42 protein-coding genes (1 of these 42 running past the window's edge) are annotated in these 57,671 nt (G+C 43.8%); 36 read left to right on the top strand and 6 right to left on the bottom strand.

All coding sequences use genetic code 11. The annotated features are described in order from the left end of the window. Both BM003_RS06510 and BM003_RS17575 read right to left on the bottom strand, forming a co-directional pair. Positions 1-174: the beginning of an aldo/keto reductase gene (locus tag BM003_RS06510; RefSeq protein WP_093671305.1), read on the bottom strand. The gene continues 732 nt to the left of window position 1, outside the view; the window shows 174 of its 906 coding nt (coding positions 1-174); its start codon is at positions 172-174; the stop codon falls past the left edge of the window. 47 nt (positions 175-221) lie between these two features. Further along, complete coding sequence (locus BM003_RS17575; RefSeq protein ID WP_177184675.1) at positions 222-362, bottom strand: hypothetical protein; 141 nt, start codon at positions 360-362, stop codon at positions 222-224. A 249-nt stretch (positions 363-611) separates the two neighbouring features. On the opposite strand from BM003_RS17575, the gene BM003_RS06505 reads away from it, so the two are divergent. The 9 genes from BM003_RS06505 (at position 612) to BM003_RS06465 (ending at position 12,851) form a co-directional block, all read left to right on the top strand. Beyond that, positions 612-2,942, top strand: a complete 2,331-nt coding sequence (locus BM003_RS06505; RefSeq protein ID WP_093671521.1) for a YfhO family protein — start codon at positions 612-614, stop codon at positions 2,940-2,942. Between the two features lie 191 nt (positions 2,943-3,133). After that, entirely contained in the window at positions 3,134-4,198 is a 1,065-nt protein-coding gene (locus BM003_RS06500) for a PTS sugar transporter subunit IIC (protein WP_245734111.1), read from the top strand. Positions 4,199-4,897: 699 nt separating this feature from the next. Further along, the gene (locus BM003_RS06495) at positions 4,898-5,479 is read left to right on the top strand and encodes a competence protein ComK (protein WP_177184674.1); all 582 of its coding nucleotides are present in this window, start codon (positions 4,898-4,900) and stop codon (positions 5,477-5,479) included. A 275-nt stretch (positions 5,480-5,754) separates the two neighbouring features. Further along, positions 5,755-6,426: an MtnX-like HAD-IB family phosphatase gene (locus BM003_RS06490; RefSeq protein ID WP_093671301.1), complete on the top strand. Its 672-nt coding sequence runs from the start codon at positions 5,755-5,757 to the stop codon at positions 6,424-6,426. Further along, complete coding sequence (locus BM003_RS06485; protein ID WP_093671299.1) at positions 6,413-7,474, top strand: iron-containing alcohol dehydrogenase family protein; 1,062 nt, start codon at positions 6,413-6,415, stop codon at positions 7,472-7,474. Before BM003_RS06490 ends, BM003_RS06485 begins: the two co-directional genes overlap by 14 nt. Before the next feature lie 286 nt (positions 7,475-7,760). After that, positions 7,761-8,621 (top strand): D-amino-acid transaminase, encoded by an 861-nt coding sequence (gene dat, locus BM003_RS06480; protein ID WP_177184673.1) that lies wholly within the window; start codon positions 7,761-7,763, stop codon positions 8,619-8,621. 173 nt (positions 8,622-8,794) lie between these two features. Further along, positions 8,795-9,976 carry an MFS transporter gene (locus BM003_RS06475; protein ID WP_093671297.1) on the top strand — a complete coding sequence of 394 codons (1,182 nt, stop codon included), beginning with the start codon at positions 8,795-8,797 and terminating at the stop codon, positions 9,974-9,976. Between the two features lie 80 nt (positions 9,977-10,056). Continuing rightward, entirely contained in the window at positions 10,057-11,049 is a 993-nt protein-coding gene (locus tag BM003_RS06470; RefSeq protein WP_093671295.1) for a D-2-hydroxyacid dehydrogenase, read from the top strand. A 512-nt stretch (positions 11,050-11,561) separates the two neighbouring features. After that, positions 11,562-12,851, top strand: a complete 1,290-nt coding sequence (locus BM003_RS06465; protein WP_093671293.1) for an MDR family MFS transporter — start codon at positions 11,562-11,564, stop codon at positions 12,849-12,851. Positions 12,852-12,900: 49 nt separating this feature from the next. Here BM003_RS06465 and BM003_RS06460 read toward each other — a convergent pair whose 3' ends face one another. Together BM003_RS06460 and BM003_RS06455 are read right to left on the bottom strand one after the other, a co-directional pair. Further along, positions 12,901-13,722, bottom strand: coding sequence for an ABC transporter permease (locus BM003_RS06460; protein WP_093671291.1), 822 nt, complete (start codon positions 13,720-13,722; stop codon positions 12,901-12,903). After that, positions 13,719-14,714 (bottom strand): ATP-binding cassette domain-containing protein, encoded by a 996-nt coding sequence (locus BM003_RS06455; RefSeq protein ID WP_093671289.1) that lies wholly within the window; start codon positions 14,712-14,714, stop codon positions 13,719-13,721. The genes BM003_RS06460 and BM003_RS06455 overlap by 4 nt, the downstream gene beginning before the upstream one ends. Positions 14,715-15,020: 306 nt before the next feature. On the opposite strand from BM003_RS06455, the gene BM003_RS06450 reads away from it, so the two are divergent. From BM003_RS06450 to BM003_RS06390, 13 genes are all read left to right on the top strand, one after another. Further along, a complete protein-coding gene (locus tag BM003_RS06450) occupies positions 15,021-16,490 on the top strand; it encodes a glycoside hydrolase family 32 protein (protein WP_245734110.1) in 1,470 nt (489 codons plus the stop codon). A 129-nt stretch (positions 16,491-16,619) separates the two neighbouring features. Then, entirely contained in the window at positions 16,620-17,789 is a 1,170-nt protein-coding gene (locus BM003_RS06445) for an amidase (RefSeq protein ID WP_093671287.1), read from the top strand. Positions 17,790-18,064: 275 nt separating this feature from the next. Further along, positions 18,065-18,811 (top strand): ABC transporter ATP-binding protein, encoded by a 747-nt coding sequence (locus BM003_RS06440; protein ID WP_245734109.1) that lies wholly within the window; start codon positions 18,065-18,067, stop codon positions 18,809-18,811. A gap of 46 nt (positions 18,812-18,857) precedes the next feature. After that, complete coding sequence (locus BM003_RS06435) at positions 18,858-19,721, top strand: ABC transporter permease (RefSeq protein WP_093671285.1); 864 nt, start codon at positions 18,858-18,860, stop codon at positions 19,719-19,721. 32 nt (positions 19,722-19,753) lie between these two features. Beyond that, on the top strand, positions 19,754-20,806 hold the full coding sequence (locus tag BM003_RS06430; RefSeq protein WP_093671283.1) for an ABC transporter substrate-binding protein: 1,053 nt from the start codon (positions 19,754-19,756) through the stop codon (positions 20,804-20,806). Positions 20,807-20,822: 16 nt separating this feature from the next. Then, positions 20,823-22,175, top strand: a complete 1,353-nt coding sequence (gene allB / locus BM003_RS06425) for an allantoinase AllB (RefSeq protein ID WP_093671281.1) — start codon at positions 20,823-20,825, stop codon at positions 22,173-22,175. A 153-nt stretch (positions 22,176-22,328) separates the two neighbouring features. Further along, positions 22,329-23,984, top strand: coding sequence for a PucR family transcriptional regulator (locus BM003_RS06420; protein WP_245734107.1), 1,656 nt, complete (start codon positions 22,329-22,331; stop codon positions 23,982-23,984). Between the two features lie 132 nt (positions 23,985-24,116). Then, positions 24,117-25,358, top strand: coding sequence for an allantoate deiminase (allC, locus tag BM003_RS06415; protein WP_093671279.1), 1,242 nt, complete (start codon positions 24,117-24,119; stop codon positions 25,356-25,358). Between the two features lie 29 nt (positions 25,359-25,387). Beyond that, entirely contained in the window at positions 25,388-26,632 is a 1,245-nt protein-coding gene (locus BM003_RS06410) for a pyridoxal-phosphate-dependent aminotransferase family protein (RefSeq protein WP_177184672.1), read from the top strand. A gap of 42 nt (positions 26,633-26,674) precedes the next feature. Beyond that, positions 26,675-28,027 carry an allantoinase AllB gene (gene allB / locus BM003_RS06405; RefSeq protein ID WP_093671277.1) on the top strand — a complete coding sequence of 451 codons (1,353 nt, stop codon included), beginning with the start codon at positions 26,675-26,677 and terminating at the stop codon, positions 28,025-28,027. Between the two features lie 670 nt (positions 28,028-28,697). Beyond that, positions 28,698-30,155 carry an NCS1 family nucleobase:cation symporter-1 gene (locus BM003_RS06400; protein WP_177184671.1) on the top strand — a complete coding sequence of 486 codons (1,458 nt, stop codon included), beginning with the start codon at positions 28,698-28,700 and terminating at the stop codon, positions 30,153-30,155. Between the two features lie 264 nt (positions 30,156-30,419). Further along, positions 30,420-31,376 carry a mannose-6-phosphate isomerase, class I gene (manA, locus tag BM003_RS06395; protein WP_093671275.1) on the top strand — a complete coding sequence of 319 codons (957 nt, stop codon included), beginning with the start codon at positions 30,420-30,422 and terminating at the stop codon, positions 31,374-31,376. Between the two features lie 3 nt (positions 31,377-31,379). Beyond that, positions 31,380-31,844: a hypothetical protein gene (locus BM003_RS06390; protein ID WP_093671273.1), complete on the top strand. Its 465-nt coding sequence runs from the start codon at positions 31,380-31,382 to the stop codon at positions 31,842-31,844. Between the two features lie 52 nt (positions 31,845-31,896). Here BM003_RS06390 and BM003_RS06385 read toward each other — a convergent pair whose 3' ends face one another. Next, positions 31,897-32,760: an NAD(P)-dependent oxidoreductase gene (locus BM003_RS06385; protein ID WP_093671271.1), complete on the bottom strand. Its 864-nt coding sequence runs from the start codon at positions 32,758-32,760 to the stop codon at positions 31,897-31,899. A gap of 198 nt (positions 32,761-32,958) precedes the next feature. On the opposite strand from BM003_RS06385, the gene BM003_RS06380 reads away from it, so the two are divergent. From BM003_RS06380 to BM003_RS06355, 6 genes are all read left to right on the top strand, one after another. Beyond that, a complete protein-coding gene (locus BM003_RS06380; RefSeq protein WP_093671505.1) occupies positions 32,959-33,867 on the top strand; it encodes a peptidase U32 family protein in 909 nt (302 codons plus the stop codon). A gap of 24 nt (positions 33,868-33,891) precedes the next feature. After that, positions 33,892-35,112 carry a peptidase U32 family protein gene (locus tag BM003_RS06375; protein ID WP_093671269.1) on the top strand — a complete coding sequence of 407 codons (1,221 nt, stop codon included), beginning with the start codon at positions 33,892-33,894 and terminating at the stop codon, positions 35,110-35,112. Positions 35,113-35,369: 257 nt separating this feature from the next. Further along, entirely contained in the window at positions 35,370-36,557 is a 1,188-nt protein-coding gene (locus BM003_RS06370; protein ID WP_093671267.1) for a glycosyltransferase family 4 protein, read from the top strand. Beyond that, entirely contained in the window at positions 36,538-37,668 is a 1,131-nt protein-coding gene (locus tag BM003_RS06365; RefSeq protein ID WP_245734105.1) for a glycosyltransferase, read from the top strand. Before BM003_RS06370 ends, BM003_RS06365 begins: the two co-directional genes overlap by 20 nt. Positions 37,669-37,997: 329 nt before the next feature. Beyond that, entirely contained in the window at positions 37,998-39,182 is a 1,185-nt protein-coding gene (locus tag BM003_RS06360; protein ID WP_093671265.1) for a trans-sulfuration enzyme family protein, read from the top strand. A 474-nt stretch (positions 39,183-39,656) separates the two neighbouring features. Continuing rightward, positions 39,657-40,889: an MFS transporter gene (locus BM003_RS06355; protein ID WP_245734122.1), complete on the top strand. Its 1,233-nt coding sequence runs from the start codon at positions 39,657-39,659 to the stop codon at positions 40,887-40,889. A gap of 145 nt (positions 40,890-41,034) precedes the next feature. Here the strand turns inward: BM003_RS06355 and BM003_RS06350 are convergent, their stop codons facing one another. Continuing rightward, complete coding sequence (locus BM003_RS06350; protein ID WP_093671261.1) at positions 41,035-41,568, bottom strand: tyrosine-type recombinase/integrase; 534 nt, start codon at positions 41,566-41,568, stop codon at positions 41,035-41,037. Positions 41,569-41,718: 150 nt separating this feature from the next. On the opposite strand from BM003_RS06350, the gene BM003_RS06345 reads away from it, so the two are divergent. From BM003_RS06345 to cas2, 8 genes are all read left to right on the top strand, one after another. Next, the gene (locus BM003_RS06345) at positions 41,719-42,306 is read left to right on the top strand and encodes a DUF1819 family protein (RefSeq protein WP_093671259.1); all 588 of its coding nucleotides are present in this window, start codon (positions 41,719-41,721) and stop codon (positions 42,304-42,306) included. Beyond that, on the top strand, positions 42,306-42,890 hold the full coding sequence (locus tag BM003_RS06340; protein ID WP_093671257.1) for a DUF1788 domain-containing protein: 585 nt from the start codon (positions 42,306-42,308) through the stop codon (positions 42,888-42,890). The genes BM003_RS06345 and BM003_RS06340 overlap by 1 nt, the downstream gene beginning before the upstream one ends. 17 nt (positions 42,891-42,907) lie before the next feature. Beyond that, complete coding sequence (gene brxC, locus BM003_RS06335; protein WP_093671255.1) at positions 42,908-46,462, top strand: BREX system P-loop protein BrxC; 3,555 nt, start codon at positions 42,908-42,910, stop codon at positions 46,460-46,462. A gap of 17 nt (positions 46,463-46,479) precedes the next feature. Continuing rightward, entirely contained in the window at positions 46,480-50,043 is a 3,564-nt protein-coding gene (gene pglX, locus BM003_RS06330; RefSeq protein WP_245734103.1) for a BREX-1 system adenine-specific DNA-methyltransferase PglX, read from the top strand. Between the two features lie 26 nt (positions 50,044-50,069). Next, positions 50,070-52,634 carry a BREX-1 system phosphatase PglZ type A gene (gene pglZ, locus BM003_RS06325; protein WP_093671251.1) on the top strand — a complete coding sequence of 855 codons (2,565 nt, stop codon included), beginning with the start codon at positions 50,070-50,072 and terminating at the stop codon, positions 52,632-52,634. 404 nt (positions 52,635-53,038) lie between these two features. After that, positions 53,039-56,293: a type II CRISPR RNA-guided endonuclease Cas9 gene (gene cas9, locus BM003_RS06320; RefSeq protein WP_093671249.1), complete on the top strand. Its 3,255-nt coding sequence runs from the start codon at positions 53,039-53,041 to the stop codon at positions 56,291-56,293. Next, on the top strand, positions 56,265-57,167 hold the full coding sequence (gene cas1, locus BM003_RS06315) for a type II CRISPR-associated endonuclease Cas1 (RefSeq protein WP_093671247.1): 903 nt from the start codon (positions 56,265-56,267) through the stop codon (positions 57,165-57,167). The genes cas9 and cas1 overlap by 29 nt, the downstream gene beginning before the upstream one ends. Next, positions 57,160-57,480, top strand: coding sequence for a CRISPR-associated endonuclease Cas2 (cas2, locus tag BM003_RS06310; protein ID WP_245734101.1), 321 nt, complete (start codon positions 57,160-57,162; stop codon positions 57,478-57,480). The genes cas1 and cas2 overlap by 8 nt, the downstream gene beginning before the upstream one ends. Positions 57,481-57,671: the final 191 nt, after the last annotated feature.

Below are 57,671 nucleotides of genomic sequence, written 5' to 3'. Positions count from 1 at the left end.
AAGACGAACCCCGAGGCGGAGCGCCTCTTGTTCCGAGGCACGTTGAAGCGGATCGTCGCCCATATGCCATGTACCTTGGCCGATCACCGGAATTTCAGCTCCATCAGGCAACTTGACTGACCGCTTTTTCACTTCTCGCATTGCGCTGTCCAGTCCATCGTCGTTCCATTCCATGAATGATCATTCTCCTTTACTTTTACGGTCTTGGCGATTCAACCATTTCATTCCTTCTCGTTCGGGATGATTACAGATGTTGTCACTATATCTGGAATTTGATTGGCGTGCGGCAGTCCATAAGTGTTATCAACTTCTCGAATCAAAAGTTGCCGCTCTGTTGCTTTGATCTCAACTTTGTTGTTCATGATTGAATGGCCCGGATCCGATTCTATGTATCTTTACACAGTCCGTGCCTATTCCTGCCTGCATTTCTTATTACCTTAATAATCCCACAATAAGTCACTCGTGACGAATAATATGGTAGAAAAAAATACCTTTTTCTTTTCGAAGCCAAATCTTCCAATTCTTATTACTTTCCATCCCCCACAGCTGTTGTAAAATTAAAGAGATCTGCAAAGATTGCGAGAAAGCGAGACAAGGAGTACTGCATTGTGATGATTTCCCAGTTTATTAAAAAGCTATACCGTTCCGATTATACAAAAGTTTTTCTACTTTGCCTCATTACTTCCGGAATTATGTTTGTTCCATCAATTATTGCGAATAAAGGATTATTTACATTGGTCGGAGATTTTAACTATCAGCAGATTCCGTTTAATATGCTGAGCAACGAGGCGATTAAAAGCGGTGATTGGTTCTGGAACTGGTCAACGGATCTCGGGAGCAACTTTATCGCTTCCTATAGCTTTTACACACTAGGCAGCCCCTTTTTTTGGCTTAGTCTGCTGTTTCCTGCGTCGCTGTTTCCCTATGTGATTGGGCCGATGTTCTTGCTGAAGTACTGCGTCGCCGGAATGACGGCGTACGGATACATTCGCCGCTATGTAACAGATAGTCGCTACGCCATGATTGGCGCACTTCTATATGCCTTCTCCGGGTTCTCGACTGTTAATCTGATGTTCAACCATTTTCATGATGTTGTCGCGTTCTTTCCATTACTTTTGGCTGGCTTCGACCGTCTTGTCATCGACCGGAGAAAGGGTTGGTTTGCCGCGGCCGTCGCTTTGAATGCGACATTAAACTTCTTTTTCTTTATTGGCGAAGTCATCTTCTTAATTCTCTATTATGTGCTTCGCTACATAGCTGAAGATTGGAAACTTTATGTACGGCGCTTGCCGCGGATCATTGGGGAAGGTCTGCTCGGTATCGGTATGGCGAGCCTGCTGTTTGTTCCGGCCATTCTGTTCACCTTGCAAAATCCGCGTCTGGATTCATTTTTGTATGGGCCGAACGCGCTTGTCTATTCCGGAAGCCGTTATTTGGAGCTCATTAAGGCAATTCTGATGCCGGCAGACATCATGCCGCATCAGTCGGCTATTTTTCCATCGGATTTCTCATCGAGCAGTGCGTATTTGCCGCTTTTTGGGCCGGTTCTTGTACTCACAATGATGATTGGCCGCAGAAATTGGATGCGGCGGATGATGATCGGTTGTATCATCATGGCGGCTGTACCACTCTTGAACAGTTTATTTTATGTTCTGAACGCCTCCTATTACGCACGCTGGTTTTACATGCCGGTGCTGATTATGGCCTTGATGTCGGCGGTTGCCCTCGAAAAGAGAACTACAATTCAATTAAAAAAAAGCTTGCTGATTTCGGTAACTGCTCTAGCTGCTGCGGCCGCTTTTCTGCTCTTTTATCCGTGGAGTGAAACGCAGCGGAGTGCGATTTTCCATTATGATCAGTTCCTTTTCTACCTGACTGCGGCAGCCGCGGGACTCGCCGCAACCTATTATCTCGTCTGGCGGTTTCGAAACGCCAAGCGTTGGTACACGGCCGTCTTTGCAACCACCGTGATCTTTTGCGGCGGATTGGGCTTGTTTAATATTTTTGCAACGCATAACATCTATGACTATCAAGATGGCAAAGCCATACATGATACAGTTGTTAAGACAGGAAAAGAACTGAAGCAGCGCCTGCCGATAACGGAAAATTACCGCATCGGCATTAGTGATGATGGATGGAACTTGGCGATGGTTGCCGGGTTGCCGACCGTCAATTCGTTCACAAGCATGGTGAATGGTTCCATTTTTGACTTTTATAAGTCGATCGGTTCGCCAAGGGGTGTGAAGACAATTGTTCCGGCAGATGCATATGGGTTGAAGCCGTTGCTGTCGGAGCGCTTCTATGTAAGTACGGTGAAGTTGAGCCGTGGTCATTTATACACACAATTTTACAACGGTACCGGGATGGTTTATGTCTATGAAAATAAGGATGTGCTGCCAATCGGTTTCACCTATGACTACTATGTCACGCAAAGCCGTTTTCAACATGTCTCGGACGCGTACAAGCATTTGGTACTGCTCCGAGCCGTGGTCATTAAAGACAGCGATGCTTCAAAAGTGAAAAACTACCTTGTGCCTCTTCCTGAAAGCGACCTGTTTACAACGGCTAATGGAGAATACCAACAGGATCTGAAGCTGCGCGCGAAGGAGGCATCAACCGCGTTCCATCGGGATCATAGAGGATTTACCGCAAACATTCAGGCAAATACAGATAAGTTTGCCTTCTTCAGCGTGCCCTATGACAAAGGATGGTCTGCCAAGGTCAATGGCATTTCTGTACCGATCATCGACGCGGACGGTATGATGATTGTACCGGTAAGGGACGGCGCTAATCATATTCGATTTGACTACCATACGCCGGGGCTCGCGTCCGGCGCGGTGATCGCTCTTCTTTCAATGGTCATATTTGCGACCTACCTGTTCTCAAATCGTCTGTTCCTTCGCAGACGCGTGCAGCCATCTCGTGAATTTATTAATGAATGAAAAAAATGCCGGGATCTAAGTCAATACACTTTATCCGGCAGCTTTTTTTAGTTTTAAACGCTTTAATGATTGAACGCGCTGTATCGACAATTATAAGATTACTTGGTAGAATAGCAGGCGCAGGTTCATTTATTCAAGGAACGGGCATTATATAGAAAGAAAGATGAGCAAAAGGATGGAGGCAGCCTAAATTGACAAATGAAGTGAAAAATGATGCACTGACGGTTAAATCATACACCAACAATGTGCTGACCGGTCTTGCTATCGGGATTGTCGCCGGATTAGTTCCGTCGGCATTGCTTAGTGAACTATGCAAGGCACTTGCGCCACATGCGCCGATTTTCGCCATTATCTTGCAAATTGTCACGATCATTATGTTTACAGTGCCGTTGTTGATTGGGACGGCGATTGCGTTTCGATTCAAATTTAATCCGATTCAAATGGTTTCGGTAGCGTCCGCGACTTATATTGGTTCCGGTGCGTTGAATTTTACGCCGAACGGTGTCCTTGTGACCGGCATGGGCGATTTGATCAACACGTTGCTGACCGCAAGTATAGCCGTTGCTGTTGTCTTGATCATCGGTGACCGGTTAAAGGCATTCGCGCCACTTTTTTTGCCGACGATTGTCTGCGTGGTTTCCGGTGGTATTGGTTTATGGATTCTGCCCTATGTCCGCAAAATCACAATGGCAGTCGGTCAGCTGGTTGACAGCTATTTTGCGCTGGCGCCGATTCTAATGGGCATTCTTGTCGCCGTCAGTTTCTCAATTATTATTGTTTCGCCTATTTCAACTGTAGCCATTGCGACAGCCATCAGCATGAGCGGCATCGCGTCCGGTGCCGGAAACCTCGGTGTTGTCGCTGCTGCTGTTGGCATGTTTCTTGGCGGCATGCGTGTGAATCCAATTGGATTGTCTTTATCCGCACTACTCGGCACGCCAAAGATCATGATTGCGGCGATTGTCCGTAAACCAATTATTCTGCTGCCCGTTATTTTAAATGCGGCTGTTCTCGGCGTTTTGGCTGTTGTGTTCAAGATTCAAGGAACGCCAATCAGCGCAGGGTTCGGATTCTCCGGACTCGTCGGCCCGATCAACGCGATCCGCTTTATGCCGGGCGGCGGAACAGCGGCCAATCTGCTGATTATTGTGCTTGTCTTTATTATTATTCCTTTTGCGCTCGGCTGGTTCTTCGAATGGCTGTGCCGCACGCAGCTGCACCTCTACACGAAGGAAGACTACATTGAAAAGCAATAATCCTATAAATAAATCAAAGAAGCACCGGTATCCTTTAGATGCCGGTGTTTTTGTTGTTCCAAGTAAAAAAAGTATAGCGTTTTGCCTTGCCGGTGCGACGATAAGGTCATAAGATTCGATTGGGCGATCAGGTAAGCGCCAATCTGATAAATAGACGGAAAAATTACCCTTATCTAGAAAAAAATGAAAAAAAGCTTAAATAGACGGAGAAATTCCGCTTATCGAATCGAAAAACGTGAAAATAGAGGATTTTTCTTTGCATAACCGGAAAAATTACCCTTATTTACCGGTGAAACAAGCGTCAGGATGCATATAACCGGAAAATCTCCGCTTATTCTATTCCGGGCGTTCTTTGCCTGGTTTTTCTGTGTGCAATTTTTAGCGCATATGTAGGGATGAACGGAATTTTGTGTACAATCTTATAAAAAGCAGAATGTAGTTGGTATTTGAACAATTTGTGAAATTGATCTTTTTTTTCAGAAAATAATGTTAATAAACACTTGATTAGTTACTGTTTATCCATATATAATTTTAGGTATAAATACAGAGCACGAAATACCTGTATTTTCTCCTAATTTAATAACCGCTGAATTTCCTTTCCTCTGGAGCGGTTAATTCCAAACTCATATGAGAGTCCACACGCCGTGTCTTTGTGAAGGTTATACCCAAAAAATGCTAAATGAGAATAGGAGCATGTTTATGGAAATTTTACAACAGTATATCATTCGTCCGGAGACAATGGCGTTACTTCCTTGTAGTTTCGTTGATGGAAGTCTAGGCACGTTGGTCATCGAAGAAAACGCTAAGTGCTGTGTGACACTAATGCCGAAAAGGATTGTTGAGGATTCATGCGGCTATTATGGTTCCACTTATCGCGGGAGAAAGAAAGTCGCCATGGATATGGGCTATAAGAGTATGCCGCCGATTTGTGTCTGCGGAGAATTGGGAATCATCTTTATCTCATCTATGACCGAACGATCTGATTATTGTGCTTGGCTGGCATTCATGCATGTTCACAATTGGGTCGATAGCGAAGAAAAAGGCTGTCTTTCCGTATTGCTATCGCAGGACAATGAGATTAAGCTTCCGATGAACTCCGGACCATTCAGCGGTCGTATGCTTCGCGCAATGCAGTACAGTAGGGAGCTTCATGAACGGATCGCGTCAAACAAAACCGTCACGGAATCGAAAGAAGAGAATAAACCGCAATCGATCATTCTGAAAGAGAACGGTACTTATTATGTTGATATCGATGGTGATGACCTTGTCACTGATGAGTGACAACTAGATAAGCTTTCAAATAGTTTCTCCCGATGATCAAGATTCACGGATCATCGGTTTTTTTCGTTGCATGTGTGTTGAAATTCAAAATGAAAACACAAAGAATAAGGCATACTAATTAACGCATTTACGCGGATTGTTTGGGACCAAAAGAAAATCATTTTCGATCTTCATCACTTTGACACATTGGTTGCGTTTCCATAAAATTCAAAACGATTACTTATCTGTTATACTGAATCTGTAATATAACAGAAGAGATAAAGGAGCATTATTATATGACAAAATCATTCCTCTTTCTTTCCGACTTTGACGGAACATTATCCGATAAAGATTTCTTCCATGTCATTATTGACCGCCATTTCGCCGATCAACGCGAAAAACTCTATGATGACTGGGATAAGAAAGTCATGACTGATATCGATTATTTAAGCCGTCTGTTCAGTTCAATAGATCGCGATCAAGCTCAAATCGATGAGGACATTGACGCCGTTCCTTTTGATCCTGACGCGAAACGTGTAATCGAACAAGTCAAAAATATGGGTGGAGAATTTGTAGTGATTAGCGCTGGTACAGATTACTACATTAAGCATATTTTCGAAAAACAGGGTATAACAGATGTGAAAATTTATTCCAATCCCGGAGTCTATGAGAACAGAGGTATTCAGTTGAAACCGGACCCGAACGGCACCTATTACTCGGAACTGTATGGGATTGATAAACAGAAGCTTGCGAAAGACTTAATGAAGGATTATGATACAGTATTTTTCGCGGGAGACAGCTTGCCTGACTTGAAAGCGGCAATGCTGGCAGACACTATTTTTGCCAAAGGGAAGCTTCAGCCACTGCTTGATCAAGAAAACAAGTCGTATGTCGCGATCACTAATTTTAAAGATGTAGCGAACTATCTTGCCGCACATGAGGAGGCCATCATCAATGGGAGCCGATAATCACCAGATTGTTGTTCCTTCATTACTCGATGTACGAAAAGGGAATTTAGCAGAAATCGGACGGCTGCTTGGTCGCCATCAATTTAAAAAGGTCGTTATTTTTTTCGGCATGGGTTTAACAGATATGCTTGGAGAAAAAGTGTTTGCTTCTATGAAAGAAGCGGGGATTGACATCCTAGAAACGAAAGAGGTCAGCGACATTGATATTGACAGTGTCGTCGATCACGCCTTTCAACTCCCTTTCCAGACGGAGGCGGTGATCGGCATCGGAGGCGGTAAGGCATTAGACGCAGCCAAGTATACGGCACTGCTGCGTAAATGGCCGTTTATCAGTGTGCCGACTTCAACATCGAACGATGGATTTTCCAGTTCCAATACCTCACTCACGATACACGGACGCCGCATTTCCGTACACGCAAAAATGCCATACGGAATCTTGATTGATATTGATGTTGTCAAAAACGCGCCGGAATGCTTTATCTATTCAGGTGTCGGCGACCTTGTCTCGAAGATCACGGCAGCCGAGGATTGGATCTTTGAAGAACAGAACGGACACACACGGGTAGATGACTGCGCTCTGATGCTTTCAAAAAAGGCAGTCAACAGTTTCGTCCGCACCGACTTCGGTACAATTCGCGATGATCTTTTCCTTAAAGAACTCGTAGATTCACTGACAATGGCGGGAATTTCAATGGAAATCGCGGGTAACAGCGCGCCGACCAGTGGCAGCGAGCATCTGATTTCTCATGCGCTTGATACGTTCTCATCGAAGCCGCAGCTGCACGGTATTCAAGTTGGCGTTGCCTCGTATTTGATGAGCAAGGTACAGAACCATCGCTATGAACGTATCACGAAGGTACTCCAGGATACCGGATTTTTCACATTTGCCAAGACGGTTGGCATGACGATGGCTGATTTCGATATGGCCATTGACCGAGCGCCGGAAATGAAACCGATGCGCTATACATTCCTCCATGTCGCTAACTATCGTGAATTGGCTCACCAGATCCTGCATGACGATCCGATTCTGAAGGATATTCTTGCTTAAGCATCAACGTTTACACAAGACGAAAAGTTGTCTTTGATACAACTTCCAAAATATCGGCTTTAAGAAAAATCAGAATTGACTTATCCCTTAAGCGGAGATGCACTTGTGTCTTTGCTTTTTTACGTAAAATTGAGAAAAAAAGTGGTTGAGGCAAGTTCAATCGGCAAGGTATAATAGATGAATTAAGAACGGAACGGGTCCGCAGCCTGATGAACTCGAATCGGCGGTCGTAATCCGGAAACGCAGCATTGATGAAATGAACAGTAGCGGAGAGGGGAACAGCATAATGAACACCATTTTATACAACGACTCGTTTCTGGCGAGGGAGCAAGGCAAAGTCGACATGGAAGATCGCGGTTATCAATTCGGAGACGGGATTTATGAGGCACTCCGAGTTTATAACGGAAAAATGTTTCTACTTGACCTCCATATGAAACGGCTCGAACGGAGCGCGCGTGAACTCCGGCTTTCACTTCCATATGATACGGACCACCTTGTGGAAAACTTGGACAAATTGATTCGCGATAATCAGATGGATTACGGTTATATTTATTTCCAAATTACACGTGGCGCGATCGCCAGAAAACATCGTTTCCCACTGGAAAAGATCGACTGCGTGCTTACCGGCAGTATCGAGGCGACGACGAAGGACGAAGACTTGTATCCGGACGGAATCAAAGTGAGTCTGCTTGATGATATTCGCTGGCTTCGCTGTGACATCAAGACGCTGAACCTGCTCGGCAATGTGCTGGCAAATCAGGAAGCGTTCGAGAAAGGCTCTGCGGATGCGATTCTGCACCGTGACGGTGTGGTGACCGAAGGCACTACCTGCAACGCATTCATGGTGAAGGACGGTATCTTGATTACCCATCCTGCCGATCATTTTATCCTGAACGGAATTACGCGAATCTTTGTGCTTCAGCTTGCTGAACGGCTCGGTATCCCGGTTGAGGAGCGAACCTACACAACGGATGAATTGCTGCACGCTGATGAGGTATTCCTTACCAGTACCGGTGAGCGTGTTGCCCCGGTTATTCAGATTGACGAGCAATTGATTGGCAACGGCGTGCCCGGACCGATTTCAAAGCGACTGCTCGACGCATTCAACGGTGAAGTTGAGCGATTTATTTCTGATACTCAAGCTTAATTTAATTATCTTGAAAAACGGGAAAAAGGCGGCCTGAGTTGTCTGAAATTCAGTGACCTTTTCATATAATTATCGTAAAATTAGAAAGTTGGCAACAAAGCAGCTGTTCGTTATCAGAATGAATGGCTGTTTTTTCACGCAAAGACATCATAGGTGGGGCAGGATGAGTATCAATGGCAAAACGTTCGTTTTATTTATTGGCTTTTATTATGTTTCTTTCGATGACGGGCTACGGCATCGTTTTTCCAGCTCTGCCTTATCTAGCTGCCCATCTTGGACTTAATTCGTTTCAGATGGGGTCGCTGATTACCGGATGGGCGTTTTCCCAGTTTGTAACTGTTCCGTTTTGGGGACGATTGATCGACCGAATCGGTCGCAAGCCGATACTTGTTTTCGGGCTGTTTGGTTTTGGCATCGCTTTTCTTCTGATGATCTTCGCCCAAAGCTACGCTCAATTGCTCTTGATCCGAATCATCGGGGCGATGGTTTCTACAGGAACCATGCCGGCGGTTTACGCGATGATTAGCGATGTGTATGACAAGAAGCAGCGCGGGCCGGTGATTGCGAAAATGGCAGCGGCCAATACGCTCGGCTTTCTTTGCGGTCCAGTCGTCGGAAGCGCGTTGTCACCTTTTGGAATCAACATGCCGTTTATCGTGGCATCGCTTCTCAGTTTTATCACGATTCCATTCGCAATCATCTTTCTCAAAGAATCAAAGCGAAAAGCGGCTCGAAAAGATAACCCGTCATTTGTGAAATCCATTGGCATCCTAATTCAGCCTGGCTGCTGGGAACTGTTTCTGATGACCTTTGGCATTGCTGTTGCTGCATCCGGCTTCTTCTCGATGCTCGGCTATTTTATGATTGAACGCTTTAGCACGAACGCGAGTCAGACAGGTCTTGCGTTCAGCACGGAATCCTTGGCCACCGTTATTCTGCAAGTATTTGTCATGAGCACAATCTACAGGAAGCTCGGTGAACTGCGTATCGCAAAACTCGGATCGCTCATTAATGCGGGTGGGTACGCATGCATCGCATTTTCGCAATCGGTGTGGATGATTTTTATTGGCTGCGCGCTGATCGGAATCGGCAACGCATTGGTTCAGCCAACGCTGGTTTCGCTCCTGTCCAAACAAGATACTGTCGGGCAGGGGATGGTGATGAGTCTGCAGCAGGCAATGGATAGTTTGGGACGAAGCATTGGACCACTACTCGCCGGCTGGTTGTTTTTCTACCAGGATTCTGCACCTTTTTGGGGGGCGACCGCCCTTGTTTTGATAACGCTTGCGGTATTCGTTTTCCGTGAAAAAAAGCGGACAGATCATCCTCATGTGAATGAGTACGCGGCAAGATAAGTGACCTATATAAAACGAAGACAAAATAGATTCAAAAAACATAGTTTCAGAGGGCTCTGAAGAAGGAGGAGACGGTATTAATGAAATTCGATACAAAGCGAAAGCAGCCGATTATCTACATTCGGGATGTACTGCCAAATGACTATCTTCACGAGCTCGTGAATGTGAGCCAGAAGATTGTCTATGATCCATGGCCATACGGAACGCCTGAGCCTGAGCCGCTTGGCGCACTCGCTGAATGTGATGTGATGCTGACAGCGGGGTATCGTGATGATCTGAAAATCCTACCTAAAGCGACAAACCTTAAATGGGTACAATCGACCAGTGTCGGCGTCGACATGATGCTGCGCCAAGAAGTTGTTAACCATGGGTTACAGATTACCAATACAAAAGGCTGCACCTCCGTTCCAATTGCCGAGCACGTGCTGGCGATGATTACAGGTCTTGCGAAAAAACTACCGCATTTTGTCCGCAAACAAATTGCTGGCGAGTGGGACGAAGCACCTGTCGATGACCTTGCGGGGAAGACGGTAGGCATTATCGGCTATGGCGAGATCGGTTATGAGATTGCTCGCCGGTGCAAAGCGTTCGGCATGACAGTAATTGGTTGCCGGCGAAATCCCAAGAAAAGGCATGGGGATCAGGAACCGGCAGATCAGATTGTTGGCATGGAACATATAGATGAAGTACTGGCTCAGTCGGATTTTACCATTCTGGCACTGCCTTCGACAAAGGAAACCGTACATACCTTTGACAAGAAAAGGCTGAGCATGATGAAAATGGGCAGCTATCTTGTCAATATCGGCCGCGGTAATCTGATCGTTGAATCGGATTTGGAGAAGTGCTTAAAAGACGGCCGGATCACCGGCGCGGCACTTGACGTGTTTGAGGCAGAGCCGCTGCCGACTGCTCATCCATTCTGGACGATGGATCGTGTGATTGTGACGCCTCATCGTGCCTACTATTCGGCGCATACGTCTCGGCGCTACATGGATCTCTTTATTGAGAATCTTCACCGTTACGTGGAGGGACGCCCCCTACTTAATTTGGTGAATAAAGAACTCGGCTATTAGACGGTATTTTTCAAAAAATAAGAAGATATATGATTTTTGACGAAGCAAAAGTGTAAACCAGACACGAAAGCGCGAGACGCCTGCGGCAAGCGAGTAACTGGGGTGTCAGCACAAGGCTGATGCTTAATGCCGCATTTGGAGTGATGGTAAAGGACCGGGCGCTTTTTGCCCAGTTTTTAATTAGCATCCTGTTGTTTGTCAAACGGCAAAATATAACGTATAATGCAAAGGCTGTCACAGATGAAGCTTAATGAACTGGGTAGAAAATAATTAGTTTATATAATGAAAAATGAGGGTTGAACCATGACTGCGCGTAATCACAAAACGATTTTCTCGGTAAATGAAAAGTTGAATGCTTTAGCAGCGACATTTGTTTTGCCACGAAATCGGATGAAAGGTCAGAGAAAAGCGTAGCTGTGCCTCAGGACTTTAGAATGGAAAGAGTCTGTTGCTCGGTGTACGACTGCCGAGTGCGGACTCTTTTTTAGTTTGGCGAGAAGGTGGTAGTTTTAATGAAGTGGCGTGACTGGGATATAAATTTAAAAGTTCGGCTTATTGGTGAAGGATTATTCAATGTTCTTTTTTGGATGTATTTTCCGTTTATGGCAATCTATTTTTCGGAACATTTCGGTCAGGAAATGGCCGGAATGCTGCTGGTTCTTTCACAAGTTCTAGGTGTTGTGATCGGACTTTTCGGCGGCTATTGCGCCGATCATTTTGGTCGGAAACGAATGATGGTTTTTTCTGCAATTGGCCAGACGGTATGTTTCGCATTTTTTGCCTTCGCAAATTCACCTTGGCTTGTCTCGCCATGGCTGACGTTTATCAGCTTTTCTTGGCTTGGCTTGTTCGGTCAACTGTACTGGCCGGCGAGCAGCGCAATGATCGCCGATGTCGTTCCTGAGCAGCATCGGGCAAGCGTGTTCGCAGTATTTTATACGTCAATTAACGTAACGGTTGTTATTGGACCGCTACTAGGCGCAATCTTCTTTTTCAATGAGCGTTTTTTATTTTTGGTGATCTGCACCGCTGTGAGTGCCGGCTTGATTTGGGCACTGCAGCACTGGATTCATGAGACAGCGCCGCAAGCAGTGCGGGAGACTCATCAAGAGGAAAAGCCCAACTGGATGAACCATTTGATTGATCAGTTGAGTGATTATCGAGTCATTTTCACGGATCACATTTTTCTGCTTTACATATTGGCCGGTGTGCTGGTCGCTCAGACATTTATGCAGCTTGATATGCTGATCGCGGTGTACACGACGAATAAGGTGCCGCTTCAGACGCTGTTATCGTTTGGCAATTGGCAGGTGGAAATCACCGGAAGAAACTTGTTCAGTGTTATGGTGTCGATGAACGGGCTTTGCGTGGCGCTTCTGACGGTTATCGTGACCAAATGGATGACGAAATTTCGTGAGGGCAATGTGTTTATGGGGTCTTCTTTTTGCTATGGAATTGCCATGATTCTGATGGGATCGACGCGGAACATCTGGCTTTTGCTTTTTGGCATTGTGCTCTTTTCTTGGGCGGAGCTGATGACCGTTGGCGTTCAAGACAGCTTCATCGCCAAGCTGGCCCCGAAACATTTGCGCGCTCAGTATTTTGCGGCGTCAGGCTTGCGCTTTTCACTTGGACGTACCATTGCTCCGATCGCCATACCGATGACCGTATGGTTCGGCTATTCGTGGACTTTTGTGATCCTCGGAACAATTGCTTTTCTCGGTATGATTAGTTACGGTGTGATGTTCTCGATGTATGATCGGAGAAAGCTGACAGTATCCGGTCAATCAAACAGTCTTTAATAAAAGGATGCGAGCTCAAAAATAGCTTCGCATCCTTTTTGCTGCTTCATTATCGCTTGTTTCGATAAAGATACATGGTGGCTGGTGAAAATATGAGAATCAGTACTGCCGAGGCAATGAGTACCCAGATGATTTCGGCAACTGCAGCGCGACCGCCCATTAAACCGCGGATGGCGGTGGTTAGCATCGATACCGGATTGGCGTTGACCGCCGCGCGCAGCCAGCCGGGCATCGTCGCCGGATCAACAAAAATATTGCTGGCAAACGTGACCGGAAATAGAAATGTCATGCTGATGCCCATCACCGCTTTCGATGTTTGTAGGATGAGCCCGATTACTGTGAAAATCCAAGAGAGGCTGAACGCAAAGATCAGCACAAGAACGATACTTGCGACAATCTCAAGAATACTTCCCGTCGGCCGGAATCCAAGAATCAGCCCCAAGACGATGACAATAATTGAAGCAATGGTGTAACGTACTGCATCTGCGATCAGTGCGCCGACCAAGGGCGACGGGCTCCAAATAGGGAGTGATCGAAAACGGTCGAATGTTCCTTTGGAGACATCATCATTCAGAGAAACACCGGTATATACCGTGGTAAAGATGACCGTCTGTACCAGAATGCCGGGTATTAAGAACTGCAAGTACTCGCTTGTTGATCCGGCGAGCGCGCCACCGAATAAATAGGTAAACATTAGCGTAAACATTACTGGGAAAAAAGTGACGTCGAGCAGCTGCTCCGGTACGTATTTTATTTTCAACAGTGCGCGCCAAGCGAAGGTGAGCGATGTCGCTATTCCGTTTGGACGCGGCGGACGTACTTGCTCAACCAGTGCGGCACGCATTTTAGCCATATTCTGCTCTTCACTCATGACTTCGCACCTTCTTTCTGCGTTTCATTTTCTGCCGGTTTACCGGTTAACGTTAGGAACACTTCATCAAGGCTCGGCTGACCGAGCGAGAACTCACTGACGTCAATTTGATTTGCGTCGAGCGCGGCGAGTGCTTTTGATGCGGCCTTTGTTCCTGTTAGCTGCGCAGAAAGTGTGGCAGAGTCTGAGGATAGACGCACCTTCGTTTTGAGCGCATCTGAGAGAAGCTGCTGCGCCTGGGCACGCGTCGATGGATCAAGAAGTCGAACGTGAAGCACGCCGGATCCGACGGAAGCTTTGAGTTCACCGCTCGTTCCTTCTGCGATAATTTTCCCATGATCGATGACAGCGATCCGGTCAGCAAGTTGATCGGCTTCATCCAGATACTGCGTGGTCAGCAGCACGGTTGTACCGGTCGTGACGAGTGCGCGCACAATATCCCAAATTTGATTGCGGCTGCGCGGATCAAGCCCAGTTGTCGGTTCGTCCAAGAAAAGCAGATCGGGCCGTACAATCATGCTGGCCGCAATATCCAGACGTCGTCTCATACCGCCTGAATATTTTTTTACTTGTCGTTTTGCGGCGTCTTGTAACCCGAATGCGTCCAGAAGTTCAGCAGCCCTTTTTTTCGCGGATCGTGAAGGGTAACCCATCAGTCGCGCGATCAGAATCAAATTTTCGATTCCGTTTAAGTCTTCATCAACCGAAGCGAACTGTCCGGTGAGACTGACACATGTACGCACGGCATCCGGTTCTTTTAACAGATCGTGGCCCATAATTTGGGCACTGCCCTCGTCAGGCTTCAGTAAGGTGGCCAGCATTTTCATCGTTGTCGTTTTTCCGGCGCCGTTTGGACCGAGAAAACCATAGACCGTGCCTTGCGGAATGGCTAAATCAATGCCGTCTACCGCGCGGTGTTTTCCAAAACGTTTGACTAAACCGGTCGCTTTAATGGCGAGCGGCTGATTGTGAGCGTCCAAATCGTTGTTCATTTTTTCCTCCGATTGTATGGGATTAATGCGTAAAAACTTCTACACCCTGTTATCACTAAGTTCATAAAAAACGTAATATGTGTCAATTGTATGAAACTTTTTGGATAAAAGCGAATATGAGCTCTTGAGGAAACAGACTATACATTCTTTTGTGATTGAAAATTATTGGGAAGTGTAAAATCAGCTAGCGATATCTGATACACGTGTGCATAATTATATGAGAAGTAAGTGTATTCACATTGTCAACCGATTGACAAATCCCACAATAGTAAGCACATATTTATTGAAACGAAATGGAGTGAGATTATGGCTTTTGATCATCACAGGATGAACGGAGAGATTGATAGAGAAGCGCGAAGAAAGGGGAGATGGCGGTTCGGCTATCACATTATGGCACCATCCGGATGGATAAACGATCCCAATGGACTTGTACAATACAAAGGGATGTACCATGTTTTTTTTCAGCATTACCCAAATGGTGTTGAATGGGGGCCGATGCATTGGGGACATGTCGCGAGTCGTGATCTCGTGAATTGGAAACATTATCCCATCGCGCTAACTCCTGGCGACGCATGTGATCGCGACGGTTGTTTCTCTGGGAGCGCTATTGAAAAAGAAGGTGAGGTGTGCTTAATCTATACCGGGCATCGCTATGCTGACGCTGCAAAAAAGAGTTCCGACCAAGTTCAATGTCTTGCTGCGAGCAGGGATGGGATCAATTTTGAAAAGTCTCCGGATAATCCAATAATTGGCACACATCCAAAAGAAGGATCTGGTGATTTTCGCGATCCAAAGGTGTGGCGGAGAGGCGATCATTTCTATTTAATTGCCGGGACATGCAAGGATCATATTGGAAAAGTAGTCCTGTATCGTTCGAGCAATCTGAAAAATTGGACCTATCTCGGTGTCCTCGCACAAAGTGACGGGAAATTGGGTTATATGTGGGAATGCCCGGATTTCTTTGCGCTTGGTGGTAAGCATATACTCATGATTTCACCACAAGGCATTGAACCCGATGGTGATCTATATCAAAATTTGCATCAAACCGGCTACTTTGTTGGGAACTTTGATTATGAGCATATGCAATTCGACTACGGAGATTTTACCGAATTGGATAACGGGCACGACTTTTACGCGGCACAGTCCTTTCAAGATAACTCCGGCAGACGAATTGTGATTGGCTGGATGGACATGTGGGACTCACCTATGCCCGAACAAGCTGAGGGATGGGCAGGCGCACTGACCTTGCCGCGCGAACTGCATCTTAGTGAGAATGGTAAAATTCGTATGACCCCGGTGCCTGAATTGACGCAGCTCCGCAAAAGAGAGCTTGTCCATGAGAGCGAACTGTTGATTTCAGAAAACCGTTCATTCCATCGACTAAACGAAGAACTTATGGAGCTTGAGATGCTATTTGATCTCAAGAAATCGGACGCTAATCAGTTTGGCATTAAGTTGCGCTGCGGAGAGACAGAGGAGACGGTGATTCAGTATGAAACCGCGAGTCGCGTCCTGACACTGGACCGATCAAAAGGTGGTGCCGGACCAGGCGGCACGCGGCGTACCAAACTCCCTGAGCATGATACTCTCAAATTCAGAATCTATTTGGATCGTTCCTCAGTGGAAATATTTGTGAATGATGGCGAGAAAGTCATGACCAGCAGAATCTATCCGAGAGAACAAAATCATGGCGTGCAGTTATTTGCTCGCGGTGGCGGCGCACAGGTGCAAAATCTGAGGTCTTGGTCGCTCAAAGACATTTGGAATGAAAAATAAAGATTAATAGATACTGTGCGTTTTATCCATCAAAATCAGCCATGTTTGTTCATTTTAGATCATGACAAGTTGTCTGTTTTCTATTATTCTGATAATAATGGATTTTTTTTGTTTTGAGGAGGCTTGATTATGGACATACACGAAACATTCGGTGCTTTTACACGAGATGGGATGAACGTGCTGCCTACAGGCAACGGGCGGCTCAATGAGTTGGTGTTCGCGGCCAAGGATATTTTTGCTGTTAAAGGGCATGTGAACAGCGCGGGCAATCCGCTTTGGAAAACAACACATTCGGCAGCAGAGGCGCATGCACCGGTTATTCATCGGCTGTTGGATCAAGGAGCAAGTTTGCGCGGCATGACGGTAACGGATGAACTAATGTACAGTCTCAAGGGAGACAATATCCATTATCCGCCGACGATTAATCCGCGTGTACCTGATGCCTTCTCAGGTGGATCGTCAAGCGGCTCAACGGTTGCCGTATCATCCGGAGCGGTCGACTTTGCAATTGGTACCGATACAGGCGGTTCAGTCCGCATACCGTCCGCATATTGCGGCTTGTTTGGCATTCGTCCGTCGCATGGTCTCGTATCCTTGGAAGGTGTTGTTCCACTTGCGCCAAGCTTTGACACAGTTGGCTGGATGGCTCGGGATGCAGATGTTCTCGAACGGGTGGGCAAATGTCTGCTTCCTGAATCAGAATCCACGGCACCCTTTCAGCGCTTCTACCTTTTAAGCGAAGCTTGGGATCAAGTTGATTCCGAGTCTGCTCAAGGAGCATTGCATGCGTTTATCAAGGAACACTTTTTGTCTGGGCAATTAGAAACCGCTTCTCTTCCAGAAGCAACGCCCGCTGAGCTTGCGGAAACCTTTCGGATCTTACAAGGTTATGAAGCTTGGCAGTCGCATGGAGAGTGGATTGAACAGTATCATCCACACTTTGCGAAAGATGTTGGCGGACGCTTTATAGCAGCTTCAAAAATGAAAAAGGACGCAGCTTATCATCACGCCTCACAATTAAAACAACAGTTTACTGAAAAAATCCGTGCGTTTCTCGGCACGGATGGTGTACTGATCATTCCAACTACATACGGACCGGCACCGAAGCGCGATGCTAGTTTTGAAGAGAGCGAAAAAGTACGTGCCCGAACGATGAAACTAACCTGTATTGCTGGCGTGTCTGGGTTGCCGCAAGTGACCATTCCACTCAATGACCATGGCCGTCCAATTGGTTTGTCCCTTGTTTCAGGTTATGCAACGGACAGAAAGCTGCTCCAATATATCAAAAACTATTTCTAACATTATTGATACTAAATAATTATAAAGCCTTATGAGTATGCAGTGAATGAATGATCTGCTGGCTCATGGGCTTTTTTAATGTCACCGATCGTTAAAATATTTAACACTATATGTATGTTTAAGTTACACAATATTATATTCATATTTTGTATGTTATGTATAATGACATGCCCATACTATTAGAATTATTATTAATTTATGATTTGTTAGATAATTAGCAAGGAATATGAGTGATGAAAATTGAAAAGGAAAATTAAACCAAAGGAGGTAAAAAAGTGCCGTTCGTTAATGTGAATCATCTTTTTAAATCATATGGTGACTCCGGAAGCTACGTTCTAAATGATGTGAGCTTTCAGATCAATGAAAACGAATTTGTTTGTGTGCTCGGTCACAGCGGTTGTGGCAAATCGACCTTGTTAAACTTGCTGGCGGGATTTATTAAACCGGATAAGGGTGAAATAAGCGTCAACGGACAGCTTGTTTCAAAACCTTCGGCACAAAGAGGCGTTGTGTTTCAAGATCATGGTCTGTTTCCGTGGTATAACATCTTAGATAATGTCGCATTTGGCCCTAAAGCGTTAAAAAATAAGGATGCCTATCGTATCGCAAAACGCTTGATTAGAATGGTAGGTCTTGAAGGCTATGAAAAAACGTATCCTTCCAGCCTATCCGGCGGCATGGCTCAGAGAGTCGGTATTGCAAGAGCGCTCGCTACGAATCCGCAGCTGCTTTTGATGGATGAGCCCCTTGGCGCACTTGATGCGATGACTCGAGAAAAGATGAGAATTGAAATACTGCGAATTTGGAAAGAGACGAAAAAAACAGTCATATTTATTACCCATAGCATTGCTGAGGCTGTCTACTTGGCAGATCGAGTCATTGTATTAAAAGAAGGCAGTATTTGTATGGATGAAAAAATTGAAATGGAGCGTCCGCGCTCCGTTCATGCATCTCAGTTCATTGACTATACAAAGAAATTCGAAAAAGTATTGTTTGAACAAAATGAACTTGTCATGGATTGATATGCTGATTATCGTGTGAATCATAAGAACTACTAGGGGTGACACAATGATTGATGAACTGACGCAAAGCCCAATCCAAGCTGTCGTCAATAAACCAATGCCGTCTGGTAAACGTGCAAGTCGAAAGAATCATTCAAAATATGTTCAGGCGCTTTCATTAATCGTATTCTTTTTGCTCTGGCAATTTTTCAGTGCTATGAATGCATATTTTATTTGGTTCAATCCTCAATTTTTTCCGTCGCCAATGATTGTTCTACATACAACATGGGGCTATCTGCTCGACGGGATGCTGATTCAAGCGATCGGAGCCAGCGTCACTCGAGTGTTGGCCGGATTTGCGCTTGGCTCGCTCTTCGGTGTTCTTCTTGGCATTGTGATGAGTCAATCAAGATTATCAAACGATTTGATTAGTCCTGTGCTCAACATGCTGGGTCCTATTCCCGTGTTCGCTTTTCTTCCAATCTTTATGATTTGGTTTGGAATTAGTGAACTGTCGAAGGTTATGTTGATTGCCTATGCGACTTTTTTACCCGTATCAACTTATACGATGGATGGTATCAAAAATGTCAATCCTACATGGATCCGAAGCGCAATGACGTTAGGAGCAACACGTTATCAAATCTTTACCCGCGTTATTTTAAGGGCAGCACTTCCCAATGTTTTTGTCGGAATGCGAATCAGTCTTGCTCTTGCTTTTGGTGCGTTAATTGTTGCTGAGATGATGGGATCAAGTGAAGGACTTGGTTTTATTATTGTGAATGCAAGAAACTGGTTTAAGTTAGATGACATGTTTATGTCGTGTATGCTGATCGGCTTGCTCTATACGCTCTTTAATTATATGTTGCTCTTTTTGGAATCTGTTCTATTTCGGTGGAGAAAGGATGGAATTCAAAGCGCGGTTGAACGTTAAAATAAAAACATGAAAAGAGGAAATCACAAACAATGAAATCATTTATGAAGCGTAAATCATTCGTCTTGGTAGCTGTATTGCTGCTCGTAATCTCTGTGTTTACGGCGGGATGCTCTTCATCGTCAACTAAATCGGAAAATTCATCAAGTAATAAATCAAATGTCATTCAAGCGTATGGCGAACTTGATCCGCAAGTTTCCGGACAACAAATCATCGCTCAAGAAAAAGGCTATTTTAAAGAAGAGGGCTTAGCGGTTAAAAACCATCTTATGGCTGGTCCGGATCAGAACGCTTCGCTTATTTCAAGCGGCAGCGCCCAAGTGATTTTCGGCTCCATTTACAATAATATTTCGGTAGCGGCGAATGGTGTCAACGCAAAATTAATTGCTCCGCTCGCTAATGCTGGGAACACACAAAGTGTTGTCGCACGCAAAGGTTTGAAAATAAAGTCTGCTAAAGATCTCGAAAATTTGAAAATTGGGGCCACAACCGGATCCGGAGTCATCATCGCGATCCAGAGTATGTGCAAGGAACTCGGTGTCGATTACAACAAAATCAAATTTGTCAATCTACAAGCCGCCGATCAGTTGACTGCTCTTGAAAAAGGTAATGTGGACGCTATAGCCGTATGGGAGCCTTGGGTAGGAAAAGCTGTTGCTGCCGGCGGAAAGATACTGTTTACGGGTAAGAAGTCATATTTGCCAGATAAACAAGGCGATGTTAATTGGCTCAACTTTTATATGACCGTGGCTGTGTCTGATACGTTTTATAAAGAGCATCCGGATCAAGCAGTGAAATTTTTGCGTGCGTTAAATAAAGCTACAGCATTTATTAATGAACATCCGGATGAAGCTGCAGAAATAGTTGCGAAAAAGATTAAAATTTCAACGAGCGATGCAAAAAGAATCATGGCAAAAAATAATTATTCGATGGCTTGGAACAAAGATTTTACAGACAGTGCGAGTGTTATGGGGAATTTTATGAAGGCAAATAAAAACATTAAAGAAGTACCGGCATTAAACAGTTATTCCTCAACCAGTTTGCTAAAAAAAGTGGGCAACAAATTAATTGAAGTAAATGAATAAACGGGAGTGACCCTCTTTGTTTGATTTAATCATAAAAAACGCAAACATTGTTACAGCGGAGCGTATGTTTTCAGGCAGTGTTGCGGTGAGCGGGGAAAAGATCGGAGCGCTGCTGCCAGCGGATACGACCGAACTTGCACATTCAGTCATTGATGCTGATCATGCCTTTCTTTTCCCAGGACTGATTGACGCACATGTGCATTTTAATGATCCTGGCTTTGAATGGCGTGAAGATTTTTCTCATGCGACGCAGGCTGCTGCGCTTGGTGGAATAACAACGGTTGTCGATATGCCGCTTCAAAATGAACCGGCATTAACGGATCAAACCATTTTTGAACGAAAACATCAGTTGTTAAAGAAAAAGGCATATATCGATTATGCATTCTGGGGCGGAATGATTAATGACAATCTTGACAAGCTCAGAGAATTAAATGAGTGCGGAGTGACATCGTTTAAATCATTCCTCGCTCCTGTATCAAACGATTATACGTCGCTTGATTATGGCAGAGTCCGAAAAGGACTAGAAATCATCAAAGAATTTAATGGACTTGCCGGTTTTCATTGTGAAGACTTTGGCATCATTTCTTATAATGAAACAACTGCTGTTAGGAAAGGGAAAACATCGCGAGAAGACTACTTACAGGCTCGACCTGTGGTTGCTGAATTAATTGCTGTACAATCAATCATCGAACTGTCACGTGAAATCGGCACACGCGTGCACATTTGCCATGTGTCACATCCGTTGGTAGCTGAAGCCATCAAGCGCGCAAAGTATGAAGGCGTTCCGATTACTGCTGAAACGTGTCCGCACTACTTGGTTTTCAATACGAAACAGTTTCTTGAAAAAGGGATGTATTTTAAATGCGCACCTCCGTTAAGAAGTAAAGAGGCAAGTGAGAGTCTTTGGGATTATGTGAAGGACGGTACGTTAGATTTAATCGCGAGTGACCATTCTCCCTGTGCGCCGAAGGAGAAGTCGGAAACTGAAGGTTCCTTTAAAGCATGGGGCGGGATTAGTGGCGTCCAGACAAGTTTGCAGGTTATGTTTCACGAAATAAAGAAAAGAGGATGGTCCCCAACCATCCTCTCAAGAATGATGTCTCGAAATCCTGCAGAAGTCTTTGGCATTAGTAAGCGAAAGGGCGAACTAACCCCAGGATATGATGCTGACTTTGTTCTTGTTGATCCCAAAATAGAGTGGGAGATCAAAGAAGATCAGTTAGCCTATTTAAATAAGCAATCCGCCTTTATTGGCTATAAAGGAGTGGGGCTGCCCATCTGTACAATTTTGCGTGGTCAAGTGATTACAGAAAACAGAACGGTGGTTGGGAAGTCTGGAGAAGGCAAGCTGCTTAGAAGAGAACGTTGATGAGCATTCATAGAAACTAAACGCGTCTTTGATCGTGTAAATAAGGCGCGTTTTTTCTGCTAATCAAATTGTTTTGATAACCCTTTTTTGACATGCAATCGACAAAACATTCGAAAAATGGTTCAATGATGAGTAACAAGGATGTGGGTTGGAGTGTTCATTTTGAAAGTGCGCGATATTTTTTTCGAACCCGTTTTCAAAGGATTTAAATGGATTGCAGGAGAAAAAGGCGGAGAAAGGGAAATTCGCAACATCAATATGATGGACGCACCGGATATTATTGATTATTTGAAGCCAAATGACTGGCTCGTTACTTCTGGATACCATTTGCAAAATCGGAGTGACTTCTTTCTTGAGCTTGTCGAAAAAATGGCAATGAAGGGCTGCGCAGCACTCGGTATTAAAACGGATCGATTCATGAATGGGATACCGAATGAAGTAATCGAACTTGCCGATCGGATTAACTTCCCCTTGATCTATATTCCAAATCGCATCCCTCTGGTTGATATCGTTAATCAAACACTGACCTCGATTCTTCACGCGCGCACGGAAGAACTGCAGCTTGCCATTGATACGCATCAGCAATTTTCTAATCACATTATGAGCGGAGAGGGCGTTGCGCGACTTTTACAGGATTTGTCGAAAATTATCGGTTGTCCTGCTGCTCTTCTGGATACGTTTTTTAAACCAATTGCGGTTTCAAGTGATGCGAGTGAAAAAGATGGAGCGGATCGTTTTCACATACTCAGGCAGGTCGGTTCATCCTTTGCACAAATGAAGGAACCTTATAATGCATTTTGCGTCACAAAATCGCACCAAGCGTTTACCTTGTTCCCTCTCTATACGTATAAAACGAAGCGTCATTTTTTAATTATAGAAGGATTCGTCCCACAAGAAGAACGAATCATGGTACTGACTATTGAGCAGGCGGCCAATGTTCTTGCCTTCGAACTCATGAAGGATGAGGCATTAAAGCAGAGCGAACGGAAAATTCGCGACGCCTACTTATCGAAGCTTGTCACAGGAGAGTTTACATCCAAGGATGGAATCATTAATCGTGCGCGCGAGTTTGGCATGTCCAATGAGCAGAAGATGATTGTCGTTGTTGGGAAGCTTGATCTTGACGACAGCCGGACGAGTTTTACAAAGTTCAGAATGAAAACGAATGAGGTCAGCGAGTTTATCGAAGGAGAAATGGAAAATTTGCCTTTTAACGGCTACTTTTTTGTGAAAGATAGTTTCTGTATTTGCTTGTTTGTCGTAGGGGAAGGATGGGTCGATGGTCCGCGGCGGCTCTTGCCTTACCTGAGCAGAGTTCAGAAACGAGTGGAACAATTTTTTTCTGAAACTATTTCTTTCGGATTTAGTAATCTTTGTGTGGATCTCTCCGACTTGTCGCGGGCGTATCAGTCAGCGGTCGATGCGTTGCAATCGGGCTTGCGTTCTGGGCGTCGCAAATTTATTCAAATCTATCATTCCAAAGGTTTTTCCGACCTGTTGCGCATGGTGCCATTGGATGATTTGAACAAGCTATATCGTGAAACGTTTCAAGGGTTGGCGTTTCCAGAGAGGGAAGAGGATAAGGAACTATTCCATACGCTCATTGTCTTTTTTGAGTCGAATTGTCAGATATCCGAGACAGCTAAGAAATTATTTATTCATCGGAACACCGTCATCTACCGAATTGATAAATGCGAACAGCTTCTCGGTACGGATTTGAAGGATCCTGAGACGGGTTTCTTGATTCGTTTCGCGTTTCGCTTAAAGTCGCTCCTTGATGAATCAAATGAAATGGATTACTCGCAATGAGTAATTGTGCAGTTTAACTGAACTTTGATGAAAAAAATAGAGATTGTGTCAATGGTCGCATTTTAAAAATTTGCTAAAATGAAGCTGTTCGATACATGTTACGTAACTTCACATAGAAAGAGGGCTCGTCAGATGGCTTTTCGAACCTCAGCGCCGTTAACGGAAGAGATCGCTGAACGAATCAATTGGTTAGGGCAGATTGGACGAACCGACAATGGCGGTGTGACACGCTTGCTTTATAGCGATTCATGGCTGAAAGCGCAAACCGCTGTAAAGCAGAAAATGGAAGAAATGGGGTTATCCGCTCGCTTTGATGATGTCGGTAATGTTTTTGGAAGAGTGGAAGGAACAGAAGAACGTGATCGTGTGATTCTTACAGGATCGCATATTGATACAGTTGTTGACGGAGGAAAATATGACGGAGCCTTTGGCGTACTTGCGGCGATGATTGCGGTCAGCAGACTGAAGCAAGAATATGGCGCGCCCAAAAAAACAATCGAAACTGTCGCGCTTTGCGAAGAAGAAGGCAGTCGATTTCACTTAGCCTTTTGGGGATCCGGATCGATCACCGGACGCTATCAATTGAGCGACGCCACTACAGTGACGGATGGACAGGGCGTGACGCTTGAGGCTGCCATGCGCCTAATGGGATTCGGTCAAGGCAAATATCCGGCGGCAAGACGCGAGGATATCGCCTGTTTTTTGGAAACGCATATCGAGCAGGGACAGATCCTGGAGCGTGAGCATTTGGCGTGGGCGCCGGTCAGTCACATTGTTGGAATGAAACGCATGATTATTCACCTTTCCGGAGAGAGCAATCATGCGGGAACGACGCCTATGACCGGTCGCCGGGATGCTCTGTACGCCGCATCGCAAATGATTTCCGATGTCATTAGTCACGCGAAAGAGCAGAACAACGGACTTGTGGCTACGGTGGGCCAGATAAGCATCCAGCCTAATGTCGGGAACGTTATTCCAGGCGGTTGCACGTTTGCACTCGATGTCCGTCATCATGAATATGATGTTCTCCATGATTTCTGCACGAAAGAGCTTGAGAAATTCCGGTTGATTGCGGAAAAAGAGTCTGTTGATCTGGATAGTAAAACATGGCTTGATGATGCACCGGTGAAGATGGATCCGGCCATGACACAGCGCCATGTGTCGCTTGCGCGGAAGGCAGGCATTCCATTTAAAACAATGGTGAGCGGTGCGGGCCATGATTCGCAGATCTTCGGCACCTACTGTCCAACGGCGATGATGTTTGTACCCAGTCACAATGGCATCAGTCATTCGCCTAAGGAATTTACGAAGCTGGAAGATTTGGAAACCGGTGTACGTATGCTGATGAAAATTTTGCGTGAAATGGCTTATTAAATCATTTACTTGCGGAAAAGAGTGGAACTATGGAAACAACGATGGAACAACGCATGCTAAAAGTACCTCCGCGTAAAATTATGACTCCGGGACCGGTTGAGGTTGATCCGCGCGTGCTGCGCGCGATGTCGATGCCGATTCTCGGGCAGTTCGATCCGGCGTTTACGCAGGTCATGAACGAAGTAATGGCTATGCTGCGCGAGGCTTTTCAAACAAAAAACCAGTGGGCTTATCCGATTGATGGAACCTCGCGGGCCGGACTTGAGGCGGTCATTGCTAGTCTCATAGAACCGGGGGATCGGATGCTTGTCCCGATCTATGGTCGTTTTGGCGATTTGTTTGTTGAAATCGGTGAGCGTTACGGCGCGGAAATTCATACGATGACCTGCCCGTGGGGAACGGTTTTTGATCCGCAGGACGTCATTGCGGAAATCAAGAAGGTTCAACCTAAAGTCGTAGCACTGGTTCACGGGGAAACGTCGACCGGACGGATGCAGCCTCTGTCTGAAATCGGCCATGCATGCCGAGAATTGAATGCGCTGCTCGTCGTCGATAGTGTGGCGACGTTCGGCGGTGCCGATGTCCGCGCTGATGAATGGTGCCTTGACGCGGTGATCGGCGGCGCGCAAAAATGTCTTTCCGTACCATCTGGAATAACGCCGATCACATACAACGAACGAGTGGAACACGTGATTTTGAGCAGGAAGAAGGTTGAGCGTGGAATTGCGACCGAGTCAGATCAACAGGCAGCTGCCGTCAGCCCGATCCGAAGCAATTATTTTGACTTGAGTCAGCTTCAGGACTATTGGAGCGAACGCAGGCTGAATCATCATACTGAGGCGACATCAATGGAATACGCGCTGCATGAGGGGCTGCGGATTGTTTTGGATGAAGGGCTGGCGAAGCGTTTTGCACGGCACAAATTAAATGAAAAAGCGTTGGCGGCAGGCATTGAAGCCATGGGACTTGACTTGTTCGGAGATCCGGATTGCAAAATGCCGACAGTCACCTGCGTGTCGGTTCCTGAAGGCGCGAATGCAGATGAGGTACGAAATGTATTGTTGACTCAATTTGGTATTGAAATTGCCGGCTCATTCGGCTCTCTTCAAGGGAAGATTTGGCGAATCGGTACAATGGGCTACGGCTGCCGCAAGGATAATGTGCTCACGGTTCTTGCCGGATTGGAAGCTTCGTTGATTCGTTGCGGTGTCTCCGTCAATCGCGGAGAAGGGCTGCAGGCGGCGATGGATGTTTATGATGAGGCAGCGGATTAAATAACAGTTCGGATTGTTTTCATTTTAAGGGAGATGAAGGCTGTGCCTTATGATTTGCTGATCAAAAATGGTGATGTTGTGCTCTCGAATGAAGTGAAACGGCTCAATGTCGGCGTTTTAAATGGAAAAATTGCGTATCTTGGCGAATCACTGAGCGAGCAGGCAAAACAGATCATTGATGCTGAAGGAAAAACAATTTTTCCTGGAATGATTGATGTTCATGTTCATTTTGATGAGCCTGGCCGAGCGAATTGGGAAGGCTTCGAAACCGGATCGGCGATGCTTGCCGCGGGCGGCTGTACCACTTTTTTTGATATGCCGCTTAATGGTGTTCCATCAACGGTTACTAAAGAGGCGTTTATTGATAAAGTGGCGATTGGTGAAGCAAAGTCACATATTGATTTTGGCCTTTGGGGCGGACTTGTCCCGGAGAATCTGGATGACTTAGCTGATCTGGCTGATGCTGGTGCAATCGGATTTAAAGCTTTTTTATCTCCTTCAGGAAATCCCTATTTTCATTCTGTTGATGATGAGTCGCTTCTTGAAGGAATGAAACGCATTGCGAAAACCGGATCGGTGCTCGCGCTTCATTCAGAAAGTGCACCGCTCGTCACGTTTCTTCAAAAGGAAAAAGAAGTTAGCGGGTTAACAGGATATGATGACTATGCGGAATCCCGACCGGTCCAAGCAGAAACTGAGGCAGTTTCGCGAGCATTAACATATGCTGAGCTGACCGGCTGCCCACTGCATTTTGTTCATATCAGTACGGTCGAGGCTGTTGCGTTGATTCAAGCCGCTAAAAAAAGAGGGCAGGATGTTACGCTGGAAACCTGCCCGCACTATTTACTTTACAGTCATGAGGATTTTCGCAGGATCGGCGTTGTGGGTAAATGCGCGCCCCCACTTCGTGCAGAAACGGAACGGAGCGGCTTAGTTGATCTTCTGATTCGGGGACAGATTGACATGCTCTCTTCAGACCATTCGCCATGCGAGTGGATAGACAAACAAACAGACAGTATATTTTCTGCATGGGGCGGGATTAGCGGTGGTCAATTTTCGCTATTAAGCGCGATTGAGATCGCTTTAGCCCACCATCTCCCGCTTACTAAAGTGGCGGATTGGACGGCGAAGCTTCCGGCAGAACGCTTCCGTCTTACGTCACGAAAGGGAGAAATCCGCGAAGGTGCCGATGCGGATCTTGTAATTGTTGCGCTGGATGTCCCTGAACAGGTGACCAAAGACAAACTCTATCAGAAAAATAAATTCAGCCTGTACGAGGGCCATGTTTTCCCTTCAAGCATACAGACGACGATTAATCGGGGGACGGTTGTCTTTTCTAAGACAGATGGCATCAATGGTGCAGCTGCCGGAAAGTGGCTTTGCCCCGAAAAGTAACCGTATAAACTCCTATAAATAATGAATGGACCGTGTATCAACTGTGCACGGTCTTTTTACAGCTTAAGAAAGTATCAGACTTTGCCTTGCCGGTACGACGATAAGGTCATAAGACTCGGTTGGGCGATTAGGTAAGCCGCCCAATCTGAGAAATAAGCGGAAAAATTCCGCTTATTTAGAAAATGAATGAAAAAATTGCTTAAATAGACGGAGAAATTCCGCTTATCGAATTGAAAAACGTGAAAATGGAGGGTTTTTCTGTGAATAAGCGGAAAAATTACCCTTATGTACCTGTGAAACAAGCGCCATGATGCACATAACCGGAAAATCTCCGCTTATTTTACTCCGCAATACTGAATTAAGGACCGGGCGCTTTTTGCCCGGTTTTTCTACTGCTTTATCGTGTGATAAAATATGACATGGTTTAAAGGGAATAGGTGAATGAGTACAAAGAAGAATTACTTTTTTATTCATTATGGCTAATGACAAACATTGGAATGCATTTTAATATAATATTTGTAATATTTTTTAACATCATTTGTGATTTAAAGAAACATTCTTTGCTCGTCTCTTTAAAAGGGATTAGGCGCGCGAAGAAGAGACGGCTGATGATGCGTTCGTCAACTTGTTTGCTAATATCAAAATATTCTGGATAACGGAGGGTATACGTATGGGTTCACATGAAATTTTTAAAGGGACGATCACGGAACCGAGTTCACGTCTGTATAACGAAGATCTGGCTCCTGCCAAGGAAAGACGCTGGACGACCTACAGCTTATTGTCGATGTGGATGTCTGATGTACACAGTATCGGTACCTATACTTTTGCTGCCGGCTTATTTTTTCTTGGATTGAGCGGTTGGGAAGTTCTGGTTGCCGAAATCATTGGCGCTTTTGTTGTCATGTACCTTGCGAATATGACCGGTGTGGCTGGAACCAAACTTGGTGTGCCTTATCCGGTTCTGTCGCGCATTTCATTCGGTGTATTCGGCGGGAACGTGCCTGCATTGATTCGCGGATTCATCGCCATCTTTTGGTATGGAATTCAGACGTACCTTTCATCCGTTGCCGTTGTCGCAATCCTTTTACTTATCTTTCCGGACATGAAATCGATGATGGGCTACACATTCCTCGGACTTTCGCTTCCTGGATGGATCGATTTTCTTTTCCTTTGGCTGCTGCAGTTCGTTGTATTTAATTATGGGATGGAATTCATACGTAAATTTGATAACTTCTGTGGTCCGGTTGTTTATCTGATGATGCTGATCTTAATCGTTTGGATCGCGATTAAGGCAGGTGGAAAAATAAATATCGGTGTCAGCCCTGTGAAAATTTCTTCAGGACAGGCAGTTATTCAATTTTTCAGTGCGATTTCACTTGTTATCGCTTATTTCTCAACAATCATTCTGAACGTCAGTGACTTTACTCGCTTTTCACCTTCAGTGAAGACGACGAAACGAGGGAATTTCTGGGGGCTGCCCGTTAACTTTACCGCCTTTTCACTGGCTTCTGTTGTTGTGACAGCCGGAACCATTACTGTATTTGGAAAAGCGATCACGGATCCGGTTCTCCTCATTCAGCGTGTGAGCAATCCGTTTTTCCTTGTTGTGGGCGCAATCGTCTTTATTATTGCCACAATGGGAGTGAATATTGTCGCTAATCTTGTATCTCCAGCCTATGACTTTGCTAATCTGGCACCGAAACATATCAATTTTCGCCGCGGAGCGATGATTACATCGATTCTCTCAATCGTTGTGATGCCGTGGCAAGTGTACAGCAATCCGGTTGCCGTCAACTATTTCCTCGGCGGACTCGGCGCTTTTCTCGGACCGATCTTCGCCATTATTATTGTCGACTATTATTTAATTAAGCGCGGTAAGATCAACGTGCAAGCATTGTATGAAGAGAAGAAGAGTGAATACTGGTATAAGAACGGGTACCATGTAAAAGCGTTCGTCGCATTCATTGTGGGAATCATTATCACGGTTCCTTTGGCACTCATTCCCGTATTTTCAGCTGTCGCCGCGTTCTCATGGCCGATCGGTGTGCTCATTACCGGGGCTGTATACGGTGTTATGATGCGCAGCGAACAAGTTGCCGCAGGTGCTGAATTTTCTGGAGCAGAGTAAGGGAAAAAATTCCTGATTTTCAGATAAATAGATAGGACAAAAAACATGAGCGAGCAGCTGCTTACTCATGTTTTTTTATTTGTGCGAAATCTATGTAAGTCTGCTTCTTGAAATTCGCAAGTCATTGGTTGCTGAGAAAAAGGAAAGCCAGGCTGAGGCATCGCGGGAAAGCCTGATTTACTGCTAAAGTAAAGCGCAACCATTTTGTATCAGAAAAGCATGGTATAATAAAGGAGGATTGAACAGAACGGGGGACGATTACAGATGGATAAAACACCACTTTTTCTAGAGCCGGCGCTTCACGATAAAATATGGGGCGGCACGCGGTTGCGCGACTTGTTCGGGTATACCATACCGAGCGAGACAACCGGCGAATGCTGGGGGATTTCGGCACATCCGAACGGTCCGGCTGTGATCAAGAACGGTCCGCTCGCAGGGCAAACACTAGCCGACGCATGGTCGGGGCACCGAGAGTTATTCGACAATTATGCCGGAGATGATTTCCCGCTGCTAACCAAAATTCTTGACGCACGCACAGATCTTTCCGTGCAAGTTCACCCGGATGACGCTTATGCGCAGGCTAAGGAACATGTGCCATTCGGCAAAACGGAATGCTGGTACATTATTGACTGTGATGCGGACTCAGAAATTGTGTACGGTCATACGGCTCAAACGCGAGAAGAATTTCGCAAGGCCGTTGCCGAGAAAAAATGGGACAGCCTGCTGCGTCGTGTAAAGGTAAAACCAGGCGACTTTTTCTATGTGCCGAGCGGGACCATACACGCGATTTGCGGCGGCTGCTTGATTCTTGAGACACAACAAAGCTCGGACACCACCTATCGCGTCTATGACTATGACAGACCGGGAGCGGACGGAAAACCACGCGAACTGCATATTCAGCAATCAATTGACGTCGCGAATTGTCCGCATGTCGATCCTGAATTAACTTATCATGTGCATCAGGAAGCAGAAGCGAAATTCACGGAACTATTACGGGAGAGCCTATTTACTGTTTCTCACTGGGAAGTACGCGGCCATACGGAACCGATTAAGAAAAACTGGCCGTTCCTGCTAGTAAGTGTGCTTGATGGTAAAGGAAAGCTTCAAATTGAAGGCTCAAGCTATGATTTGAAAAAAGGCGATCACCTTGTTGTACCGGCGGACGTTCAAACACTGCAAATCTTTGGAACCGCGGATTTGATCGTTTCGAATCCGGTATAATTAATGGGCGCCAAGCGTAAAAAACCGACTATTTTAGTGATCGGTGCGTCATGTACTCACGATTTTCCAAGTCAAGCAGCCTCAGCGGTCCCTGAGCAAGTCAAGCCCAAATTACGACGCAGAAAAAAGAAATCAATGATCAGCCTGAGCAGTCAAGGTGACGCGCGCGTTCTCTTTTTTAATGGGATTGACGATGAAAATGAGAAGAAAAATTGGACAGTTGCCGAGAAAGTCATTTCGCGTTGCAGCGCTGTTTTGCTGCTGCAGGATGCGGTTGTCGGCGTAGCGCTTCAAGCTGCCGAGATTGCTAAAAAGCATCATGTGAAGGTATTGATTGATCCTGAGCCTATGCTCGATTTAAAAGAAAAAATAAAACGAGCGTCACTGCAGCTCACGTTGAAATCAAGCGGAGATCGAAAGAAGCATGCCGTCAGTAAAAAATGGCGGAAAAGACGCAGCTGTGTCTAATAAAAACTGGAGCGAGAGATAATCTCCCACTCCAGTTTTTGCATCTATTGATTTATTTTTTCTTCAGAAAATCATAGATGGTCGCAAAATCGTAGTCACCTTTGCCTTGCTGCTGGCATAGGCCGTACATCGCTTTAACCAAATTTGACAGGGGCAGCGCAAAACCATGCGCGTAGGCTTCCTCGGAAGCGAGTTCCATATCTTTATAGATACTGTTCACTTTAAAATCGGCATTCTCGAAATCTTCCTTCATTATTTTGTTTTCTTTGAAATGAAGAATCGGCGCGGCAGTTGGACCGGCGAAAAGCGATTTGATCACGCCGGTTTTGTCCAAACCAAGACTTTCACCAAAAGCGACCGCCTCGGAGAAAGCGGCAACGGTTTGTCCAAGCATCAAGTTGTTGACAAGCTTCATTGCTGTTCCGGTGCCATTTGGCCCTTTATGATGCACTTCTTTTCCCATCACATCGAGCAGCGGCCACGCTTCTGCAAGATCCGCTTCGTCACCGCCGACAAAGAAAATCAATTCGCCTTTCTCAGCGGGTCCGGTTGAACCGGCAACCGGTGCGTCCAAAAAGCGAATGCCTTCCTGCTTTGCGGCGCCCGCTAGTTTTGCCGATTGGGTTGGGCTGATCGTGCTGCTGTCGATCCAAAGCGCGCCGGATTTCATTCCCGCAAGCAGTCCGTTGCCGCCATAGGCGACAGCGTCAACCGCCTGAGGATTTGCCAGCATCGTGACTATGATCGATGCTTGCTCACCAACCTCCTGCGGTGAGTTCGCCCATTGCGCGCCCTTGTCAATAAGTGGTTTGGCTTTCGACTGGGTACGGTTGTAAATGATCAAATCATACCCTGCATCGAGCAATCGGCCCGCCATCCGGCTGCCCATGATACCGATACCAATAAATCCAATCATCTGTGTCGCTCCTTAAGTGCGCCGAACAGTTGCGATTCGGCGCTTATTTTAGAACTAATGTCTGTATCCAATTCCTACAGTCAGAATAGCACACATTTTTACCGATACACATTAAATTGCCTTATATCAAGGGTTGCTATAAGGGGGATCGTGATATAATGAACGATACGGAATGCTTGATACGGAGGTATTATTTTGATTGAAATCATTGCTACTGCAGAATCGTACGAACAGGCGAAAGCGCTGCTTGACAACGGTGCGGACAGGCTTTATGTGGGTGGACACCCATTTGGGCTGCGGCTGCCGGAGTCACTTGATTTAGAACAAATCGGCCAAATCACCAAGCTTGCTCATCAACGTGAGAAAAAGGTGACTGTGGCATGCAACGCGCTGATGCACAACGAGCAAATTAAAAAATTAACTCCATATTTATCCAAACTAGCGGAGCTTGACGTAGATACACTCTCCATTGGTGATCCCGGCGCAATTTTTGTCCTTAAAGAGCTTGGTTTTCCTCTGCAATTTATCTATGATGGCGGAACCTTGGCTACGTCGGCGGAGCAGCTCGCATTTTGGGCTGGACAAGGGGCGTGCGGCGCAGTCGCTGCCCGAGAATTGACGTTAAAAGAATTGATCACCATGCAGAAGATGCTGAAACAGCCGATTGAGGTTCAGGTCTATGGGCCGACCTGTATTCATCAGTCCGGGCGTCCGCTCTTAACCAATTATTTTAATTATACAGGTGGGACGGCTCAGGCTGAAAAAGCCAGCGAGCTCTACTTGCGCGATCCCAAGAATGAGAATAGCCAGTATCCAATCGTTGAGGATGAGGAAGGAACGCATATTTTTTCGACTGAAGATTTGTCATTGATGGGCCAGCTGAAATTGATGGTTGAAAACGGACTTGATACTTGGAAACTCGATGGCGTACTGTGTCATGGCAATCAATTCGTGCAAATAGTTGCTCTTTTTGACGAGGCGCGGCGATCGATTGAGGCGGGGACATTTATAGCGGAGAGCTTCTGCAACCGGCTAGCCAAGATTCAACCTGAGCAACGGCCGCTCGGAACCGGATTTTATTTGAAAAGTCCTGAGGACGTTCACTAATCGCATGGGTGAAGGAGAAATTTGATGAAAAAGATTGAAAATAAGCCGGAAGTACTGGCTCCGGCAGGTAATTTGGAAAAGTTGAAAATGGCGATCCGCTATGGAGCGGATGCGGTGTACATTGGTGGACAAGCATTCGGACTGAGATCACGCGCCGGAAATTTCTCCTATGAGGAAATGACGGAAGGCGTGGCATTTGCCCACGACCGAGGAGCCAAGGTATTTGTCGCAGCCAACATGGTGACACATGAGGGCGACGCTCGGGGCGCGGACGACTTTTTCAAGACACTGAAATCAATTGGTGTGGATGCGGTCATCATTTCGGATCCCGCACTTATTGTTGTCTGTTTCAATGCCGCTCCCGGTCTCCCGATTCATCTGTCGACACAGGCATCGGCGACTAACTACAAAACACTTGAGTTCTGGAAGAGTATAGGACTTGAGCGGGTGGTACTTGCTAGAGAAGTAGGCATTGAAGAAATTCGTGAAATGAGGCGCCATACAGATATTGAAATTGAGGCTTTTGTCCATGGGGCGATGTGCATCGCTTATTCCGGGCGCTGCACACTCTCCAATCATATGGTGAATCGTGACGCGAACAGAGGCGGCTGCGCTCAATCCTGCCGCTGGAAATACGATCTGTTTGACATGGATAACGGTGAGGCAAAATCGCACCTGCGTGATGGCGAGCCGTTTTCGATGAGCGCTGTTGATCTGTCAATGCTCCATCATCTGCCGGATATGATTGATGCCGGAGTGAACAGCCTCAAAATTGAAGGACGCATGAAGTCGATTCATTATGTTTCAACAGTATCCAATGTGTATCGCAGCGCGGTTGACGCTTATTGTGACGATCCTGAGCATTTCAGCTTTGATCCCGCGTGGGACGAGGAAATCTGGAAAGTCGCTCAGCGTGATCTGTCGACCGGTTTTTATTATGGTGTGCCGACGGAGAAAGAACAACTCTTTGGCAAGCCGCGTACGATTCCGAAATACACATTCGCCGCCCAAGTACTGGATTATGATCCGGATACGCATATCGCCACACTTGAGCAGCGTAATAATTTTGGCGTCGATGAAGAGGTCGAATTTTACGGACCGGGTTTTACCCATTTCAAACAAACAGTCCGCGATTTGTGGGATGAGGACGGAGAGCCGATTGACCGTGCCCCGAATCCGATGATGACCGTGACGATGACAGTCGACGCACCTGTTGAGCCCTATTTTCTGATGAGGAAAAAATAAATAAATTGTTGAGAAACCCCTTTGTTCACAACAAGTGAGCGGAGGGGTTTAATTAGTGTTTAAATTATATTTGAACTGCCGGATACCGTTGACTGAAGCGGCATAGAGCCTGTCCCCAATCATAGGGTTGCCTCCATGCCCTTGAATTTTCCGAAAAAAAAGACTACGCTAGTGTTAGCAGTCGCATTACATGAGTGCTAATCCATATTTTCCTGTATCACTATTGAATTTCAATTTGAAGGAGTGCGATTTTCGATATGAGTGAACAGGTAGCTTATGTCAGTACGTATTTACCCCAGAAGTGTGGCATCGCCACATACACATATCATTTGAGACAGAATGTGCAGAAAGCCAAACGCGATTCTCTCGCAGATCCTGTTGTCATTATCAAAGACAAGGACACACTGTATCCGGAAGATCCGTTCTCAAGTTGGGCCATTGAGCGGGAAAACAGATCGGATTATACGCGGATCGCAGAGCAGTTGAATCGCAGCGCGGTTTTAGCGGTTTCGTTGCAGCATGAATTTGGTATTTTTGGAGGAAATGCGGGCGAATATATTCTCGATTTCGTCCGTACACTTAAGAAACCGCTCGTCACCACGTTCCATACCGTCTTCAAACACCCCGAAGAGCCGTACGCATCCATTCAACGTGAATTGGTCGCGCGCAGCGACAGGATTGTGGTGATGAATCACAAAGCCATCACCTATTTAAAAAACGCTTTCCAAATCTGTGAAGATAAAATTGCGTTCATTCCACACGGTACACCCGTTCCGGATATGAAAAAGCGCTCGGATTTCCGAGGGAAAATTGGTTGGACGAACCGAAAAGTGATTATGACCTTTGGTTTTCTAAGCCGCAACAAAGGGATCGAAGCCGTTCTGTGCGCGCTTCCTGAAGTTGTAAAAAAAGTACCGAATGCGCTCTATGTGATCATTGGTCAGACCCATCCGAATGTGAAAAAGCAGGAAGGAGAATCTTATCGTAACGAACTTAAAGCACTGATCTGTCAGCTTCATTTGGAAGATCATGTGCAGATGATCGATGAGTTCATGACAGAGCAAGATCTCGTTCGCTACATTACGGCATGTGATCTGTATATTACGCCTTATCCAGGGCTTGACCAGATTACAAGTGGTACGTTGGCATACGCGATTGGGCTTGGTCGGCCGGTGCTGACGACCCCGTACCGGTACGCTCAAGATCTGCTCAAGGGCTATGAAGAACTGTTTGTTTCCTATGAGGATAAAGCCGGCTGGGTGGAAAAAATGAATGCGTTGCTTTTCAACGATACATTACGCACCGACTATCAAACAAAAATGGCACACGTTGGATTATCGATGAGCTGGCCGCAAGTCGGCAAAAAATATAATAAATTATTTGCGGAAGCAGCAATGAAACTGCCGTCATCCGGGGTGGACACAATTGCCAGAATTCAAGATTAAGTTGACACATTTGAGGCGGATGACCGATGATACCGGACTCATTGAACATGCATTAGGCAACATTCCACGTCGCAGCGAAGGCTACTCAACGGATGACAATGCCCGCGCACTTTGGCTCGTATCGGAATGGCAACGGCTTTTGGCAGATGATCCGGCAACGACAGAGGAACCAGTCCAACTGGTTCGTTTGTCTGAGATCTATTTATCATTTCTCGAATACGCGCAGCAGCCGGACGGTCACTTCCATAATAATTTTGCCTATGATCGTTCTCTGGAAGCGGAGCAGCCGTCCGATGACTGCCTTGGCCGCGCGCTTTGGTCCTGCGCGGTTGCCAGTTTGACTCAACCTCATCCGGACAGTCGATTCGCCGCAGCGATGCTCTTCCAAAAAGCGTTTCAAGCGGCGGATACGATGAACCATTCACGCGGGATCGCCTATGTGCTTTCTTCCGCAAGTTTGCTTCTAGCCCGCAGTAATGAATTGAGCGGGATTCCAGAGTTCCAAAATTTTATTCGGCAAGAAGCACCGGAGCGTGTTCAGTCTTTTGAAGCGAAATTACTGGCTCTGTTTGAACAAAATTCAGATACCGATTGGCGATGGTTTGAGCATGCCATGACCTATGGCAACGGCGTACTGCCTTGGGCGCTTTTTCAATCGTTCCAAGTAACTGGAAACAGTGATGCCCTGCTCATCGCTAATGAATCGCTTGATTTTCTAATCGAAAAAATGACGATGGCAGACGGACTGATTCATCCAATCGGCAATCAGGGGTGGTGCACGCGGAAACAGTGCAGCAGGTGGGATCAGCAACCGTTGGAAGTGATGAAACTGGCACTCGCAGCCGAGCAAGCCGCTCGCTTACTCAGTGATCCTGAAAAATATCTTGGGATCTTGGAAAAATGTCGCGATTGGTTTTATGGGGCAAATGATCTGCACGCTTCGGTTGCGGACGCAACAGATGGAGGAGGACGTGATGGTTTGGAACAACAGGGTGTCAATCAAAATCAGGGAGCCGAGTCTACGATTGCTTATCTGATGACTGAATTAATCTGTGCGCGAACGGTGAAGGGAAAAGGCGAGCCTGTTGAAAAACATGGACTGACCTTATAAATTGATGCACGTGAGAGCGAATTGATGTGCCGAATCTATTGAAAAATAGATGACGTGCATTATTTTTTTTTGCGGTTTTTCCTCGAGAAGGACAGAGGCTGTTTTCATAGAAGTATATACTTCAGCTTTCATATAGAAGAAACGATTAACACGCGGCTCAGTCTACGATGAACTGGATTACGCGGGATCTGTTGATAGAAAAATAACAAAAACATAGTTGAATACTATGAATAATGGGTTGACTTCTATACAGATGGCTCATACGATGGATTTATAGGAAAAGATGACCAGATTCTTTGGTGGAATCGGTAGTGAAGGAGGACAAGCACATGGCAGATTTCAGCAATTCAGATTTTGTGACACGCTGTATTCATGTAGGCAACGACATTGACAAGGAAACAGGTGCGATCCGCAGGCCGATCACGATGGCGAACAGCTATCGGCTTCCGGATGACGCGTCGACACTCAATTGGAGTGATCCAAATAATATTATCTACACTCGAACGACATCGGCGAACCAATTTTATCTGCAAGAACGGCTTGCATCACTTGAAGGTGGCGAGGATTGCGTTGTGCTCGCCACTGGCGTTGCGGCTTTGGCAGGTGTGTTCTTCAGTTTTATTGACCAGGACGCGCATGTGATCTGCACGGATGTTTCCTACATCGCGGTTTACCGCCTGCTTCACGAATACTTCCCGGATAAATATGGTGTCGAAGTTTCGCTCGTGGATACCTCGAATGTGGAAGAGGTGCGAAAAGCGATTCGTCCGAATACAAAATTAATCCACTTGGAGACTCCGGGGAATCCAACAACGCGTGTCAGCGATATCGCCGAGATTGCCGAATTGGCTCATGAAGCCGGAGCACTTGTTTCTGTCGACAGCACGTTTGCCTCACCATTCATTCAGCGGCCACTTGAGCTCGGCGCCGATCTAGTGATTCACAGTCTAACCAAGTACATAAACGGACATGGCGACGCGATGGGTGGGGCAGTGATTGGAAAAACCGAACTGATTGATAAAATAAAACGAGAAGCCATGGTTAATATCGGCGGGGCAATCAGCCCATTCAACGCTTGGCTGATCACGCGCGGCATCGTGACTTTGCCCCTGCGCATGAAACAACACAGTGAAACAGCGCTAAGGGTCGCCCAATTTCTTGAAGCTTATCCTGGAGTAACATTCGTTGCCTATCCGGGACTTGAGAGCCATCCGCAACATGCAATCGCTAAGAAACAGATGCACGGCTTATATTCCGGCGTTCTCTCTTTTGGCATTGACGGCGATGTCGCGCGTCACAATGATTTTGTGAACGCATTGCAACTCATCATCTCCGCCGTTTCGATCGGACATGACGAGAGCTTAATCGTCTACACCGGTCCGGATGATGAACGAATAAATTACTATCCTGAGGAATTCCGCAAGCACGGATTCCTGCGCTTCAGCGTCGGACTTGAGAGCGCGAATGATATTATTAAAGATTTAACACAAGCGTTTGAAAAAGTAGGTTTGTGAACTAAAGCGATATGGCGGAACCCGATTCAGGGTTCTTTTTTTTTGCTTCCTATTTAAAAATGCAAAATTATTTTTTAGCCAAGTGAACCAACTAGAAATTTATTTTTATAAATTAAAACAAATAAGCTGTTAAATTATGATCTTTATGTTATTGTAATGATAACAAAATAGAATAATGATTCCAATCAACAGTTCGATGAAAGAAGATGTCTCGCGGAGCGACCTCAAGATTTATGGCGATTATATAAGCGAATTGTTTCACTTGTGGCGAAGCTTTCGTGTACAGTAAGCATACATAGGTGGACATGATCATCATGGATATTTTTTTCACCAAACTGTACGTTAATTATATTAACCGGTTGGCAATTGAGAGTTCTGACTAAAGGAGATGTTCATGTGGCTGATGCTAAGCCTGTAGAACACGTGGATTCACGTCGAATCGCAGGAAATATACTTAAAGGTTCCTTAGGCAATATGATTGAATGGTATGACTGGTATGTTTATGCCGCTTTCGCAGTGTACTTCTCAACGGATTTCTTCCCGTCAGGAGACACAACATCACAACTGCTGAATACAGCGGCAATTTTTGCGATTGGCTTTTTAATGCGGCCGATTGGCAGTCTGATCATGGGGCGCTACGCCGACCGTCATGGCCGCCGCGCTGCACTGACACTTTCCATCCTGATTATGGCTGGCGGTTCGCTCATCATTGCCGCGACACCAAACTATCAAACCATTGGTATTTTCGCACCGATTATTCTTATCCTAGCCAGACTTTTCCAAGGATTGTCGCTTGGCGGCGAATACGGCACTTCTGCGACCTATTTGTCAGAAATGGCAAACAAAGGACGTCGCGGATTCTATTCCAGTTTCCAGTATGTAACCTTGGTCGGCGGACAACTCGTAGCACTCGGCGTCCAAATCATTCTGCAATTATCACTTAATGAAGCTGAATTGAGAGCTTGGGGCTGGCGCATTCCATTCGTGATCGGAGCGCTCGGAGCACTTGCTGTTCTGTGGTTGCGACTGTCGATGGATGAATCCGACCAGTTCAAGAAAATGTCCGGAAAAACCAAGAAGAATGCGGGAACGATCAAAGCACTGATGAAATATCCGCGTGCGGTTCTGACCGTTGTAGGTTTGACACTCGGAGGAACGGTCGCTTTTTACACTTATACAACGTATTTACAGAAATTTATGATCAACTCTGTAGGACTCGACAAGGAAGTTGTCAGCATCATTAACTTTGTCGCACTGCTCATCTTCCTAGCGATGCAGCCGCTCGCCGGCATGTTGTCTGATCGAATCGGCCGCAAACCGCTGCTGTTCTTCTTCGGTATCAGCGGCAGCATCTTGACTGTGCCACTGTTCCTGCTCATGCGCGCGTCGCATAGCGTAACCGCAGCCTTCCTATTGATGCTGCTCGGCTTGATCATTGTTACAGGTTATACATCGATCAACGCGATCGTCAAAGCCGAGCTGTTCCCGACCGAAATCCGCGCGCTCGGTGTCGGTCTGCCTTATGGACTAACCGTCGCCATCTTCGGCGGTACCGCCGAATTTGTCGCCCTGTGGTTCAAGAGCATCGGCATCGAAACCATGTTCTTCTTCTACGTGGCCATCTGCGTTTTCGTCAGCTTGATCGTCTACTGGCGCATGCAAGAGTCGTCAAAAACTTCGTATATTGAGGCGGAGTTGGAGGAATAAATCTTAAGAACGAATTAACTAGATAAAAGTTTAAACCCAGCATCTGATTCGGATAAGATGCTGGGTTTTATTGTTTTTGTATTATTAGGAGAAAAGGCTACATTTTCGCTAGAACGTAGCCTATGAAAATATAAAAAACTAATAACTATCGCCATGTGGTAGTAATCAATTGATGATTGACCTCTTCATCATTAATTCCCAAGTAAAATCGTGTTTCTTTCGGAGATCTGTGTCCCAATAAATACATTGTTTTCATAATATCATGATTACTATCAATATAAAACCGCCAAGCTGCAGTTTTCCGAGTTGTATGACAACTGATATGAGTTGAGTTAAGCCCTGAATAGTTAGCAGCCCATTTTAAAAGTTTGTGAATCCATTGACGTTTAAAAGGAAAGATTAGATCTTCCTCATCTTTATCCTCAAGATAATTCTCCATCCTCTTACGACAACTTTCGTTCAAAACGATCACTCGCTCAAGACCCGTTTTCATCGTTCGAACATGAACATAGCCATTCGTAATGTTTTTCTTACGTAAAGACAGAATGTCAGAGACGCGCAAAGCAGTTGATAAAGCAAATTCAAAATATAAAGTATAAATTTCTCCTTTTCGTTTGCTCGCCAACGCTGAAAAAATTTCTCGAATTGCGTTCTGATCTTTAATAGGAATACTTGCCATAAAAGCTTTCAACCACCAGTACAGTCGGGGATAGTACACCTATTACTATACCACGTTATAAGAGATACGTTCTAGCGAAAATGTAGCCGCTACAACAAAAGTAAAGTGTTTTATCAAAATGCAAGCTGAGAGAGCGGTGTGATTTGAAAAGTGCGCAAATACAGCTCAACCATAAAATCGCGTTCTTTCCTGTTCATTGAACTAAAAAATTTATGCAAATGTTATCTTGATGGGGTCGACTATTCAGAACTTAAATTGAAAATCATTAATGAAAATCTATTTCAAACAGAATCTGAGAATCGGAGGCGAGAGCTTGCCCCAACCGTGTTGAAAAGACTGCAGGCCCTTGATTCTTTTTTAGTGAACAAAATAGTTTCCAGAGATACAGGTACCGGAAAAGTAATTGCAGTGTTTGCTATAGAGAAAACAGATCGACTTTTTCATGATTTCGTGACAGAAGTTATCGCTGATAAATTTTCCGTGTTAGACACGTATCTGACCGATCGCGACTTTGAGCATTTCTTTGAATCAAAAGGCCAGCAAAGTGAAATTGTTAGAGCTTGGAAGCCCTATACACTCTATAAACTTAAACAAGTTTTCATACGCATTCTGTATGAAGCAGGATTTCTGAAGAGTAACAGCAGCAATCGCGAATTAAATCGACCATTGATTGATCCCGAAGTAAGAAATTATCTGTTGAAAATAGATTCGTTGTCAATAGGCAGGTGTCTTGCATAATGAGGACCATCCAGCAGAGACTCGATGATATATTACCAAAGCTGATGAACCCGGATTTCATGAAAAAAAATGGACTTGCAAATGAAGATAATTACTATATTTTCCAGTACATCCCTGAATATGAAATGCTTGTCCGAGATCATATTGCCTATTTAAAACAGCGAATTAATGACGACCACAACATCTCTTTCAATGTAACAGAATTTGACCTTTATGAAATTATCCTTTCAGTTCTAGGAAAAAAAGGCTATTTGGCAAAGAATTTCGAGATGGAACAGCGGTATGGCAGTGAAAAAGTTTATAAAGCTACGTCTCACACTTTGCGTCTGACTCAGGATGACGATCAGGTCATTAAATACATTCGGGAGCATGTTCAATCTGGAAACATTATCTTCATTACGGGAGTCGGCAAAGCTTTTCCACTGATTCGATCGCATATGATTTTGAACAATCTTTTTCATGCCACAGATCATACGCCTGTTATCTTGTTCTTCCCTGGGAATTATGATGGGCAAGAATTAAATCTCTTTAACGCTTTAAAGGACGACAATTATTACCGTGCTTTTCCGCTTGTAGCAGATTGAAAAAGGGGATACGCAATATGCAGCTTCGCGAGATGTTTAAAAAGAAAATTGACCGCGAAATTCAAGGCGTGGTTAAAGTCGGACAAGATGATCATGTCCGGGTAAAACAGGAACTTGAAGAGTACGTTGTTACAAATGAATTAGCAGGGCATATCAGCCGCTTTTTTTCTACATATAAGGAAAGCATTGATCATCCAACGGACAAGATTGGTGTCTGGATTTCAGGGTTCTTTGGTTCTGGAAAGTCACACTTTCTGAAAATATTATCCTACCTCGTGGATAACCGTGAAGTTGATGGAAAGAGAGCGATTGATTTTTTTGAGGATAAACTTAAAGATCCAATCGTTCTCGAAGATATGAAGAAAGCCGCTGGCATTGATACTGATGTAATTTTGTTTGACATTGATGCCAAGAGTGAGGCGGGTGTCAAGACGGAAAAAGATTCGATTGTTAAGGTGCTGAACAAGGTTTTCAATGAGATGCAGGGTTTCTGTGGTTCGATTCCATGGATTGCTGATATTGAGAGACAGATGGACTTAGACGGTAAGTACAGTGCTTATAAAACTGAATTCCGAGAAATTTCAGGGAGAAAATGGGAAGATGCGCGTGATGATTTTTACTATGAAGAAGATTCAATTATTGCAGCGTTAAGCCGGGCTACACAGATGAGTGAGGAAACAGCACGACATTGGTTCCAACATGCGGAACAGGACTATACGATCAGCATCGACCGATTCGCGAAACGTGTCAAAGACTATATTGATCGAAAAGGGAACGATCACCACGTGGTATTTTTTGTTGATGAAGTTGGGCAGTACATTGGCGATAATTCGGCCGCAATGCTGAATTTGCAGACCGTTGTTCATGAGTTTGGTCGTCAGTGCCACGGTCAGGCATGGATTGTTGTCACGAGTCAAGAGGACATTGATTCCATTGTAAAAGTCAAAGGCAATGACTTTTCAAAAATCATGGGCCGCTTCACTAAAATGAGTCTATCCAGTGCATTCGTCGATGAAGTCATTAAGAAACGTATTCTTGAGAAAAATGTACATACTTCACTCATCCTTAACGATGTTTATCAGGAAAAAGAATCGATCTTGAAAAATCTACTTTCTTTTTCGAACAAAGGCGCTGAAATGAAAAGATTCAGCAGTAGTCAAGAATTCATCGATGATTACCCATTCGTTCCTTATCAGTTTGCTTTGCTTCAAAAGGTTTTTACTGGCGTGAGAATCCATGGCGCTTCCGGAAAGCATCTGTCCGAAGGTGAGCGTTCCTTGCTCAGCGCTTTTCAAGAGTCTGCAGTCCAATTTGCGGATCGTGAAGAAGGACTGCTCGTGCCATTTTCTGCTTTTTACGAGACAATTAAGACGTTTCTAGATTCTGTGATCACTAATGTTATTGTGCGTGCTTCAACAAATGGATCTTTAACACCTGATGATATTGATGTGCTTAAACTGCTCTTTCTAATCAAATATGTAAAAGAAGTACCTGCTAACCTTGAAAATTTAGCAACGCTGATGGTTGATGCAATTGATGCAGATAAGATCGAACTCAAGGAAAAAATCAGTGAATCACTGAAACGATTGATAAGTCAAACACTTGTCCAGAAAAATGGAGAAGAATACATTTTTCTAACCAATGATGAACAGGATGTTAATCGGGAAATCAAAAATATGCATGTGGAATCATCAGAAGTCATTCAACAAATTGGTGAGGAATTGTTTGGATCGATCTATCCAACTAAGAAATACCGCTACTCAACTCACTACAATTTTCCATTTAATTCAGTCATAAACGATCGGCCAATTGGAAATCAGACAAGTGATATCGGTCTTAAAGTGTTGACTCCGGATTATGAGACAGAAAATGATTTAAACGAACTTCAGTTAAAGTCGATGTCCATGCGCGAAGGTAATGTGATCCTTCGTATGCCGCAGGATACATCGTACTTGGATGAAATGGAAGAAATCCTTAAAATTCAAGCTTATCTTAAACTGAAAAGTGGGGTTTCCGCGTCTCAGACAATTGAAGACATCAAAACACGCAAATCGCGTGAAGTGACAGATCGATTCGGTCGGATCAGCATTGCACTTATTGAGGCTTTGAAAATTGCTGAAATTTATGCCAACGGCGAGCAGTTAAAGATTAAAGAAAAAAATCCGGTCGATCGTATCAATGATGCGTTTTTTGCTTTAATACGAAATCTTTACAACAAAATCGATTACATTACAGAATTTGTTGACAATAAAAACATGCTTATGACTTTGCTGAATGATCGGCAGGATCAAATGACCGTCTTTGAGGAAGATATCCCCAACTATCTAGCCTTAAAAGAGTCAGACGGTTATATCGAACGGATGTCCATGCGTCATCAGCAGATGACGGTCAAAACGATCATCAATCATTTCTCAGAAAAACCATATGGTTGGTTGGAACTCGATACAACAGCTGTGCTCGTTCGTCTTTTTCAAACACAAGAAATTAAGCTGATGATGAACAGTGTTTATCTTCAACCTTCCGACAGCAACCTTTTTGAGGCTGTTACTCGGAGGGATCTTACTGATCGTGTAATCGTAACTAAGCGGGAACAAATTTCACCGGCATTGTTAAAAGCGGTCAAAGATCTTTGCCAAATACTTTTTGATCGATCCTCAGTACCGACGGATGAAGACGGGCTGATGCAGACATTTCAAAAATTGTTAGATCAGGAACTGCATGACGCAGGCAAAATGCTTGATTTGTACCATGAACATCCGCATTATCCGGGAAAAGAAATTGTTGAATCCGGGCAAGACGCAATGAGGGCATTGGCAGATATTCACGATGCCGGAACCTTTTACAAAAAGGCATACAGTCTCAAAAGAGATTTAGAGGATTATGCCGATCAGGTGAATGACGTTAAGGGTTTTTTCAGCAATCAACGGAATAAATTTGATTCTGCCCTTCATCTACTGACCGTTTATGAAAAAAACCAATCCTACATCACAGATCAAGATTTTCTGAATGTAGAGCAGCAAATGGCACAGATCGTGCATCATGTTTCTCCATATGGACAAATTCATAAATTGTCTCTTCTTTGTGATGCATTCCGCGATCAGTTCATGACATTGATCGAAAAAGAAAGCCAGCCGATTGAAAAAATAATTGACCGTGATTTTCAAGAAGTTCTTGATGAACTGAATAAAGATCCGGAACTTAAGACTAAATTTGCCACAGATTTTCGCCAAAATTTTATTAGATTAAAAGAACAGCTTGAGAAAGCGGACAGTGTTATCGAAGTTATTGCCAAGCAGACTGAAAGTGACCGATTGAAAGTACGTTGTATGAACAAAATTATTCTTGAACGCGAGCAACGCACACAGGACGAAGTGAAACAGGATCCTGTTGTTGATCTGCATCCACCGGTTATTGATCACCCAGTGAAAAAGACAAAAACCATCAGTAAACATATGATTATGCAGGGGACACGAACAATTGCTTCTAGGGAAGATATAGACCGTGTCGTAGATGAACTACGAAAAAAATTAGAAAAAGAATTCGATGAAAACACGATTATTAAGTTGGTATGACTTTGGGAGAACATATGATGAATGAGCAAATCGACAAAAAAGCGATTAAGGAATTTGCAATCTATGCAAGAGAAAAATTGATTAAAGGTGTCACACAAAAAGCTTTTGAATTTGGGATTACCAAGAATAAAATAGTTAAACCAGAAATCTTTGAAGGCGGTTTTAAAATCAATGGAGTACTCTATGATAAGAATCAATTAAAGCAGCGCGTACACTTAATCAATGAAATACATATACATGGCTATAGTTATGTGATCGATAGGATTGCCTACACGTGGTTTAACCGTTTTATTGCCCTTCGATTCATGGAGGTGAATGGCTATCTGCCAACTGGTATTCGAATTTTTTCCTCTATTGAATCTGGAAAAAATGAACCAGATGTTCTGAGTAATATCGAGCTGGTAGCTGAAGAACTTGGTTTAGATTTGGGACAAGTTTACGACTTTCAAGATCGAAATCAAAACGATCGTCTTTTTAAATATATACTGATTCATCAATGCAACAAGTTAAGTGAAATCATGCCTAATATTTTCGAATCAATTGGTAATGATTCGGAACTTCTTCTGCCCGATAATCTTCTTTCTGAAAACTCTGTGATTCGAGTGATGACCGAAAATCTCAAAGAGGAAAACTGGGAGCATCAGGTTGAAATCATTGGCTGGCTCTATCAATTTTATAATTCTGAAAAAAAAGATGAAGTTTTTGCTGAATTGAAGAAGAATATAAAGATTGGTAAAGATGATATTCCGGCTGCCACGCAACTTTTTACCCCTAAATGGATTGTTCAATACATGGTGGAAAATTCACTAGGCCGTCTGTGGCTTGAATCCCATCCAAATGAGGAGTTGAAACAGAGATGGTCTTATTATATAGATGAAGTAGAGCAGCCGTTGAATGTTCATCGTCAACTGAATAGCTTTATAAACAGAAATCTGAACCCTGAATCTATTAAAGTGTTTGATCCCTGTATGGGATCAGGACATATTTTAGTGTATGCCTTTGACCTACTCTTTCAAATTTATGTTTCAGCAGGTTACTCCAAGCGAGATATTCCTCAGTTAATCCTGCAGAATAATATTTATGGACTGGAGATTGATGAGCGTGCAAAACAGCTTGCGTACTTCTCATTAGTGATGAAGGCCCGTTTCTATGATCGACAGTTATTCAGAAAACATGTCGATATTCATGTTTATGCGGTTCATGAAAGCAACAGCATTACTGATGAAGACATTGATATCTTTGCGGAAAACAAACTATTAAAAGAGCAGGCACGGAAATTAGTTGGTACATTTGCCGATGCAGAATTGTATGGTTCTATTTTGAAAGTGCCTGATTCTATCGACTTAGAGATGTTGAATGCACGTATAAAGGAAATACAAAAAAAGGACAGTTATGATTTCTTTTTAGAAGATTTTAAGTTAAATAAGCTAGCCCTCTTTAAAGCTCTTGTTAATCAAGCAACGTTGCTTGCGATGAATTTCGAGGTGGTTGTCACAAACCCACCTTATATGGGTCGAAAAGGAATGGATGACCGGCTATCGAAGTTTGTAAAAAGTAATTACCCTGATGCAAGCGCAGATCTATTCGCAGTAATGATGGAACGATGCATTCAATTTGCGCGGAAAAACGGATTTATTAGCATGATTACCCAGCAGTCCTGGATGTTTCTGTCATCTTTTGAAAAATTGAGATTGTTTCTTCTAAAAGAAGAACAAATCTATTCGATGGCGCATCTTGGAGCCAGGGCATTCGCTGAAATTGGTGGGGAAGTCGTACAAAGTACCATGTTCGTTTTGCGCAATCAAACGATTCCAAATTATAATGCCACTTATGTAAGGCTCGTAGATATTAAAGACGCAGATGGAAAGTCAAAGCAGTTTAGGAATAATAAATTAAATTTCATAAGAACTCAAGACGGATTCTCAGATATCCCCGGCTCACCAATTGCTTATTGGGCAAGTGATCAAGTGAGAAAGATTTTTAGAGAAAGCTTACCTTTATCAAACTTAAGTCAACCAAAGATGGGGATGAGGACGGGAGATAATGAGCGTTTTATACGTTTATGGTTTGAAGTAAATAAACAAAAAATTCACTTTAAAAATTATGAACCATTCAAAAATGACTATAAATGGGTTCCATACAATAAAGGTGGAGAATACAGAAAATGGTATGGTAATCATTATTTTCTAGTTAATTGGGAAAATAATGGTGCTGAGATTAAAGAGAACACAAGAATTAATTATCCGCAGTTAGGAGAAAATTTAGGATGGAAGATCTCAAATGAAAATGATTATTTCAAAGAATCTATTTCGTGGTCAAGAATCAGTTCTTCAAAGTTTGGGGTAAGGTATTATAACGAAGGTTTTATTTTTGATACTGCAGGTTGTTGTATATTTGATACTTCGTTAATTATCCTTGGCTTATTAGCTAGCAAACTGACGATTTTTTTTCTAAATATGATGAATCCAACTCTAGCTTTTCAAGTTGGGGATTTAAAAAAAATACCCATTATAAATTTTAAAAATGAATCATCCATTATATTACATTTAGTTCATCAAACTATTTTAATCTCCAAATCCGACTGGGATTCTTTCGAAACGTCCTGGGATTTTAAGCGGCATCCTTTTCTCGAATTCCGAGATGGAGCAGTGACTTTAGAAGAATCATACAGCAATTGGAAAAAGGAAGCAGACCGACGTTATATTACATTGAAAGCAAACGAAGAAGAGTTGAACCGGATTTTTATTGATCTTTATGGCCTGCAAGATGAACTAACGCCAGAAGAGTCGGATGACGAGGTCACAGTCAGACGTGCGGATCGTGAACGTGATGTGAAATCATTTCTTTCATACTGTGTAGGGATAATGTTTGGTCGTTATTCACTGGATGAAGAAGAATTGATTTTTGCCGGTGGAGACTTTGATAACGGACGCTATAAGAACTATAAGCCGGATAAGGACAATGTGATTCCGATTACTGATGATACTTATTTTGAAGACGATCTTGTTGGGCGATTGATTTCGATTTTGAAATTGACTTTTAGTGACAATACTTTGGAGCAGAATCTCGACTTCATTGCACAGTCATTAAATACGAAGTCGAGTGAAACGTCGAGACAGCGAATCCGCCGCTACTTTCTTAAAGAATTTTACAAAGATCATGTTCAGATTTATAAAAAAAGGCCGATCTACTGGCTTTTTGACAGTGGAAAGCAAAATGGATTTAAAGCGTTGATTTATTTGCATCGATATGAGCCTGGATTAGTAGCGTGTGTGCGAACAGATTACTTACATGCAATGGAGCGTAAGTATGAGGAAGAGATGAGTCGCTTGGATCTGCTGGTGGAATCGGATGCACAAGGGCGGGATCGGGTGAAAGCACGTAAGCAAAAAGAGAAACTTCAACGACAACTAAGTGAATGCCGTCAGTACGATCAAATTATGGCTCATATGGCAAATCAGCAGATTAAATTGGACTTGGATGACGGGGTTAAAGTCAATTATGCAAAGTTTCAAAGCATCGTAGTGCCACAGGGAGCGGGAAAGAACCCACTCAAAGCTGACCTACTTGCAAAAATATAAATAGATATAGATTAGGAGCTGCGGCTATGAATCTGAAAGAAGTGCGGCGCATGTTGAATGAACTATTTCAGAAACCGCTGTGTTACGGTCAAAAACGTCATCTCGTGTTCTGGTATGACGGAGCAGGGGACTTTAAAGAGGATATAAACGACCTTCAGTTTGATCAGATACGTGTTTGGAAACTGACATCGCATAATTTATTTGCGACGAAGTATGAATTGGAGAAGAAGGATCCGAATTCTTCTTTTCTCATCTATGCTCCGATGGCAAAGCCTGCCCCACATGAAGACTGGCTGCTTGACCAATTGAAAATGGGAATGGAATTTTCGACGGATAAAACGACGGTGATCATGCGTGAGCTGGGAATTGCAGATCCGATCCTTCAACCGATTGTTAAGCATTATGCAAAGTTTTTTAATAATAAGCAGAGATATACTGCTTTCCAGTCTTTTGAAATCACTGATTTTGATCAGCAATCCATTGATGTTGGCGTTTTGTCTGTGCTGTGTCGAAATACGGTTAATACTCCAGATGAGGTAGTCAAAACACTGATGCGGGAATATGTGGAAGAGAGTAACAGATCATGGGAAGCAATCGGCAAATTTGGCGATCCAGAAAGTTTCTGGATTTTGATGGAGAGAATGTATGACTATACCCGGAATGAACGATCATTACAAGATCTGTTCACATTTTTCCTGCTGACCTATCTTTCCGGTACGGCTCCTGATCTTAAATTGCCAGATTGTTGGAAGGACTATGTTTCGTTGAAACCAATGAATATCATCGTGCTGATGAATCAGTTTATGAATCAGTCGGATAACCGCGATGCTTTTCAGAAACTCTCGGAATTGGTGGCAAGCACCATTTATCTTGATGATTACCTCAAAAAATGGGATATACAAGACTATGTTGGTGCAGATGCATTCCGCGGATTTGATGGTGCTGTTATTGAGTATATTGAAGCACAGCTTGCAGCGGGAGTCGATCAATTTGATACATATCAGAATATGATCAATGCACGTCGAACGTTACATTGGTACCACGATTATCGGGACGTCTACGTGGCGATAGAGGAGGCAATTCTTTTAATGCGTTTGGACAAGGAGCATCAGCACTTCGTTCCCGAGGCTTCTTCATATGATCTAATCCAAGCGTATATAAAAGACTATTATCGTTATGATCGAGCTTATCGGAAGTTTTATACTGCTTATGACCGTTGCCAAAAGGATGATCTTTTAATTACCTTACGCGAGCAGGTTGAAAGAGTTTACGGCAATGTTTATATGAGGGAGCTAGCAACCAAATGGACCCAAGGTTTGAAGCAGTCTCAAAATGAGAAATGGCCTATTGCCGGAGTGCCACAGCAGAACCGTTTCTATCCTGATCTAATTCAGCCCTTTTTAAAGAAAAATGAACGCGTTTTTGTCATTATCTCGGATGCTTTTCGATATGAAGCAGGGCGCGAACTGATGGATCGATTAAATTTGGAGCTTAGAGGTACAGCAGAAATTGCTGCCATGCAAAGTACTCTGCCATCTTTCACTGCTTTGGGTATACCTGCAATGCTTCCACACCATTCCATCCGATATGAGATCAGCGAGAGTGGAAATCAGTCGGTGAAGGTGGATGATGTCATAATTACGGGAATTGAAAAACGAACCCTTCTTTTACAGAAGAGAGTTAAGGAGAGTTTCGCGATTCGTGAACGAGATATACGTGACCTATCCCGACAGGAAATGCGGGAACGATTACAATCCAAAAAGGTAATCTACATCTATCATAATCGAATTGATGCTAATGGAGATCATGCACCCTCTGAGTCGGAAGTATTTGCTGCAACCACTCAAGCAATTGACGAGATTACCGTACTCATCAATAAGCTTGTAAATAATTTAAGTGCATCAACCATTCTTGTTACTGCGGATCATGGGTATCTTTATCAGCGCGATCCAATCAAACAGAGCGACAAATTGCCAGTTGTTAGTGGACAAACATTGCAAATGAATCGCCGTTTTGTCATCGGTGACCAGAAACCAAATTCAGAGGGCACTTTAACATTTTCAACGGAAGGCTTACTATCAAATGATCCGCCACTTTTTGTCACTGTTCCGAATGGTGCAGAGCGATTTATGATTCAAGGTGCAGGTGCGAATTATGTTCACGGCGGTGCGATGCTTCAGGAGATCGTTGTACCAGTTGTTACATTTAGGAATAACCGGAGTAACATTTTGCGCAAGGTGAACGCGAAACTGATGAGCAGTTCTCGTAAAATCACGACAATGATTTTGTTTCTTGAATTTTTCCAAACAGAACCTGTAGAAGAAAAGGTGCATCCGCGCCGATTGATTGCTTATTTTATAGATTCTCATGGCGAAAGAATCACGAATGAGAACCATCTACTTGCTGACCGTTCTTCAGAAAAACCGGCTGATCGGGTTTATCGCGAAAAATTTGTTTTTAAAAATCGAGACTATAATCGTCAGGCTACTTATTTTCTTGTGCTTGAAGATGAAGAAGAGAACGTTGAAAAAAATTTTGAACGGATTCCTTTCACTATAGACATTGCTTTTTCCGATGGTTACGGTGTTTAAGATTTGGAAAGTTGTGATGTGGATTTGGATCAAATTAATATGCAAGCATTTAAACATTTGACAAAAAAGATAAAAAGGAGCTGATGGTCATGAAATTTGTATACTGTCGAAATAAGTCGAAAATGCATTAATTAAAATAGGACAAAAGTGATTGACAAATAAGCCCAGTAATTTAAAATAATAGATAAGCGATTTGGGGAAATCGCTGTATCACACGTATCGTATCAGATCAAGTTTTATAGAGTTTGTATGGTAAAGCATTATGCTGTGGCGTTAGGGATCGCCTCCCGTTATGGGAATTCCCTCATTAAAGTGACTAGGCCCATGGTTTAGTCATTTTTTTGTACCAACTATGACTGAATTTTAAAAATACATAAAACTAATTTCCTATGGAGCTGAAATATATGAAATATAGTATCGGTCTTGATATTGGCATTTCATCGGTTGGCTGGTCGGTAATTAATCTAGATAAAAAACGTATTGAGAAGATGGGTGCTAGATTGTATGATGCAGCTGAAAATCCCAAAAATGGCTCATCGCTTGCTGCGCCCCGGAGAGACGCTAGATCTGCCCGAAGAAGATTAAGACGCAGAAGATACCGTGTCGGCAAAGTACGGCAATTTATTCTCGAGAAGGGATTACTCACACGTGGGCAAATGGAACAACTCTATGACTGGAAGGCCGGCGATCTGGATATCTGGCTAGTCCGGGTCAATGCACTTGAACGCCTTTTAACGGATCGTGAGTTTGCCAGAGTGCTTGTGCATCTTGCCAAAAACAGAGGGTATCGTTCAAATAGGAAAAGTGAATCAAAGAAAGATGATAATGGTCAAGTATTGTCAGCGATCAAAGCAAATAAGGAATTGATGAAAGAAAAAGGTTATCAAACTGTAGCTGAAATGCTTGTAAGCGAACCGGAAAAATTTGCGGGCAGAAAACGAAATAGAGATGGTGAATATACACATGTGTTGGCTCGCGGCGAACTTGAGCAAGAAATTCAGTTGATTTTTGAAAAGCAACATGAATATGGTCAAAGATTCGCAACGCCAGACAATAAAAAAATATATATTGAAATATGGTCTGCACAACGGCCTGTTGCCACAAAGGAAGATATTCTAAAAAAAATTGGTGACTGCACTTTTGAAAAAGGCGAGAAACGCGCACCTAAAGCTTCGTATGCTTTTCAATATTTTCGTGCACTAGACAAATTAAGCCGGTTGAGAATCCTATCTTCAAGCCAACCATCTCGTGAACTGGCTGAGGAGGAACGGAATGCGATTATCCCATATTTGTTTGATAAGGAAAAGGTGACGTATTTTGAACTAAGAAAAAAGTTATCCTTAGCGGAGGATCAACGATTTAATGATTTGTTTTATGATCCCGCGGAGGATCTGAAAAAGAATGAGAATAAAGTATTCCTATCATTAAAAGAACAATATGAAATAAGGAAGATCATAAAGAATGTTGAAGGAAAAGATGCATTAGTGCAGTATCGTCCCGTTGATTTGGATGAAATTGCTTATGCATTAACCATTTTTAAAGACGATAAAGATACAGTTGATTATCTTTCCAATAACTATGTCAATGAAAAAGGAAAACGGATAAACAATCGAGCAAATCGAAAATATAATAAAGAGCTCATTGATAATCTGTTAAGTCTCTCATTTTCTAAGTTCGGTCATCTCTCTTTAAAAGCATTGAACAAATTAATTCCGCTGATGGAAAAAGGTATTCCTTATTTCAGGGCTTGTGATGAATTGGGATATCGATTGGACGAGCAGGTTGGTGAGAGTAAACAACATCTTCTTCCTGTCATTCCGGCTGATGAAATTCGTAATCCGGTAGTCATCCGTTCATTATCTCAAACCAGAAAAATAATTAACGGAATCATCAAACGCTATGGATCGCCTTTATATATGTATATTGAATTAGCGAGAGAAATGGGACGCCCTTATAAAGAACGCCGTGATTTGGATAAACAATACAATAAAAACAGAGCTGTAAATGATGACGCAAAAGCATACATTCAAGAGTTGTATCCGCATAAGAATCCTCAAGGACATGACATATTAAAATTTAAACTCTGGCAACAGCAAGATTGCAAATGTGCTTACTCTCAAGAGACGATTCATTTGAATGATCTTTTTGAATCTGGTTTTACGGAAGTAGATCATATAATTCCGTACAGCCGCAGCTTTGATGACAGTAACACGAATAAAGTCCTTGTTTTGTCTAAAATGAATCAAGAAAAGAAAAATAGAACGCCAAGTGAATGGTTCGGTGCAGACGAACATCGATGGAAAAAATTTGAAAGTTATGTCAAAACTTTGAAGGTGGCAAAAAAGAAAAAAGACTTATTGCTTAAAAGGAACATGGACGATGAGCAGGAGCAGACGTTTAAAGCGAGACACTTAAATGACACGCGCTATATTACGAGATTCATCAAAAGCTTTGTTGAAGATAATCTAGAATTTCGTGAAGTGAAAGATGCAAAGCAACATGTTTTTGCTGTTAATGGTGCGTATACTTCATTGATGCGCAAACGTTGGGGATTTAATAAAAATCGTGAAGCAAATGATTTGCATCATGCTGTTGATGCGGTCATCATTGCGGTCAGCCAACCATTCCGTTATGAGGTAAGCACATATTTCAAACATCGTGAGGTCAGTCTGAAACAATTGCTTAAGCGGACATGGGATCGTTTTCCGGAGCCGTGGGAAGAGTTTGTTAAGGAATTGAGAGCAAGAATATTGCAGGAACCGGAAAGACTAAAGCTCGCACTGGACAGTTTGGCTTTAGATAGTTATGATCAGGAATTCATCAGTGAAGTTAAGCCGATTTTTATTTCACGTATGCCGAAACGGTCTGTTAAGGGACAAATTCATGAAGAGACTTTGCGTCGGGTACGTGGGACAAGGAAAGATGGATATGCCAGAATTGTGACAAGAACCAAATTGGAGAATATCCCGTTTGATAAGAAGACTGGTGACTTTCCGATGTTCGGCAAGGAATCTGATATGAAGACCTATCAGGCAATTAAACAGCGTTATCTGGAAAGCGGCAAGGATAAAAATAAAGCATTTATTGAACCACTCTATAAGCCGGCAAAGGATATGAACAAGGCGTCAATCATACGATCAGTGAAGATTGAAGATAAGGCGAATCAGGTTGTTTCACTAAAAGACGAGGCTGTTGCTGCTAACGCTAGCATTGTCCGTACAGAAGTTTATCAGCACAAGAAAACAGGAAAATTTTATCTGGTCCCTGTTTACGTTGCCGATGTTGTGGCAGGAAGGGAGCCGAAGAAGTTTATAAAACCTTTGCAGCCATATGAGAAATGGGTAGATATTACGGATGATTATAAATTTTTATTTAATCTCTTCTCAAATGACGTAGTCTATGTAAAAATGAAAAAATCAAAAACAACAAAATCAAACTTAGGAGAAACAATAATGTGGCAGGAGGGGTACTTCTACTATAAGAAAACTGATTCAGCAACAGCACAAATCGGAATCATGGATCATATGAATAGCTATGTTGATAGAATTGGATCTCAAAATCTACAGATTTTTGAAAAATATCAAATTGATCCACTAGGTCATCTTACAAAAGTGCATGGGGAGAAAAAATATGGCATACCGGCACTTAGTCATTCGTAATCCGGCAAAACTATCAACAAAAGATGAACAATTGTTGATTCACCAGGAAGAAACGATACGAATACCGCTTGAAGATATTTGCACGATTACATTAGAAGAACCGGCGATTACGATAACAAGCGTGCTTTTAAGCAAATGTGTTGAATATCAAGTAGAACTGATTATCTGTGATCGCAAACGTATGCCGTGTGGCGCTATTCAGCCATTCAATCAACATTCCCGGCAAAAAGTTGTTCTGGAAATGCAGCTGAAGTTGCCCAAACCATTTATTAAGCGAATTTGGCAGAAAATTGTTATTAGAAAAATTGAGAATCAGGCACATTGTTTGGAACTGTTAAATAAAGGTGAAGAAGCGCAGCGATTGTTTTCGATCAGTCGCAGCGTTGAATCCGGTGATCGCAGTAATCGCGAGGCTTATGGCGCAAAAGTTTACTTCACTGCCGCATTCGGTGAAGGTTTTCAACGCCGTGAGGAGAACACACGCAATATAGCATTAAATTATGGTTATAGCATTATGCGCTCCCTCGTTGCAAGAGCCTTGGTTCGATATGGATTCAATCCGTGTTTTGGCGTTTTTCACGATAGTCAGACCAATGCATTTAATTTGGCGGATGATTTTATGGAGACGCTACGAGCTTTTGTTGATGTAACGGTTGCGATGAATGTTCATGAAAAAGATGAATGGTCATCAGATATTCGCAAAAAGCTTTTTGATGTGTTGAATATTGAAGCCATATGGAATGGAGAAAAACAGAGCATTACGAATGGGGTAGATCAGATGGTGAAAAGTTATGCAACTGCATGTCGGCAGACAGATGCATCTCTTTTACTTCTTCCTGAATTAGTTAATATCAACAGCCATACATATGAGTAAATTTATGAGAATAATAGTATTCTTTGATCTGCCGGTAACTTCAAGTCGTGAAAGAAAAGCATATAGTCGCTTTCGAAAGTTTTTATTGAAGGATGGCTATACTATGCTTCAATTCTCTGTTTACTCACGCATCTGCAACGGTGAGGATGGTGTGCAAAAACACATGAAACGTTTGAAAGAAAATCTTCCTCCCGTTAGCGGAGCTATTCGTTCAATGAAAATTACCGAAAAGCAGTTTGAAAATATGGATATTTTATTAGGTGAAGATACGCCAGAGGAAAGATTAGGATCAAATAAAACAGATTTCTTTTAAAAAGGGGTTGTTTTTCAAGCAATCTCTTTTATTTTGCACAGAAAATGATTAAAAAGAGTAAAGAAAGTTAAAAAGTGATGCATTTATGATCGCTTTTTAAAAATAAAAACCCCTTGAAATGGAGATGTATCAAGGGATTCAGGGGCATGGATCGTATCACATCAAGTTTTACAGGGGAAGTATGGCTTCAG

The sequence above is a fragment of the Sporolactobacillus nakayamae genome (assembly GCF_900113325.1).
GTDB classification, from domain to species: Bacteria; Bacillota; Bacilli; order Bacillales; family Sporolactobacillaceae; genus Sporolactobacillus; species Sporolactobacillus nakayamae.
Note: the sequence above shows the minus strand (reverse complement) of the source record. Positions and strands in the feature narration are given on the sequence as shown.

Bases quoted from the DNA above. Each gene is read 5' to 3' on its own strand.
- BM003_RS06360 (WP_093671265.1), top strand. From the start codon at position 37,998: ATGGCAGATTTCAGCAATTCAGATTTTGTGACACGCTGTATTCATGTA.
- BM003_RS06460 (WP_093671291.1), bottom strand. From the start codon at position 13,722: ATGAGTGAAGAGCAGAATATGGCTAAAATGCGTGCCGCACTGGTTGAG.
- pglX (WP_245734103.1), top strand. From the start codon at position 46,480: ATGAATGAGCAAATCGACAAAAAAGCGATTAAGGAATTTGCAATCTAT.
- BM003_RS06430 (WP_093671283.1), top strand. From the start codon at position 19,754: ATGAAATCATTTATGAAGCGTAAATCATTCGTCTTGGTAGCTGTATTG.
- BM003_RS06450 (WP_245734110.1), top strand. From the start codon at position 15,021: ATGGCTTTTGATCATCACAGGATGAACGGAGAGATTGATAGAGAAGCG.
- BM003_RS06485 (WP_093671299.1), top strand. From the start codon at position 6,413: ATGGGAGCCGATAATCACCAGATTGTTGTTCCTTCATTACTCGATGTA.
- BM003_RS06410 (WP_177184672.1), top strand. From the start codon at position 25,388: ATGGAAACAACGATGGAACAACGCATGCTAAAAGTACCTCCGCGTAAA.
- manA (WP_093671275.1), top strand. From the start codon at position 30,420: ATGGATAAAACACCACTTTTTCTAGAGCCGGCGCTTCACGATAAAATA.
- BM003_RS17575 (WP_177184675.1), bottom strand. From the start codon at position 362: ATGAACAACAAAGTTGAGATCAAAGCAACAGAGCGGCAACTTTTGATT.
- BM003_RS06455 (WP_093671289.1), bottom strand. From the start codon at position 14,714: ATGAACAACGATTTGGACGCTCACAATCAGCCGCTCGCCATTAAAGCG.
- BM003_RS06495 (WP_177184674.1), top strand. From the start codon at position 4,898: ATGGAAATTTTACAACAGTATATCATTCGTCCGGAGACAATGGCGTTA.
- cas9 (WP_093671249.1), top strand. From the start codon at position 53,039: ATGAAATATAGTATCGGTCTTGATATTGGCATTTCATCGGTTGGCTGG.
- brxC (WP_093671255.1), top strand. From the start codon at position 42,908: ATGCAGCTTCGCGAGATGTTTAAAAAGAAAATTGACCGCGAAATTCAA.
- BM003_RS06385 (WP_093671271.1), bottom strand. From the start codon at position 32,760: ATGATTGGATTTATTGGTATCGGTATCATGGGCAGCCGGATGGCGGGC.
- BM003_RS06370 (WP_093671267.1), top strand. From the start codon at position 35,370: ATGAGTGAACAGGTAGCTTATGTCAGTACGTATTTACCCCAGAAGTGT.
- BM003_RS06505 (WP_093671521.1), top strand. From the start codon at position 612: ATGATTTCCCAGTTTATTAAAAAGCTATACCGTTCCGATTATACAAAA.
- BM003_RS06435 (WP_093671285.1), top strand. From the start codon at position 18,858: ATGATTGATGAACTGACGCAAAGCCCAATCCAAGCTGTCGTCAATAAA.
- dat (WP_177184673.1), top strand. From the start codon at position 7,761: ATGAACACCATTTTATACAACGACTCGTTTCTGGCGAGGGAGCAAGGC.
- BM003_RS06470 (WP_093671295.1), top strand. From the start codon at position 10,057: ATGAAATTCGATACAAAGCGAAAGCAGCCGATTATCTACATTCGGGAT.
- pglZ (WP_093671251.1), top strand. From the start codon at position 50,070: ATGAATCTGAAAGAAGTGCGGCGCATGTTGAATGAACTATTTCAGAAA.
- BM003_RS06390 (WP_093671273.1), top strand. From the start codon at position 31,380: ATGGGCGCCAAGCGTAAAAAACCGACTATTTTAGTGATCGGTGCGTCA.
- allC (WP_093671279.1), top strand. From the start codon at position 24,117: ATGGCTTTTCGAACCTCAGCGCCGTTAACGGAAGAGATCGCTGAACGA.
- BM003_RS06350 (WP_093671261.1), bottom strand. From the start codon at position 41,568: ATGGCAAGTATTCCTATTAAAGATCAGAACGCAATTCGAGAAATTTTT.
- BM003_RS06400 (WP_177184671.1), top strand. From the start codon at position 28,698: ATGGGTTCACATGAAATTTTTAAAGGGACGATCACGGAACCGAGTTCA.
- BM003_RS06445 (WP_093671287.1), top strand. From the start codon at position 16,620: ATGGACATACACGAAACATTCGGTGCTTTTACACGAGATGGGATGAAC.
- BM003_RS06465 (WP_093671293.1), top strand. From the start codon at position 11,562: ATGAAGTGGCGTGACTGGGATATAAATTTAAAAGTTCGGCTTATTGGT.
- BM003_RS06375 (WP_093671269.1), top strand. From the start codon at position 33,892: ATGAAAAAGATTGAAAATAAGCCGGAAGTACTGGCTCCGGCAGGTAAT.
- cas1 (WP_093671247.1), top strand. From the start codon at position 56,265: ATGGCATACCGGCACTTAGTCATTCGTAATCCGGCAAAACTATCAACA.
- BM003_RS06490 (WP_093671301.1), top strand. From the start codon at position 5,755: ATGACAAAATCATTCCTCTTTCTTTCCGACTTTGACGGAACATTATCC.
- BM003_RS06340 (WP_093671257.1), top strand. From the start codon at position 42,306: ATGAGGACCATCCAGCAGAGACTCGATGATATATTACCAAAGCTGATG.
- cas2 (WP_245734101.1), top strand. From the start codon at position 57,160: ATGAGTAAATTTATGAGAATAATAGTATTCTTTGATCTGCCGGTAACT.
- BM003_RS06475 (WP_093671297.1), top strand. From the start codon at position 8,795: ATGGCAAAACGTTCGTTTTATTTATTGGCTTTTATTATGTTTCTTTCG.
- BM003_RS06355 (WP_245734122.1), top strand. From the start codon at position 39,657: ATGATTGAATGGTATGACTGGTATGTTTATGCCGCTTTCGCAGTGTAC.